Here is a 57,671-nt window from a genome sequence, read left to right on the forward strand (position 1 = left end):
CTACGCAACAGGTTGAAAACCTAAGGCCCGATACGGCATGCGGACTGCAGGCAGAGAAAACTGGCCGATTTTCTCTGCACAGGAGGGATAATACAAGGCCTGATAAGACGCTATCAGCGTCGCATCAGGCATCCTGCTCAAATGCCGGATGCGGCGTAAACGCCTTATCCTGCCTACAATGCGGAGTTTAACTCCGCTTATACAGCGGCAACCAAATCACCAGCCGTAAACCACCCAGCGGGCTGTCTTCTGCTTTAACCCAGCCACGATGCTGCTGAATGGCGGTTTCAACAATCGCCAGCCCCAAACCTGTACCGCCAGATTCACGATCGCGTGCTTCATCGGTACGATAGAACGGACGGAAAATCTGTTCGCGATCTTCCGGGCTAACGCCAGGACCATCGTCGTCCACCGTAATGGTGATACCGTCTTTATCTACCGCAAAGCCCACTTCAATCTTCGTATGGGAATAACGCAGAGCATTTCGAACAATGTTTTCCAGCGCACTTTCCAGGGCGTTCGGATTGCCGTACAGCGGCCACGGCCCAGGCGGGAAGTTAACCGTCAACGACTTGCCCATCTGCTCGGCTTCGAACGCCGCGTTATCCAGCACTTCACTCCACAACTGATTGGCTTTGATGGTCTCGCTAACCAGCGCGTTTTTTTGCTGATTACGTGACATCACCAACAGGTCGTTAATCATGCTGTCCAGACGTTGCGCTTCGGTTTCAATACGCTCCAGTTCCTTGCTTTCACCGCTACGACGGCGCAGTAACGCCGTACCCAGTTGTAGACGCGTCAGCGGGGTGCGCAGCTCGTGAGAGATATCAGAAAGCAGACGCTGCTGAGAGGTCATCATGCGCTCCAGCGCGGTGACCATCTGGTTAAAACTGGCACCTGCGGCAAGGAATTCCTGTGGCCCCGCTTCCAGTTCCGGGTGCTGGCGTAAGTTTCCCTGGGCAACTTCATCGGCAGCGTTTTTCAGCTTACGCGCCGGTTTTGCCAGACTCCAGGCCAACCACAACAGCAGCGGCGTACTGACCAACATGGTGACAATCAGCAGTAATAGCGGGCGGTCAAACAGTAAGTTAATGAAATCGGATTGAGAACTGCTGGCCGGACGAATCAGATAAAGTTGGTAATTATCTTCGCCATCACGCACGGAGAACGGACCGACCAGTTCCACGCGGCCATACTTTTTCTTCTGCGGATGATCGGCGTTATCGGCCTGACCAATAAAGTTACGAATGATCTGCATTTCGCTGCGTTCAGCGCCGATCACGCGGCCTTCGGTGGTCACCAATAACAAACGCTGTCCTGGCGGTGCCCACTTATCAATCGCCCGGAACAGACGCCGCCACCACATTAAATCATTGGGCGGATCGTTCGCCAGCTCCGCTTCGACATGCTGCTCAATCATCAGACCCTGACGCTGTTCGCTATCCAGAAGCTCGGTCATCTGGCGTGAATCGAGCTTGGGTAACATCAAAACCAACATCAACACCAGCGCCAGCGTCAGCCAGAATATGGCGAAGATGCGCGCGGTTAAGCTGCCTATCATGAAGCAGAAACCATCAAATAGCCGCGACCACGCAAGGTTTTAAACCACGGATGACCATCTTTACGATCCGGCAGTTTACGACGCAGGTTGGAAATGTGCATATCAATAGCGCGGTCGAAAGGCGTCAGGCGCTTGCCCAGCACTTCCTGGCTTAAATGCTCACGGGAAACCACTTGACCCAGATGCTGTGCCAGTAAGTAGAGCAGGGTAAACTCAGTACCGGTTAACTCCAGCGTTTGCCCGTCGAAGCTGGCTTCCTGACGGCCTGGATTCAGCACTAAGGCATCAACTTCAAGCGTTGGTGAACCGTTGTCGTTGTTTTGCTGTTGCTCGCTCCAGTGCGAACGGCGCAGGATCGCGCGAATACGTGCCACCAGCTCACGATCATTAAACGGTTTCGGGAGATAGTCATCTGCGCCCAGCTCAAGGCCGAGAACGCGATCAAGTTCACTGCCGCGCGCCGTCAACATAATGACAGGCGTCTGGTGTGTCTGGCGAAGTGCTTTTAATGTGTCGATACCATTTTTCTTCGGCATCATTACATCAAGCAAAAGTAAATCAATGCTGTCGTCCAGAAGATCAAGCGCCTGTTCCCCATCGTGGGCAACAATCACGTTGAAGCCTTCCATCTCGAGCAGCTCCTTTAATAGGGAAGTCAGCTCTCGGTCATCATCAACTAACAGGATTTTATTCATTGTTTAAATACCTCCGAGGCAGAAATTACGTCATCAGACGTCGCTAATCCATGACTTTACGTTGTTTTACACCCCCTGACGCATGTTTGCAGCCTGAATCGTAAACTCTCTATCGTTGAATCGCGACAGAAAGATTTTGGGAGCAAATGATGCGCATAGTTACCGCTGCCGTCATGGCCTCAACGCTGGCAGTCAGTTCATTAAGCCACGCTGCTGAAGTCGGTTCAGGCGATAACTGGCATCCGGGTGAAGAACTTACGCAGCGCAGTACGCAGAGCCATATGTTCGACGGCATAAGTTTAACCGAACATCAGCGTCAGCAGATGCGAGATCTTATGCAACAGGCCCGGCACGAACAGCCTCCTGTTAATGTTAGCGAACTGGAGACAATGCATCGCCTTGTCACCGCAGAAAATTTTGATGAAAACGCTGTGCGCGCACAGGCAGAAAAAATGGCGAATGAGCAAATTGCTCGTCAGGTTGAGATGGCAAAAGTCCGCAACCAAATGTATCGCCTGTTAACGCCGGAGCAGCAAGCGGTTTTAAATGAGAAACATCAACAACGAATGGAGCAGTTGCGTGACGTGACGCAATGGCAAAAAAGTTCATCGTTGAAGCTATTGAGTAGTAGCAACTCACGTTCCCAGTAGTAAACCCTGTTTTCCTTGCCATAGACACCATCCCTGTCTTCCCCCACATGATGTGGGGGTTTTTTTTATCCTCAATTTGCCTGCTGCTTAATGCATTGCAGATGATTTGCTTCCGTTATACTACCGTCAGTTGATAGCGGGAGTATTTATGAATCAATCTTATGGACGGCTGGTCAGTCGGGCGGCGATTGCTGCGACGGCGATGGCTTCGCTGCTATTGCTGATTAAAATTTTTGCATGGTGGTATACCGGGTCGGTGAGTATTCTCGCCGCGCTGGTGGATTCGCTGGTGGATATCGGCGCGTCGTTGACGAATTTATTGGTGGTGCGATATTCCCTGCAACCTGCCGACGATAATCACTCGTTTGGTCACGGTAAAGCTGAGTCCCTCGCGGCGCTGGCGCAAAGTATGTTTATCTCCGGTTCGGCACTATTCCTGTTTTTGACAGGTATTCAACATCTGGTATCTCCAACGCCGATGACAGATCCAGGCGTCGGGGTTATCGTGACAATTGTGGCGCTAATTTGTACGATTATCCTTGTCTCGTTTCAGCGTTGGGTGGTGCGCCGGACGCAAAGCCAGGCGGTGCGGGCTGATATGCTACATTACCAGTCTGATGTTATGATGAACGGCGCAATTCTGCTGGCGCTGGGGTTGTCCTGGTACGGCTGGCATCGCGCCGATGCTCTGTTTGCATTGGGAATCGGCATCTATATTTTATATAGCGCGTTACGCATGGGATATGAGGCGGTACAGTCATTACTGGATCGCGCATTACCTGATGAGGAACGGCAAGAAATTATTGATATCGTGACTTCCTGGCCGGGTGTTAGCGGCGCTCACGATCTTCGCACGCGGCAGTCAGGGCCGACCCGCTTTATTCAGATTCATTTGGAAATGGAAGACTCTCTGCCTTTGGTTCAGGCACATATGGTGGCGGATCAGGTAGAGCAGGCTATTTTACGGCGTTTTCCGGGATCGGATGTGATTATCCATCAGGACCCCTGTTCCGTCGTACCCAGGGAGGGTAAACGGTCTATGCTTTCATAATCAGTATAAAAGAGAGCCAGACCCGCATTTTGTGTATAAAATACCGCCATTTGGCCTGACCTGAATCAATTCAGCAGGAAGTGATTGTTATACTATTTGCACATTCGTTGGATCACTTCGATGTGCAAGAAGACTTCCGGCAACAGATTTCATTTTGCATTCCAAAGTTCAGAGGTAGTCATGATTAAGAAAATCGGTGTGTTGACAAGCGGCGGTGATGCGCCAGGCATGAACGCCGCAATTCGCGGGGTTGTTCGTTCTGCGCTGACAGAAGGTCTGGAAGTAATGGGCATTTATGACGGCTATCTGGGTCTGTATGAAGACCGTATGGTACAGCTAGACCGTTACAGCGTTTCTGACATGATCAACCGTGGCGGTACGTTCCTCGGTTCTGCGCGTTTCCCGGAATTCCGCGACGAGAACATCCGCGCCGTGGCTATCGAAAACCTGAAAAAACGTGGTATCGACGCGCTGGTGGTTATCGGCGGTGACGGTTCCTACATGGGTGCAATGCGTCTGACCGAAATGGGCTTCCCGTGCATCGGCCTGCCGGGCACTATCGACAACGACATCAAAGGCACTGACTACACTATCGGTTTCTTCACTGCGCTGAGCACCGTTGTAGAAGCGATCGACCGTCTGCGTGACACCTCTTCTTCTCACCAGCGTATTTCCGTGGTGGAAGTGATGGGTCGTTATTGTGGCGATCTGACCCTGGCTGCGGCCATTGCCGGTGGCTGTGAATTCGTTGTAGTTCCGGAAGTTGAATTCAGCCGTGAAGACCTGGTAAACGAAATCAAAGCGGGTATCGCGAAAGGTAAAAAACACGCGATCGTGGCGATTACCGAACATATGTGTGATGTTGACGAACTGGCGCATTTCATCGAGAAAGAAACCGGTCGTGAAACCCGCGCAACTGTGCTGGGCCACATCCAGCGCGGTGGTTCTCCGGTGCCTTACGACCGTATTCTGGCTTCCCGTATGGGCGCTTACGCTATCGATCTGCTGCTGGCAGGCTACGGCGGTCGTTGCGTAGGTATCCAGAACGAACAGCTGGTTCACCACGACATCATCGACGCTATCGAAAACATGAAGCGTCCGTTCAAAGGCGACTGGCTGGACTGCGCGAAAAAACTGTATTAATGATTTCGGAAAAAGGCAGATTCCTTTAGCCTGAAACCGATGACAGAAGCAAAAATGCCTGATGCGCTTCGCTTATCAGGCCTACATGAATTCTGCAATTTATTGAATTTGCAAACTTTTGTAGGCCGGATAAGGCGTTCGCGCCGCATCCGGCATGGACAAAGCGCACTTTGTCAGCAATATGAGGCGGATTTCTTCCGCCTTTTTAATCCCTCAACATATACCCGCAAGTTATAGCCAATCTTTTTTTATTCTTTAATGTTTGGTTAACCTTCTGGCACGCTTTGCTCATCACAACACAACATAAGAGAGTCGGGCGATGAACAAGTGGGGCGTAGGGTTAACATTTTTGCTGGCGGCAACCAGCGTTATGGCAAAGGATATTCAGCTTCTTAACGTTTCATATGATCCAACGCGCGAATTGTACGAACAGTACAACAAGGCATTCAGCGCCCACTGGAAACAGCAAATTGGCGATAACGTGGTGATTCGTCAGTCACACGGTGGTTCAGGCAAACAAGCGACGTCGGTAATCAATGGTATTGAAGCTGATGTTGTCACGCTGGCTCTGGCCTATGACGTGGACGCGATTGCGGAACGCGGGCGGATTGATAAAGAGTGGATCAAACGTCTGCCGGATAACTCCGCACCGTACACTTCCACCATTGTTTTCCTGGTGCGTAAGGGCAATCCGAAGCAGATCCATGACTGGAACGATCTGATTAAACCGGGTGTTTCGGTGATCACGCCTAATCCGAAAAGCTCTGGTGGCGCGCGCTGGAACTACCTGGCTGCCTGGGGCTACGCGCTGCATCACAACAACAACGATCAGGCAAAAGCACAGGATTTTGTTCGGGCACTGTATAAAAACGTCGAAGTTCTGGATTCTGGCGCGCGCGGCTCCACTAACACTTTTGTCGAGCGCGGAATTGGCGATGTACTGATCGCCTGGGAAAACGAAGCTCTGCTGGCAGCGAATGAACTGGGGAAAGATAAATTCGAAATCGTCACGCCGAGTGAGTCTATCCTCGCAGAGCCAACCGTGTCGGTGGTCGATAAAGTGGTCGAGAAAAAAGGCACCAAAGAGGTGGCGGAAGCCTACCTGAAATATCTCTACTCGCCAGAAGGTCAGGAAATTGCCGCGAAAAACTACTACCGTCCGCGCGATGCTGAGGTGGCGAAAAAGTACGAAAATGCGTTTCCAAAGCTGAAGTTATTCACCATTGATGAAGAGTTCGGCGGCTGGACGAAAGCGCAAAAAGAGCATTTTGCTAACGGCGGTACGTTCGATCAGATCAGCAAACGCTGATTTCTCCAGGATAATTATCAAACCCGGTGGTTTCTCGCGACCGGGTTTTTTATTTGTCACGATTTTGCGTTACCCTTGCATCTCTTTGAGGTACAGGGAAAAAAAGATGAAAAAAGCGGGTCTTCTTTTTTTGGTGATGATAGTTATCGCCGTTGTGGCTGCCGGTATTGGTTACTGGAAATTAACCGGTGAAGAGTCGGATACATTACGTAAGATTGTCCTTGAGGAATGTTTGCCCAATCAGCAGCAAAATCAAAATCCTTCGCCATGTGCGGAAGTCAAACCCAACGCCGGATACGTGGTTTTAAAAGATCTTAATGGCCCACTGCAATATCTGTTGATGCCAACGTATCGTATTAACGGTACTGAAAGTCCTTTGTTGACCGATCCTTCAACGCCGAACTTCTTTTGGTTGGCCTGGCAGGCGCGTGATTTTATGAGCAAAAAATACGGCCAGCCGGTTCCCGATCGCGCGGTTTCTTTGGCGATCAACTCTCGCACCGGGCGTACGCAAAACCATTTTCATATTCATATTTCTTGTATTCGTCCTGATGTGCGCGAACAGCTGGATAACAATCTGGCGAACATCAGTAGCCGCTGGTTGCCACTGCCAGGTGGTTTGCGTGGGCATGAGTACCTGGCGCGTCGGGTAACGGAAAGCGAACTGGTACAACGCAGCCCATTTATGATGCTTGCAGAAGAAGTGCCTGAGGCGCGGGAACATATGGGAAGCTACGGGCTGGCAATGGTACGGCAGAGTGATAACTCATTTGTATTGCTGGCGACACAACGAAATCTACTGACGCTGAACCGTGCTTCAGCCGAGGAAATCCAGGATCATCAGTGTGAGATTTTGCGTTAAGGCGAGGAGTTAAGGAAAGTAAGTGCCGGATATGAAATCCGGCACCTGTCAGACTTAAGCCTGTTTAGCCGCTTCTGCAGCTTTAACGATCACTGCGAAAGCGTCAGCTTTCAGAGAAGCACCGCCAACCAGCGCGCCGTCGATGTCTGGCTGAGCAAACAGTTCTGCAGCGTTAGACGCGTTTACAGAGCCGCCGTACTGGATGATCACTTGTTCAGCGATGTTAGCGTCAACTTTAGCGATGTGGTCACGGATGAATTTGTGAACAGCCTGTGCCTGAGCCGGAGTTGCAGATTTGCCAGTACCGATTGCCCATACAGGTTCGTAAGCGATAACCGCACCTTCGAATGCCGCAGCCCCCTGAGTTTTCAGTACCGCGTCGATCTGACGTGCACAAACTTCTTCAGTTTTGCCCGCTTCGTTTTCCGCTTCGGTTTCACCGATGCACAGAACCGGAGTCAGTCCCTGCTCTTTCAGCACCGCGAATTTTTTCGCGATCAGTTCGTCAGACTCTTTGTGGTAAGTACGACGTTCAGAGTGGCCGATGATGATGTACTGTGCGCCGATGTCTTTCAGCATAGCAGCAGAGGTTTCACCGGTGAATGCGCCGGACAGGTTCAGGTCCACGTTTTGCGCACCCAGCATGATGTGGCTGCCTTCAGCTTCGCGCTTCGCCATATCGATGTACATTTCCGGTGGTGCGATTGCAACCGCACAGCCAGCAACACCTGCCAGCTCTTTACGCAGGTTAGAAACCAGCTCGTGAACCATGTGGCGGCTGCCGTTCAGTTTCCAGTTACCCATCACTAAAGGATGTCGCATTTTAATTCTCCACGCTTATAAGCGAATAAAGGAAGATGGCCGCCCCGCAGGGCAGCAGGTCTGTGAAACAGTATAGAGATTCATCGGCACAAAGGCTTTGCTTTTTGTCATTTATTCAAACCTTCAAGCGATTCAGATAGCGCCAGCTTAATCGGTTCAACAGCGAAGGTCAGCCCCTTTTCGCCGTTGTCCGCGACAACATAACGCAGTGCACCTTCTGTCTCGGTGTAATAACGTTTGTTTTTCCCCGCCGTTAGTAGCGACTGCAGTTTTTTCTGGCTTTGTGTTTTGGTCATTAATGGGGTGAGTGTGCGGATCACCGCTGCCATGTATTCCTGAGCTTTCGCTTTCGCGGCTTTTTGCTCTGGCCCCTGGATGGGTAGCCAGGTCATTTGAATGCTTTTGATTTTTAAGGTACCGCGCTCCAGCGCTGTAGAAGCATACAAGTTCTCGTTAATTTTACTGGCAGCACGAGTGAGATTGGCTTTGTCGGGACTGCTGTCGATGGCACGAAATTCGTTCAGTGGCAGGCTGGGATTCTGGCTGTTAAAGTCTTCTCGAAACTGGCTGATGGAGAGATCGAAAGTAGGGGCTCCAGCCAGCAGATAAGGCGCGGTCGTTGCCGTATCTGGTGTTTGTGCATACGCCGTTGTTGTAACGGTTAATGCAGAATATAAGAGAAAAAACAGCGTACACCCTGGCTTCATTGACAGTACCTTTTGTTATGACTGGCTCCGATTAAAACGATATCTGTCGCCCTTGTCAAAAGGGTAGAATCCTGGAAAAGACAACCATCAAGGAACTTACATGACCATACAGCAATGGTTATTCTCATTTAAAGGGCGTATTGGACGCCGTGATTTCTGGATTTGGATAGGCCTGTGGTTCGCAGGCATGCTGGTGCTTTTCTCACTGGCGGGTAAAAATTTACTCGATATTCAGACCGCGGCGTTTTGCCTTGTGTGCTTGCTTTGGCCAACAGCGGCAGTAACCGTTAAGCGCTTGCATGATCGCGGGCGTTCCGGCGCATGGGCATTTCTGATGATTGTGGCGTGGATGCTGCTGGCGGGTAACTGGGCGATTTTACCGGGTGTCTGGCAATGGGCGGTGGGGCGTTTTGTCCCGACATTGATTCTGGTGATGATGCTTATCGATCTTGGTGCGTTTGTTGGCACACAAGGCGAAAATAAATATGGTAAAGATACCCAGGATGTGAAGTATAAAGCCGACAATAAATCAAGTAATTAACCTTTAATATATCTCTTACTGCTATTTTTTTCCGGGATTGTTATTTCCACGATGCAAATGACAATGCCCGGAAAATCCTTCTGAACTCTTCACCTTAAGCAATATCAAAAAAAATGGTAATCCATAAGATCATTACTTGTTTGTTCTTCCTTTAACGGCGCATTATTCTTAAGTCGTAATCGACAGAGAGGCGAATATACAGAGGTGCCCTATGAAAGATGTCGTAGATAAATGCAGTACTAAAGGATGTGCGATTGATATCGGTACGGTGATTGATAACGACAACTGTACCAGTAAGTTTTCGCGCTTTTTTGCCACCCGCGAAGAAGCAGAGTCCTTTATGACCAAACTGAAAGAGCTTGCCGCCGCTGCATCCTCTGCAGATGAAGGGGCCAGCGTAGCCTATAAGATTAAGGATCTGGAAGGGCAAGTTGAGCTTGATGCGGCCTTCACCTTCTCATGCCAGGCCGAGATGATTATTTTTGAGTTATCACTGCGTTCGTTAGCTTGATGGAGTTGCTTTAGAAGGAGTTAAACATGGCTTATAAACACATTGGCGTGGCAATTTCCGGGAATGAAGAAGATGCCTTACTGGTGAATAAAGCCCTGGAGCTCGCCAGACATAATGACGCTCACCTGACGTTAATTCATATTGATGATGGCTTAAGCGAGTTGTATCCGGGTATCTACTTCCCTGCAACAGAAGATATTCTTCAATTGTTGAAGAATAAGTCGGATAACAAGCTGTATAAACTGACGAAAAATATTCAATGGCCGAAGACAAAACTGCGTATTGAACGCGGAGAAATGCCGGAAACACTGCTGGAAATTATGCAAAAAGAGCAGTGCGACCTCCTTGTCTGTGGTCATCACCACTCATTTATCAACCGTTTGATGCCGGCATATCGCGGGATGATCAATAAGTTGAGTGCGGATTTGCTCATCGTGCCGTTTATCGATAAGTAACCGCTTACCAGTAATGCTCCGCTGTCATATGGCCCGGTCGACGACGTAAATGTTTCGTCATCTGCCGGGTCTCCTTCAGCAACTGTTGTGTATCGCGCACCATCTGTGGATTGCCGCACAGCATCACATGGCTGGTTTCTTTATTCATCGGCAGGCCAACCGCGCTTTCCAGTTCACCACTTTCAATTAACGCCGGTATCCGCCCAGTGAGCGAACCCGCAGCCGTTTCCCGACTGACCACCGTCTGAATGCGCAGTTTGCCTTCGTAGCGTTTTTCCAGTTCTTGCATCAGTGGCAAATAGCTTAAGTCGGCGGCATAACGTGCGGCGTGAACCAGGACCAGATTTTTGAAGCGATCTAAATCTTTACCCAGTTGCAGAATCGATAGATAAGGGCCAATCGCTGTACCGGTTGCCAGCATCCATAGCGTTTCGCAATCTGGTACTTCATCCAGCACAAAGAAGCCAGCTGCTTCGCTAACCACCTGCACTTCATCGCCCGGTTTCAGTGCCGCCAGTAGTGGGCTTAATTTGCCATCGGGGACGGTGACCAGGTAAAACTCCAGATCGGGATTATCGGGCGAGTTAACATAGGAGTAGGCGCGCTGGACGCGTTCGCCGTCAATTTCAAGGCCAAGTTTGGTGAATTGCCCGGCGGTAAACGGAAGCACGGGGGCGTGAACGGTGAGACTAAACAGGGCGTCGGTCCAGTTCTGCACTTTAGTGACTTTGCCTGTTACCCAATCAGCCATGTTTTTCTCCTGTTTTGATTGACTTGCCTTATCTTCGTTCTCCGAACAAAAAAATTCCAGTCCCGAAGGACTGGAAGGCTCAATCGATCAAATCACTCAGAGAATGTGCACCTGCATTTCCGGGTCTTTGCGATCCAGATAGTGGATGGACTGAATGCGGCGAATGGTGCGTGATTTACCACGGATCAGCAGCGTTTCGGTGGTGGCGATATTGCCTTTGCGGCTAATACCTTCCAGCAGATCGCCTTTGGTAATACCGGTGGCAGAAAAGATGACGTTGTCGCTGCGCGCCATATCGCCCAGACGTAAAACTTTACCAGCTTCGATGCCCATCGCTTTGCAGCGCGCCAGCTCCTGCTCGCCAATGCGACGATTCTCTTCGTTGTCGCCTTTGACGTCATGACGTGCCAGCAGACGACCATTCATGTCGCCATCTAATGCGCGGATCACCGCCGCAGAAACCACGCCTTCCGGCGCGCCGCCAATGCCGTACAGCACATCGACTTCGCTGTCTGGCATACAGGTGAGAATTGAGGCCGCAACGTCGCCATCCGGAATAGCAAATACGCGTACGCCGAGTTGCTGCATTTCAGCGATAACGGCATCGTGGCGTGGTTTAGCCAGAATCGTTACCGTCAGTTCGCTCAACGGTTTGCCGAGCGCCGCCGCAACATTGCGCAGGTTATCCGCCAGCGGCAGGTTCAGATCAATGGTGCCTTTGGCTCCCGGTCCGACGATCAGCTTCTCCATATACATATCTGGCGCGTTGAGGAAACAGCCTTTATCGCCTACTGCCAGCACCGCCAGCGCGTTAGCCTGGCCCATCGCCGTCATGCGCGTGCCTTCAATCGGATCAACAGCAATATCTACCGCGTCGCCGCGACCAGTACCGACTTTTTCACCAATGTAGAGCATCGGTGCTTCGTCGATTTCACCTTCACCAATGACGATAGTGCCGTCAATGTTGACCTGGTTGAGCATAATACGCATGGCGTTTACCGCCGCGCCGTCCGCGGTGTTTTTATCGCCGCGTCCTAACCATTTGTAGCCAGCCAGCGCCGCTGATTCGGTGACGCGGGAAAATTCGATGGCAAGTTCTCGTCTCATAGCAAACTCTAAGCAGTAAGGAATGGCGCGAAGTGTAGCACAGGGGAAGGGCTGGATTATTGATGTGTGCGGGGTTGCCCCCGCACGGTTTCAGAGTCTGCGTGATGCCGGATGTGTATCCGACTCGTAGGCCTGATAAGACGCGCAAGCGTCGCATCAGGCAATCATTATTACTCGTCGTGTTCTTCCCACGCCATCGCGCGTTTGACCGCTTTTTTCCAGCCTGCGTAACGGTAATTACGCTCAGTGGTTTCGATGCCTGGACGGAACTCGCGCTCAATCACCGCTTTCTCTTGCAGCTCGTCGAGGTTCTGCCAGAAGCCAACCGCCAGACCAGCAAGATAGGCCGCACCCAATGCGGTGACTTCGCGCACTTCCGGGCGCTCAACGCGCGTGCCGAGAATATCGGACTGGAACTGCATCAGGAAATTGTTCGCCACTGCGCCGCCATCCACGCGCAGGGCGTGCAGACGGATACCAGAATCGGCCTGCATCGCTTCCAGCACGTCACGTGTCTGATAAGCAATAGACTCCAGCGTCGCGCGTATAATGTGGTTAGCGTTCACTCCACGAGTCAGACCGAAAATCGCCCCGCGCGCATACGGATCCCAGTACGGCGCACCCAGCCCGGTAAACGCCGGAACCACATACACACCGTTGGTGTTTTGCACTTTCGTGGCAAAGTATTCGGAATCGTAGGCGTCGTTAATCAACTTCATCTCATCGCGCAGCCACTGAATGGATGCGCCCGCCATAAACACCGCACCTTCCAGCGCATAGTTTACTTCGCCAGTTGGGCCACAGGCGATGGTGGTCAGCAGGCCGTTTTCTGATTTCACCGCTTTCTCGCCAGTGTTCATCAGCATAAAGCAGCCAGTGCCATAGGTGTTCTTCGCCATCCCTTCTTTCACGCACAACTGACCAAACAGCGCCGCCTGCTGGTCACCGGCGATCCCGGAGATTGGAATACGCGTGCCGCCTTTGCCGCCAATGTTAGTCTGACCGTATACTTCGGAAGAACGACGCACTTCTGGCAGCATCTCGCGCGGAATATCCAGCACCTCGAGCATTTTGTCGTCCCAGTCCAGGGTATGGATGTTGAACAACATGGTACGAGAGGCGTTGGTGTAATCGGTCACATGGACACGGCCCTGAGTCATTTTCCAGATAAGCCACGTATCAACCGTACCAAACAGCAATTCACCACGACGCGCACGCTCGCGAGAGCCTTCCACATGGTCGAGGATCCACTTCACTTTGGTGCCAGAAAAGTACGGGTCAATCACCAGACCGGTATTGCTGCGGATATAATCTTCTAAACCGTCACGTTTTAAATGCTCGCAGATTTCTGCGGTACGACGGCACTGCCAGACAATGGCGTTATAGATAGGCTTGCCGGTTTCTTTTTCCCAGACAATAGTGGTTTCACGCTGGTTCGTAATACCGATAGCTGCAATTTGATCGGAACTGATATCGGCTTTCGCCAGCACTTCTACCAGCGTGGAGCTTTGGGTGGCCCAGATTTCCATTGGGTCGTGTTCTACCCAGCCTGGTTTTGGGTAGATTTGCTCAAATTCGCGCTGCGACACGCTAATGATATTGGCATCGTGATCCATTACGACCGCGCGGGAGCTGGTGGTGCCCTGGTCGAGCGCAACGATATATTTTTTTTCAGTCATGTTTAATTGTCCCGTAGTCATATTACAGCGAAGCTTTTTGTTCTGAAGGAGTTGTGGTCTCCTTTTCTTCCACAACACAGATATCGCAAGGCAAATGGCGACCAATCAGTTTGCGATAGGCAAATGCACCTACAATCGCGCCAACGATAGGGCCAAAAAGCGGCACCAGGAAGTAAGGAATGTCTCTGCCGCCGGTAAAGGCGACATTGCCCCAGCCCGCCAGCCAGGCAAAGACTTTCGGACCGAAGTCACGCGCTGGGTTCATGGCAAAGCCCGTCAATGGGCCCATAGATGCGCCAATGACCGCAATCAGTAGACCAATCAGCAAGGGAGCCAAAGGGCCGCGTGGTACACCGTTGCCATCGTCCGTTAACGCCAGGATCAGCCCCATCAGAATAGCGGTAATCACCATCTCAACTGCGAAAGCCTGCACAAAATTGATATGAGGATTAGGGTAAGTAGAGAAAGTGCCAGCCAGATCAACACTTTCAACGCTGCCGCGAACAATGTGATGAGTCTGCTCGAAGTCGAAAAATAAATTGTAGTAAAGCCCGTAAACTAAAGCCGCAGCGCAGAAAGCGCCGGCAACTTGTGAAACGATAAAAGGAATAACTTTGCGCTTGTCGAAACAGGCAAACAGCCACAATGCAATGGTAACAGCGGGATTAAGATGCGCGCCGGAAACCCCTGCGGTCAGGTAGATGGCCATTGCCACCCCCAGTCCCCAAATGACACTGATTTCCCACTGACCAAAAGACGCACCAGCGACTTTTAGTGCTGCAACGCAACCCACACCGAAAAAAATCAACAACCCGGTACCGAGGAATTCAGCAATGCACTGGCCTTTCAAGGTTGATGTTTGACTCATAATCGGATCCTGAAGAGTTAATGTTTGTTGTATGCGTGAAAGTCACGGACCTCCACGATGCTTGTAGGCATGCTGTAAACTTATCGTTAACGAGCAAAAACGAGAAATATCGAACTTAAAATGTGTGTGCTTCGTCATAAAATGAGCGTTATCGCGCCATTTATTCCATCTGATTGTACATGATGCATGTTTGTTAGATCATTCGCGCAACAAATTTATTAACATTTTCGATTGATGTGGATTATGTCACCAGGAGAAGGATGAAAAGTGTGGCAAACCGTAATCTGCAAGGCGTGCCGCTGGACAGCGATAGCGCGGCTTCATACAATCGGAGCTAACTAAAGTGCGCTCGTATTTATTAAGGCGTCACCGGTAATCGGGACGAGGATTTTTATCCATCAACGCCTTGCAATTCAGGAGAGGTATGACAATGTCATTAGAAGTGTTTGAGAAACTGGAAGCAAAAGTACAGCAGGCGATTGATACCATCACTCTGTTGCAGATGGAAATCGAAGAGCTGAAAGAAAAAAACAACTCACTGTCGCAGGAAGTTCAAAATGCCCAGCATCAGCGCGAAGAGCTGGAGCGTGAGAACAACCATCTGAAAGAACAGCAGAACGGCTGGCAGGAACGTCTGCAGGCCCTGCTGGGTCGCATGGAAGAGGTTTAATCTCTTCCATGCAGAGGCGCCGCAAGGCGCCTTATTTTTTACTTCACTGCATTTTTAGCGGAAAGCATAATCTCCATCGCCTGTTGGCGATATTTATCTGCCGTATCTGGCGCCATTAATGCAATGATCCCCACAGCCCTGGGGGTGTCTTCAAGATAAACACTGATGGTTCTTTTCTGCTGACCATCAAAATTTATCAACACATCCTGATACTTACAGGTGAAATGTTTGGCATTACAATCATGAAACTGGAAGGCTTCCTCATTGTATTGATCCTTGAGATTGTCTCGCTGCTTCTTCTTTAACGCTTCCAGCGGGTCATCGGCGCTACGTCCTGCGGGCAGGCGGAAAGCAGAAATGAAGACGCTATTATCCTCACTTCTTATATCAATGGTTTCATTAGTACTAATGGAAACCGTATTCCAGTGTCGGTTCGGGATAGTCACGGTTATCGCAGCATTCTCAAAGGTATATTGCCACGGGGTAAACATACGAAACGTATTGCCGACTTTGGATAAAAGCAGGATTCCCAATACCCAACAGCACCCGCGAGTAAAACTGGCGAAGTTACGTGTTTTTTTAATAAATGCGCACAGAATACCTGACACAAGCACGGGAAGTAACAACGGCCCCAGAAATACTGAACCGATATACTCGCCAACCATGCCAGGATCTCCAGACAGTAGGTTGCTGTGCTGAAGATGACTAAGAAAAGTAGTTATTATCCATAGTATTAATAAGATAACGTATCTCATATCAATCCCTTATTATTAACATGCACATCAGATTATTGATGGGCAGAAAGTATCATTTTCATTACTTCTTCTTGATATTCGTCCAAATAATCTGGGTCGATAGCTGCGACCAGTCGTATCAAATTAGTGTTATCCAGTAGAGTCATGAAAATAGCATGTCTTATTTTGCCATCACTCATTGTTTGAATTCCTTCCTGATAAGCGCAGGCAAATCCCTTAACATCACAAACATGCATTTGTGCAGTTCCGTTTTGAGTCGCGGTAAGTTCCTCGATTGAATGCACACCGAGTTCATTTTGTGAGAAGGCAACAATAACTAAAATAGCATGGGCATCCCGAGTCACCAGGATTGGTCCTTGTTTTACTATATTGGCAACCCACTGTTTGCTCGGAACTGTGACGGTGATACCTGGCCCCGGGAAAGTATAATCCCATGTGCTGTGTCGTTCCCACACTGTATAGCTGCTATAGATAAGAAATAATCCCATTAACCAACAAGTGCCGCGAATAAAGCTGTGGCTGCTTCTTTTTTTTATCGTTATACAGATGATTGCGGCGATAATAAATGATAAGGCAAGTGGGTTAAAAAATACGTTAGCAAAATATAAAATCATTTCACCCGTGTTGCCAGACAAAAGGAATTTGTAGCGGAAATGGTTAACGACTATAAGTAATAAATATATAAATAAAAGAATAATATTCTGCATGAATACGTCCATGTATAAAAAAGGGGAATTTAATTCCCCTTTTAACGCATGGCAGGTACTTATTCAATATCCAGCGGATCTTCTGAAAGAATAATCCCGGTATTGTCGGCATAAAGATGGTCGCCGGAGAAGAAGGTGACACCGCCAAAATTGACGCGGACATCGCTTTCGCCAATGCCTTCGCCAGCGGCACCAACCGGAATTGCCGCCATCGCCTGGATGCCGATATCCAGCTCTTCCAGGTCATCTACCTGACGCACCGCGCCGTAAATGACCAGACCTTCCCATTCATTTTGTACTGCCAGACGCGCCAGTTCAGCATCGACCAGTGCGCGACGAACAGAACCACCGCCATCGACGACAAGAACACGACCACGGCCATTCTGTTCGAGCAGATCGTACAGCAACCCGTTGTCCTCGAAACATTTTACCGTGATTATTTGTCCGCCAAACGACGCCCGTCCGCCAAAGTTGGAGAACAGCGGTTCCACGACGTTAACATCTTCTTGATAGATGTCACAAAGCTCGGAAGTATCGTATTTCATAGGCTTAACATTCAGTTGCTGCGAGAATTTTCAGTATATCGCGCTATGTAGGCTGTTGGCAAAATCATCAATTGTTAATTGATATTTGTCAGTTATGCTGCCCACTGGCTTAGGAATATCCCTAAAACAAACAGCAGGTTAGTCAGTAACGCTCCTTTGACAGTGCGTTCCAGCATTGGTCGCATCGCCACCGGGTCCATTTCGCGCATCACATAACGAGCTTGCTTCACCAGCAGCGGTGCCGCCAGCAGGAACAGCCAGCCCCACAGGCTATGCAGCGAAAAGAGATTAAACAGCGCCAGACACACCAGAGAGCCCATCAGCAGGCAGGCATGATAACGACGCGCGTTCACTTCACCTAAGCGCACCACCAGCGTGTTTTTGCCGTTTTCGCGGTCGCTATTGATATCACGCAGGTTATTAATGTTCAGTACTGCCGTTGCCAGCAGGCCGCATGCGGTTGCCGGAAGGATCAGTGCCGGAATCAATGTATGAGCTTGTAAATACCAGCTCCCCATGACGCTCAACCAGCCAAAGAAAACCAGTACGGAAATATCACCCAAACCGATATAACCATAAGGACGATTGCCCACGGTGTAGGTGATAGCGGCAATGATCGACAACCCGCCAAGAATCAGGAAACCGACAAAATCGGCCAGCGTATGGCACGCCACTGCAACCAGTGCCAGCCCGGAAAGACAGATGAGCACAACGGTAATAATGAGCGCCCGTTTCATCTCTTGCTGGGTAATGACCCCTTTTTGCATGCCGCGTAGCGGCCCAATGCGGTCAGGTTTATCGCTGCCTTTTACCGCATCGCCGTAATCATTGGCGAGGTTAGAAAGGATCTGTAATAGCCCGGCGGTAATCAATGCCAGCAGGGCGACCAGTGGATCGAAGTGACCTTGCCACCATGCCAGCGCCGTCCCGACGATAATTGCAGCAAAGGCGAGGGGGAGGGTTTTAGGTCGTAAACTTTCCAGCCACGCCTGAGTTCGGCTAATTTGTTGTTCAGTCATAATACGCGCCAATAAAAATGGGGCCTTTCAGCCCCATCAAACAATGATGAAAATGATTGAACGCGATTATAGGATAAAACGGCTCAGATCTTCATCTGCCACCAACGCATCCAGATGTTTGCTCACATAATCTGCGTCAATAGTGATAGTTTGACCGCTTAAATCGCTGGCGTCGTAGGAAATATCTTCCATTAAACGCTCCAGAACGGTATGTAAACGACGAGCACCGATGTTTTCGGTAGATTCGTTCACCTGCCATGCCGCTTCCGCGATGCGCTTAATACCGGAGTCGGTAAACTCGATATTTACGCCCTCAGTTGCCATCAGTGCTTTGTACTGCACGGTGATAGAGGCATTCGGCTCGGTCAGTATACGCTCAAAGTCGCTGGTGGTCAGTGCCTGCAGCTCAACGCGGATTGGCAGGCGACCTTGCAGTTCCGGGATCAGGTCAGACGGTTTCGCAATCTGGAACGCGCCAGAAGCGATAAACAGAATGTGGTCAGTTTTGACCATCCCGTGTTTGGTGGAAACAGTGCAACCTTCTACCAGCGGCAGCAGGTCACGCTGAACGCCTTCACGAGAAACATCCGGACCGGAAGACTCGCCGCGCTTACAGATTTTGTCGATTTCGTCGATAAACACGATCCCGTGCTGCTCAACAGCGTCGATAGCATCTTGCTTCAGCTCTTCCGGGTTCACCAGTTTCGCCGCTTCTTCTTCAATCAGCAGCTTCATGGCGTCTTTGATTTTCAGCTTACGCGCTTTTTGCTTCTGACCGCCCAGGTTCTGGAACATGGACTGCAGCTGGCTGGTCATCTCTTCCATGCCCGGAGGAGCCATAATTTCAACGCCCATCGGTGCTGCGGCAAGATCGATCTCGATTTCTTTGTCATCAAGCTGGCCTTCACGCAGTTTTTTGCGGAATGCCTGACGAGCAGCGGACGGTTCCTGCTGCTGTTCGGTCTGTCCCCAGTTGTTTTTAGCCGGTGGGATCAGTACGTCGAGAATACGTTCTTCTGCCAGTTCTTCAGCGCGATAACGGTTTTTCTCGATAGCCTGGACGCGTACCATTTTCACGGCGGCATCGGTCAGATCGCGAATAATAGAATCCACTTCCTTACCGACATAGCCCACTTCGGTGAATTTGGTTGCTTCAACTTTGATGAACGGCGCATTCGCCAGCTTAGCCAGACGACGGGCGATTTCAGTTTTACCGACACCGGTCGGGCCGATCATCAGGATATTTTTCGGGGTCACTTCATGGCGCAGCTCTTCGTTGAGCTGCATGCGACGCCAGCGGTTACGCAGAGCAATCGCCACGGAACGCTTGGCGTTGTCCTGGCCGATGATGTGCTTATCCAGTTCGCTGACGATTTCGCGTGGGGTCATTTCAGACATGGGAGATCCTTACGCTTTGTAGCTTAATTCTTCGATGGTGTGGAAATGGTTGGTATAGATGCAAATGTCGCCTGCAATATCCAACGCCTTTTCAGCAATTTCACGGGCGCTAAGTTCAGTGTTTTCTAACAGCGCGCGCGCCGCAGCCTGGGCGTAAGGGCCGCCGGAGCCGATAGCAATAAGATCGTTTTCTGGCTGCACCACGTCACCGTTACCGGTGATGATAAGCGATGCAGTTTCATCCGCGACTGCCAGCAGTGCTTCAAGTTTGCGCAGCATGCGATCGGTACGCCAGTCTTTCGCCAGCTCAACGGCGGCTTTGACCAGATGGCCCTGATGCATTTCCAGTTTACGTTCAAACAGTTCGAACAGCGTAAAAGCATCCGCAGTACCGCCCGCAAAGCCCGCGATGACTTTGTCGTTGTACAGACGGCGGACCTTTTTCACGTTGCCTTTCATTACGGTATTGCCCAACGTGGCCTGACCATCACCAGCGATGACCACATGGCCGTTACGGCGTACGCTTACTATAGTTGTCACGAGCTGACCCCTTGGTTACGAATACAGAGTACAAACCCCGTACAAAAGTACGGGGCATAATGCAATTATAGATGGGGGGGATTTTGAGGGTTTCAACCCCCGGCGGCGAGCCGAATGCAGTTTGTATGACCCGCCATCTTCAAGCGATTGAGGGTGCTGTCTGCGTTCTCTTTGCCTTTCACCGGGCCAATCACCACACGATTCCAGCCATTGTTGGTGGTAATTTTTGAGTCAAAGCCTTCGAACGCCAGCTGAGCACGTACCGTCTCTGCCTGTTCCGCGCCTCTGAACGAACCGCACTGCACCATCCAGCGGCGTTCGTCTTTTTTCTCCGCCGTCGGTTTTGGCGCGTCAGCGGCACGAGCAACTGGCGCAGCTTGCTGCGGCTTCGACTGCGCGGTGGTGTGCGCAGGGGTTTGCAGCAGATCCTGGTAAGGCTGCTGAGTAGAAGCCGATTTAGACTGGCGCGGTTGCGCCTGTACCGGTGCGGCTTGCGACGTACGCGTCTGCTGCTGCCAGCTTTGTTCAGTCGTACGCGACTGCTGAGCCAGGCGTTGCTGCTCCGCTAATTGCTGCGCCTGACGCTGGCGCTGTAGCGTTTGCTGACGCTGTTCCGGCGTCTGCTCATTCCACGGAACTTCAACCAGCTGCGTTGGCTGCTGGCGCATATCAGCCTGCATTTGTTCAAGAAGCTGACGTTGTTCTGGTGTCAGTTGCTCCGGCGTTTTCACTTCACCACCAGCAGAAGGTTCTGTGGGCGCACGCACACCCGGCTGGCGACTTTCCAGCTCTTTGATGTAGCGCCAGCGTTCTTCTGGTTTTGGTGGTAGTCCGTTTCCGGTCACTTTCTGGCTTTGCAGCGTCTCGGACTCTTCTTTCTTGTGATGCGTAATGAAGTACAGACCACCGATAAAGGTCACAAGAACGGCGGCAGCAATAGCGACCATAGCGGGAGAAACCGCAGGCAGATTTCGTTGCTTTTTCCGTGAGGTGCTCTTTTTTCGCCGCGAAGGTGCCGGTTGGCTGCGGCGTACATAATCTCGTTGTGCCACTATCGTTTCGCTGTATTTATTCGTTCGTCAGCCCGCCATGTTACTTAAGCGGCGGGCCTTTGACCAGTCACGGCAGTCTTAAAGGTTTACTTTAAGGTAACGCGCGTGTTGATCCCCGGATGATAAGTTCGCAATCCATTAAACGAGAGCCACTGCCAACGTGTTGCCCCTGCATTTGATCAAGCAATAACAGCATAGCTTCCCGACCGATTTCGTAACGCGGCTGCGCGATGGTTGTCAGCGGCGGATCACAAAATTGCGTCAGGTCGATGTTATCAAAACCGATTATGGAAAGGTCTTCCGGGACTTTCAGCCCCTGACGTTTTGCCTGAGAAAGTGCGCCGAGCGCCATCACATCGCTATGGCAGAAGACAGCAGTAGGCGGTTGTGGAAGATCAAGCAGCTGTTGCATTGCTTTGCTTCCGGCTTCGAAGGTGAAGTCGCCACGGGCGATGTATTGCGGATCAACCATAATGCCGCAGCGACGCAGCGCCTGAACGTAACCTTGCAGGCGGTAGTGACACAGCGGCATCTCTTCGGGACCGGCTATACAGCCAATCCGTTTATGCCCTTGCTCATATAAATAATTTACTGCATCAAATGCGGCGGTCAGATTGTCGATATGAACGGTAGGTAGCTCCAGTTCCGGTGCAAATTCGTTCGCCATCACCATCGGCGGCAGATTACGCTGTTCCTCAATGCTGGCATCAAACGGCAGCCTTGAACCCAGCAGCAACATGCCATCAATTTGCTTGGTGATGATCAAATCGATAAAGGTTTTTTCCTGCTGATTTTGATGCGCACAGTCGCCAATCAGCACCAGATATCCGTGATTTGCCGCCGTAACTTCGATACCGCGAATAATTTCGCTAAAGAAAGGGTCGCAGATATCCGGGACAATCACCAGAATGGTGCGGGATTCATTACGCTTGACGTTGCGCCCCATAGGCTGCGGTAAATAACCCACTTCCCGGGCCGCTTTTTCAACCCGATTACGGGTGGCCTGGGAGACTTTATCGGGATTCATTAATGCTCGGGAGACAGTCGCTGTAGAGACTTTTGCCTTGAGGGCAACGTCTTTCATGGTCGCGGCAGTTTCCTGCTTCTTCGCTTTCACACTCACTCCTCGCCTGGCACGTCAGGCGTACTACATCCATGTTTACTTCACATCGGCAACATTTTTAGCAGATAGCGCGTGAAAACGGTTACAGAATTTTCATGAAAAGTGTGATGAATATTGAATTTTTCGATCCGCCTCGCATCGTGAGCGGTTTAACCCTCAATCGGATCAACATCCAGTACCCATTTCACCTTGCGGGAATCCGGTATTGTATTAATAAGTGCCAGCGTACCATTGATGATGTGCTGTAAGCGCACGCGGGAAGGGTGCTGCAACAAAATTTGCCAGCGCCAGCGACCGCCACGTTTAGGGGCCAGCGCCGGAACCGGGCCGAGAACCCAGAGTTTCTCGTCTGCCAGCGGGCTGGAGAGGATGAGATTACGCAGTTGTTGCAGGAACAATGGCGCGTGCTGATTGTTATGATCTTCCGCACGCACAATCACATGGCTGGTCCATGGCGGCAGTTGCATCATTCGCCGCTCAGCCAGCGCCTGTTCGGCAAAGGCGTCGTAGCCTTTATAGAGCAACGTTTGCAACAGCGGATGTTCAGGATGGTGCGTTTGCAGCACTACTTCGCCCTGTTTACCCGCACGTCCGGCACGGCCAGCCACCTGGGTATAAAGTTGGGCAAAACGCTCTGCCGAGCGAAAATCCGCAGAAAACAGCGCGCCGTCCACATCCAGTAACGCCACCAGCGTCACATCCGGGAAATGGTGACCTTTCGCCAGCATTTGCGTGCCAATCAATATTCGCGCTCCGCCGCGATGCACTTCCGCCAGTTGTTGTTCCAGCGCGCCTTTGCGGCTGGTGGTATCGCGGTCGATACGAGAAATGGGCACACCAGGGAACATTGGCGCGAGCGTCTGTTCAAGCTGTTCGGTGCCCAGCCCCACGGGTACCAGGTGCGTGGAGCCGCAGGAAGGGCACTGGCGCGGCACCGGGCGTTGGCTGTCACAGTGGTGACAGCGCAAATGCTGTTGCGCCTGATGCAGCGTGTAGTAGTGATCGCAACGTGGGCATTCGGCAATCCAGCCGCAGTCGTGGCACAGCAAGGCAGGCGCAAAGCCACGGCGGTTAAGAAAGAGGATAACCTGGTTGTCGGCCTGTAAATGCTGGCGCATACGGGTGATTAACGCCGGAGCCAGACCAGCCTGCACCTTCTGACCTTTTAAATCCAGCACATGTTGAATTGCCGGGCGCGCATTGCCCGCCCGACGGGTCAGGCGCAGCAGGCGGTATTTTTTCTGCTGGACGTTGCATAACGTTTCCAGCGCGGGCGTTGCGGAGCCAAGAATAATCGGGATTTGCTCGCTGTGCGCACGATACACCGCCAGGTCGCGGGCATGATAGCGCCAGCCTTCCTGCTGCTTGTAGGAGCTGTCGTGCTCTTCATCAATGACAATCACGCCGAGATTTTTAAACGGCGTAAACAGCGCGGAGCGGGTGCCGATCACAATCGCCGCCTCGCCATTTTTCGCTTTCAGCCACGCCGAAAGACGCTCGCTGTCGTTCAGGCCGGAATGCAGAACTTCCACGGGGGCATTAAAACGTTCACGAAAACGGGCGATAGTTTGCGGTGTCAGGCCGATTTCCGGCACCATCACCAGCGCCTGTTTGCCCTGAGCGAGCACGTTTTCCAGTACACTGAGATAAACCTCCGTTTTACCGGAACCGGTAACGCCCGCCAGCAGCCAGGCAGAGAAGGTATCCGCCGCGCTATGAATTGCGCCAACGGCGGTGGCCTGTTCGGTATTCAATCGCAACCGTTCACCAGAAACGGCATAGTTCGTGCGCCAGTCGCTAAACTCTGGTGTTTCACTTGCTAAATCACACAGACCTTTTTTGCGCAGCGCCTGCAACGCGGCATCATTAAATTCGAGCGTGGCAACCTGATCACGCCAGATTTTGCCTTGCCGTAACGCTGCCAGTGCCTGTTGTTGCTTGGGTGAGCGTTTCAGGCTGTTAAGATCCACCGCCTGACCTTGTTCAGTGGCAAACCAGTACCACATCGGCGCGTTCGCCGCAGGCCGCCCCTGGCGTAGTAAAATCGGCAAGGCATGAAACAGCACATCGCCAATCGGATGATGATAGTAATCTGCCGCCCAGAGCAGTAATCGCCAGACGGAGTGAGTAAATACCGGCTCAACATCCAGCACTTCAACTACCGCTTTCAGCTCGTTAAGCGGCAGCTCACTGACGTCGCTCACTGATACCACAACCCCGATGCGCTCCTGCTGTTTGCCAAACGGCACGCGCACGCGACACCCGGCTTTAACCGTCATGCCTTCTGGCAGCAGATAGTCAAAGGTACGAGGAAGCGGAACGGGCAAGGCAACGTGGGCAACGGGCATAGCATCATCCTGACTTGAAATTCGGTGGGTTAGTATACACATTGCCGTAGAAGAGTGCGGATCAGTTTGCATACGCTGGTTAATTTCTGTATGATTTCGCGCCTTCGTACGAAATGATCGTATTGAAGCTATACTTTTAACATCGCGTGGTGTCTGGCGTTAGGGCTGGAAGAGCGACGCGGCCTTAAACCGAGGTTTTCCCATGAAAAAAGATATTCACCCGAAATACGAAGAAATTACTGCTAGCTGCTCTTGCGGTAACGTAATGAAAATCCGCTCCACCGTTGGTCATGACCTGAACCTCGACGTGTGCAGCAAGTGCCACCCGTTCTTCACTGGCAAACAGCGTGATGTTGCTACCGGTGGCCGTGTTGACCGCTTCAACAAGCGTTTCAACATCCCGGGCAGCAAATAAGACCGGATTTCCGAAAAAAGCGCCGCACGGCGCTTTTTTTGTGCCTGAATTTTGGTCGTATTACCACGAAAACAGCGGCCATTCTTTGGCGACTGTGGTGAGTTGTGGCGCGTCGAAAACGGCTTGGGGTGAAACTACCGTTTCCTCAAGCGGAATATTTTTGCCGTAGCGTTCTTTGAGCTTCGCCTGGACCAGCGGGTTGCTGAGATCGAACTCTTTCAACTTCTGCTGTTCGCCTACGCGCATTCCCAGCGCATTCTGATAAACCTTCCACACCACTTCCGAACAGTACTGGCGATCGTCGCTCCACGAGAAGCTGAAATCGTACGGTTTGCCGAGATAACGTTTTGCCGTTTGCGCCAGTTTTTGCTGTTGTTCAACACTCAGTCCGCCTTCAACGCGGCGAACAACGTATTTGCCCTTTTCACCATGGGCAATCCACTGCTTGAGCGGGGTGTATTTCACCGGGCCGACCGCTTCAAAAACGTAGGGCTTTTTGTTACGCATCACCAGCATACCGGTGTGGCTGTAATCGGAATGGGTCGCCAGTTGGATCGCTTTACTTTGCGATGAGCGAGAGATTTGAAAGATGATGTCGCCAGTTTGCGGCTGCCAGGCAAAGGCAGGCACAGAAACCAGCAGGCTGAGGATCAGTAGCCTGATTTTCATCGTTAAACGTCCATGTATGAAAAAAGCGGCTGGTTAACTCCGCGCCGCTCTTTTCCGCTTTAGTATTCCCACGTCTCCGGGTTAATCCCCATCTCACGCATGATCTCTTTTGCCGCTTCCGGGATTTCGTCGCTGCGCTCTTTACGCAGGTCGGCATCATCCGGCAAAGGTTGCCCGGTAAAGGCATGCAGAAACGCTTCGCACAGCAGCTCGCTGTTGGTCGCGTGACGCAGGTTGTTCACCTGACGACGCGTGCGTTCATCGGTGAGGATTTTTAACACCTTAAGAGGAATGGAAACCGTAATCTTTTTGACTTGTTCACTCTTCTTGCCGTGCTCAGCGTATGGGCTGATATATTCGCCGCTCCATTCAGCCATGAGATACTTAATCCTCTTCGTCAATAAATTGAGACCAGACCACACAGTTAATGTGGGTACTGACCGTAAACCCGCATAGTTTACCGTACAGGCGCTACCGTGACATCGTGTAATGCACCTGTCGGCGTGATAATGCATATAATTTTAACGGCTATTTGGGATTTGCTCAATCTATACGCAAAGAAGTTTAGATGTCCAGATGTATTGACGTCCATTAACACAATGTTTACTCTGGTGCCTGACATTTCACCGACCAAGCCCAGGGAACTTCATCACATGACGCGTAAACAGGCCACCATCGCAGTGCGTAGCGGGTTAAATGACGACGAACAGTATGGTTGCGTTGTCCCTCCCATCCATCTTTCCAGCACCTATAACTTTACCGGATTTAATGAACCGCGCGCGCATGATTACTCGCGTCGTGGCAACCCAACGCGCGATGTGGTTCAGCGTGCGCTGGCAGAACTGGAAGGCGGTGCCGGTGCCGTACTTACTAATACCGGCATGTCCGCGATTCACCTGGTCACTACCGTCTTTTTGAAACCTGGCGATCTGCTGGTTGCGCCACACGACTGCTACGGAGGTAGCTATCGCCTGTTCGACAGTCTGGCAAAACGCGGTTGCTATCGCGTGTTGTTTGTTGATCAAGGCGATGAACAGGCATTACGGGCAGCGCTGGCAGAAAACCCCAAACTGGTACTGGTAGAAAGCCCAAGTAATCCATTGTTACGCGTCGTGGATATTGCGAAAATCTGCCATCTGGCAAGGGAAGCCGGGGCGGTGAGCGTGGTGGATAACACCTTCTTAAGCCCGGCATTACAAAATCCGCTGGCATTAGGTGCCGATCTGGTGTTGCATTCATGCACGAAATATCTGAACGGTCACTCAGACGTGGTGGCTGGCGTGGTGATTGCTAAAGACCCGGACGTTGTCACTGAACTTGCCTGGTGGGCAAACAATATTGGCGTGACGGGTGGCGCGTTTGACAGCTATCTGCTGCTACGCGGGTTGCGAACGCTGGTGCCGCGTATGGAGCTGGCGCAGCGCAACGCGCAGGCGATTGTGAAATATCTGCAAACCCAGCCGTTGGTGAAAAAACTGTATCACCCGTCGCTGCCGGAAAATCAGGGGCATGAAATTGCCGCGCGCCAGCAAAAAGGCTTTGGCGCAATGTTGAGTTTTGAACTGGATGGCGATGAGCAGACGCTGCGTCGTTTCCTGGGTGGGCTGTCGTTGTTTACGCTGGCGGAATCATTAGGGGGAGTGGAAAGTTTAATCTCTCACGCCGCAACCATGACACATGCAGGCATGGCACCAGAAGCGCGTGCTGCCGCCGGGATCTCCGAGACGCTGCTGCGTATCTCCACCGGTATTGAAGATGGCGAAGATTTAATTGCCGACCTGGAAAATGGCTTCCGGGCTGCAAACAAGGGGTAAAAATGAGTGTGATTGCGCAGGCAGGGGCGAAAGGTCGTCAACTGCATAAATTTGGTGGCAGTAGTCTGGCTGATGTGAAGTGTTATTTGCGTGTCGCGGGCATTATGGCGGAGTACTCTCAGTCCGACGATATGATGGTGGTTTCCGCTGCCGGTAGCACCACTAACCAGTTGATTAACTGGTTGAAACTAAGCCAGACCGATCGTCTCTCTGCGCATCAGGTTCAACAAACGCTGCGTCGCTATCAGTGCGATCTGATTAGCGGCCTGCTACCCGCCGAAGAAGCCGATAACCTCATTAGCGCTTTTGTCAGCGATCTGGAACGCCTGGCGGCGTTGCTCGACAGCGGTGTTAACGATGCGGTGTATGCGGAAGTGGTGGGCCACGGTGAAGTGTGGTCGGCGCGCCTGATGTCTGCGGTGCTTAATCAACAAGGGCTGCCAGCGGCCTGGCTTGATGCCCGCGAGTTTTTACGCGCTGAACGCGCTGCGCAACCGCAGGTTGATGAAGGACTTTCTTACCCGTTGCTGCAACAGCTACTGGTACAACATCCGGGCAAACGTCTGGTGGTGACCGGGTTTATCAGCCGTAACAACGCCGGTGAAACGGTGCTGCTGGGGCGTAACGGTTCCGACTATTCCGCGACACAAATCGGTGCGCTGGCGGGTGTTTCTCGCGTAACCATCTGGAGCGACGTCGCCGGGGTATACAGCGCCGACCCGCGTAAAGTGAAAGATGCCTGCCTGCTGCCGTTGCTGCGTCTTGATGAAGCCAGCGAACTGGCGCGTCTGGCGGCTCCCGTTCTTCACGCCCGTACTTTACAGCCGGTTTCTGGCAGCGAAATCGACCTGCAACTGCGCTGTAGCTACACGCCGGATCAAGGTTCCACGCGCATTGAACGCGTGCTGGCTTCCGGTACTGGCGCGCGTATTGTCACCAGCCACGATGATGTCTGCTTGATTGAGTTTCAGGTGCCCACCAGCCAGGATTTCAAACTGGCGCATAAAGAGATCGACCAGATCCTGAAACGTGCTCAGGTGCGCCCACTGGCGGTTGGCGTACATAATGATCGCCAGTTGCTGCAATTTTGCTACACCTCAGAAGTGGCCGACAGTGCGCTGAAAATCCTCGACGAAGCGGGATTACCTGGCGAACTGCGCCTGCGTCAGGGGCTGGCGCTGGTGGCGATGGTTGGGGCGGGCGTAACCCGTAACCCGCTGCATTGCCACCGCTTCTGGCAGCAACTGAAAGGCCAGCCGGTCGAATTTACCTGGCAGTCGGATGACGGCATCAGCCTGGTGGCAGTACTGCGCACCGGCCCGACCGAAAGCCTGATTCAGGGGCTGCATCAGTCCGTCTTCCGCGCAGAAAAACGCATCGGCCTGGTACTGTTCGGCAAGGGCAATATCGGTTCCCGCTGGCTGGAACTGTTCGCCCGTGAGCAGAGCACGCTTTCGGCGCGTACCGGCTTTGAATTTGTGCTGGCAGGCGTGGTGGACAGCCGCCGCAGCCTGTTGAGCTATGACGGGCTGGACGCCAGCCGCGCGTTAGCCTTCTTCAACGATGAAGCGGTCGAGCAGGATGAAGAGTCGCTGTTCCTGTGGATGCGCGCCCATCCGTATGATGATTTAGTGGTGCTGGACGTTACCGCCAGCCAGCAGCTTGCCGACCAGTATCTTGATTTCGCCAGCCACGGTTTCCACGTCATCAGTGCCAACAAACTGGCAGGAGCGAGCGACAGCAATAAATATCGCCAGATCCACGACGCCTTCGAAAAAACCGGGCGTCACTGGCTGTACAACGCCACCGTCGGCGCAGGTTTGCCGATCAACCACACCGTGCGCGATCTGATCGACAGCGGCGACACTATTTTGTCGATCAGCGGGATCTTCTCCGGCACACTCTCCTGGCTGTTCCTGCAATTCGACGGTAGCGTGCCGTTTACCGAGCTGGTGGATCAGGCGTGGCAGCAGGGCTTAACTGAACCTGACCCGCGTGATGACCTCTCCGGCAAAGACGTGATGCGCAAGCTGGTGATTCTGGCGCGTGAAGCGGGTTACAACATTGAACCGGACCAGGTGCGTGTTGAATCACTGGTGCCAACCCATTGCGAAGGTGGAAGCATCGACCATTTCTTTGAAAATGGCGATGAACTTAATGAGCAGATGGTACAACGGTTGGAAGCGGCCCGTGAAATGGGGCTGGTGTTGCGCTACGTGGCGCGTTTCGATGCCAACGGCAAAGCGCGAGTAGGCGTGGAAGCGGTGCGAGAAGACCATCCGCTGGCATCACTACTACCGTGCGATAACGTCTTTGCCATCGAAAGCCGCTGGTATCGCGACAACCCGCTGGTGATCCGCGGGCCAGGTGCAGGGCGCGACGTCACCGCCGGGGCGATTCAGTCGGATATTAACCGTCTGGCGCAGTTGTTGTAGTGATTATTGAACAAAAGCTGGCAGTTGCCAGCTTTTGTTGTCACCTCTAAACCACCTCCTGCGGAGGTGGTGATTGATTGTCATTTTGCCTTTGGTCAGTGCCCCGGTAATAAGGGGGCTTTTGTGTTGAGCGATGAATTCACAGTGTGAATGGTGAAGTTATTTATGACAATTACAAAATGGCATTAAGTAAAAATATCTAAAACATCACCTGATTTAAAATTGATAACCAATAGTAGTATAGGTTCCCCATCCTGTGTTTTTTAATTCAAATGGACCATCTCCGAAGTTAACTTTCTCCCCAGCATTCCATTGTCCACCGTTGTGAAAATAACGTAGTGTAAATGCAAATTTCCAGTGTTCATATAGCAGGGAAAGGATATGGCTTGAAGCAATAGCATTACTGGTTCGTTTATTATTGTGTGATTTGTCCGCAAGATCGGAGCCAAAATCAAAGTTAGTAAAACTATTGTATACCAATCGCCCTCCGAATAAATGGGTAAGAGGAATGCTATATTTTATTTTGAATCGATATCCGTCCCATTCATTTTCATTAGCGGCACCATAGTTTTGCCACTGATACTTGGCGTATATATTGGCAGAAAGCTTAATTGGTAGACCCGTGTCGATATCTGTACCAAGCCCCATATACCATGTACTTTGCCGGGATGACTGGTTGTCACCCATATCATAGACATAGTTGTTTGCAATGAACCATTCTTTAAAAGGGCCGAACGCAAGATTTAATCCGGTCAATTTGTCAATGGAAAACCGAGGTTCTATTTCCGTAAATAGGGGTGAGCCCTCATCCCAGATCCCAACATCATAGTGACTGCCGACGCCAAAGAATTTTGGTAGATCAACATAACCATAAAAATCAAACCAGTCTTTTCTTCCTGCTACAGTATATTCAGGGTAGAGGTCGTTAGTCAGCCTTGGGCCAAAGCGAGAGTCTGTGCGACCAATGACATTCAAGCTTTGATGTAACCAGCCTTCCTCACTTTTAATTTCCTGAGCGTTTCCAATGCAAGGTATTAATAGAATCGATAACGCTATCCCGTGCTTTTTTATACACATAAATATATCTCATTATCTATTGTTGATTTAGAGAAAAATAATGCCATTCAGTGAATGAATGGCATTATAATTTTTTTATTATTTGCTAACGTCCACCCGCATTTCATTTACCTGTGCAGGCGTAATCTTGTGGCCTTTCTTCAAATAATCGATCACGACATCGGACATGTTATTTCCGGCGCGGACCTGAACATTTTTCCCTTCTTTGAATGCCAGAAAACCATCGCCCCCCAGTGCAAGGAAAGTCGTTGTTGCAACATGGTAAATATTCGTATCAACGATCTCTTCACCATTAATTTTAAAAGATACTATGCGCTGACCTACTGGTTTCTGCGGGGTATAGCGCATTTCTGCGCCTTTTGACATTTGCAGGATGCCATTGGTAAGCGATGCCCCGTGTTCCAGTAGGTTACGCAGATCCTTACCGCTGAGATCCATTTCAGTAAGTTCATTCTTGAAGGGGAATGTACTGGTAATGTCGCCAAAGGTAATCGTGCCTGCATTTATATCCGCACGTAAGCTGCCGGAGTTTATCAATGCAATCTGTGCAGTCGGAGCAGCGACAAGCATTGCATCGGTAAACAGGTTGCCTAGTTGCGATGACTCACCATAGGCGCGAGTTAATGCAATCGATGATTCACCTACTGGTTGGCGTACAATATCCGCCAGTTTTTTATTCCAGCCATTGATAACTTTTTGTGTCGTTGGATCGGGTATCCATTCATCGGCATAAACTGTTTTCAGCTCAAAGCTCTTCATTTTATGGGTACGAGCTGTAGGGTTGACATCAAGGACTAATTTACCAATATCGATACCGCCACTATCAGTCGAAAGGATTAAGGTGTTGCCGACTTTGATTGGTTCTGGCGTTCCGACGTGGGCATGCCCGGTAATCAGAATATCCAATCCTTTCACCTTGCTAGCGGTTTGAATATCTTTATCAAGAGCGCGTCTAACATCTGTATTGCCAATGCTGGACTGACGCGCCGGAACGCCTTCATGAACCAGCGCCACAGTGAGGTCAACCTTATCACGTAACTCGTCGATATAATGCTGCAAATACTTCACTTCATCACGTGCTTCAATCCCCTGATTCTTAAGGGTCTCGGAAGATTTATCAAAGCGGTTATTATTGTCATTATCGAGTCCCTGGAGAGAGAGCTCCGAGACCGTATCATTAAATGCAAATACGCCGTGTAGCCCAATAATACCAATCTTGATGCCATCTTTTTCCAGGATGGTGTAGGGCTTGTTCCAGAAGGGGTTCTCACTCTCTTTATGATAAACATTGCCCAATAAAACAGGAAAATTCGCTTTGCTTAATTGTCGCAGGGCATTATCCCAGCCATGGTCAAACTCATGATTACCGATTGATACTGCGTCAAAAGGCATGGTATTCATAATGTCAATTATTGCTTCGCCCTTTGTCAGACTGCTGATATAAGGGCCGGTGAAATAGTCTCCAGCATCAAAATAAAAGGTGGCTTTATTTTTCGCTTTCTCTTGTTTTACTAAAGTAGATATATTGGCAAAGCCGCCAATGTCGCGTTTTCCGTCTGCGATATACGGCACTTTATAAGAATCCACATGAGCGTGAAGATCATTTGTATAAATAATCGTGACATCCTGCGCCATGACTGAGACCGAAAAAATAGTCAGCAATGTTGCGGCAAGTAAAGTACGCTGCACTGTTTTCATTCGCATTCCTTGTTAAATATATAGACTGATAAATGATATTTTATTTGGCGACGTCCATGACTCGTTTAGTTAAGTCTGGGGTGACAGGTTTATGATTTTTGAAATAATCGATGATAGATTCCGCCGAGGTTGTTCCCGGTATCGTCTTCACATTTTTTCCATTCAAAAATGCTTCAAAACCGTCACCACCACTGGCACAAAAGGAGTGCGTGGCAATACGATATGTTTGATTATCTTCCACGGGTTTGCCGTTAATGGTGAAAGAGATTAACCGTTGGTTGAGTGGTTTTTTGCTGTCATAGACAACCGCAACGCTTTTTGAAACCTGTAACACACCGTTAGTTAGATTGGTTGCATGCGTCATCAACGATTTGAGATCGCGGCCCGTCAAATCCATCTCGATGAGGTCATTATTAAAGGGGAATGTGCTAATAACATCTCCCAGTGTGATATCACCTTTAGGAAAATCAGCTCGCATCCCACCGCTATTTTGAAATCCGGCAATGGCATCAGGTGTTTTTTCCATCATTGCATCCAGAATAAGATTACCGGTAGAAGAAGAACTGCCATACTCACGTGTTAAAACTACGGGAGAATGGCCGACAACTTCCTGTGTTATTTTGTTAAGTTTTACGCTCCATTTATCGATAGTATTTTGAACGATGGTGTCAGGTTTAAATTGATCTGCAAAGATGGTGATTAACTCACCATTATAACTATCAATTTTCTTTGTTTTCGGATTGTAATCAAGCACAAGTTTTCCGATGTCGGTGCCGTATGCATCGGTAGATACAATTAATGTGTTATTAACTTTTATTGGTTGCGGTGTTCCGACATGTGCGTGACCGGTAATTAAGACATCAACACCATTCACTTTTTTAGCTGTCTCAATATCTGCCTGTAGTAGCCGCTCCACATCTTTACTACCAAAGCTTGATTGACGCGCCGGAACACCTTCGTGAATTAGCAAAACGGTAATGTCGACTTTACCTTTTAATTCTGCAAGTGCTTTATTTAAATATTTAATTTCGTCTCTGGCTTCTACGCCTTCACGTGCTTTTGCCGCGACTGTATCATAGAAAGCGAATGCACCATGCAATCCAATCACACCAATCTTTAAACCATCTTTTTCGATAATGGTCCACGGATGATCCCAAACTGGTTTATTTGTATCGGTGTAGTAAATATTTCCCAGCAGAATGGGGAATTTTGCTTTTGATAACTGAGATACCATATTGGGCACGCCGTGATCGAACTCGTGATTACCAACGGACACCGCATCAAAGGGCATGGTGTTCATGATATCAATAATAGCTTCACCTTTGGTCAGGGTACTGATATACGGACCGGTAAAATAGTCGCCTGCATCAAAGAAAAAGACATCTTTGTTTTTTTTCTTCGCTTCATTAACGATGCCTGCAATATTAGCCATACCACCTACAAGTCTGTTCTTATCAACAGCGGGAATTTTTGCCGGATTGACATGTGCGTGAATATCATTCGTATAATAAATAGTAACGTCCTGAGCTAGTATACTGTGAGAAAACATCACGCTGAATATGACTGATAAAGTCGTAAATACAGTTCTCATCATCCCTCCTTGATAGGGGTTGTTACATTGGTTGAATTATTTAAATAAAAGGAACACCGTGTCTTATTTTTATGTAAGCATAGGTCAGGAAAGTATTATGTGATCTTAGTAACAAATAATGTTATTAATTAAACATTGACTGTGATTATATTTTTCAGTCATACATTCATATATTTAATTAAATGAGAAATAGTGATCCCATTAATTTATGGTCGTTTGTCGAGTGTATTGACTAACAAGATGGAGTGAGCGATTCATTGTATTTTAACGCCAGTGAGGTCAGCATTTTCGTTACGCGACCTGCGGATAATAACGCGCTTTGGGTAAAGTCGTGTTGGTCTGTCAGCCATGTGATAAAGCAACGACTGGTTGCCAGAGAAACATTTGCGCCCCTTTCTAAGGAGACTCCTGTGAGCAGGCAGACCATCTTGCTGTTATTCCCCTGCCCCCAGCGTTGCCACTGATTTTGCCACCAACCATGGTATGTCGTTCCCTGAAAATGCCAGGGAATATCAGCGTTACGGTCGCTGATTTCTTCTTCTACGAACCAAAGTTCGCCTTGTTGTTGGCGGAACTGATCTGCCCAGGCTGTAATAATTGCGCCTCTCAGAAAACATTCGTGTGAAATGATATGCGTTTTGACATGTGGAAAGCGGATTTTCAGTATTCTGAAATGCCCGTGTGCCGTGATAACCGGGCGTAGTATGGCTCCCTTGCCATTGCGCTTGAGCACAGCACTGCCATACTGAATTTCATCGAACTGGCTCCGGCGCAAGAATTGCGCTTCACGCATATCTACCCTCTGCACAATATCGCTATGGTGCTCAGTTGGTTCTGTATTGCCTCTGTAACTGTACCGCAGACTGTCTCCTGTCTGATGTTGCGTATAATTCGTGGAGAGATGAAGGATGTTGCCACGAGTGGCGTCAAGACTGACTAAAACATAGAGCTTTTGTACTGCGCTGGCTCCTTGAAAGGGCATGAACAGTTGAACGGTTTCAATGGACTGGGGATACGTAATTTCTCTTGCTGGCTGCTGTTTCGGAGTCCAGACTTTTTTGCATGAACGGCATTGAACGCGTTGTGTTCCCTGCGGGTTGTGGCCATAAAAAATCTTTTCTTTACAATAGCATGATGGACAAAAATGCCCTGTTTCTATGGCACACGCAGTCATGTGAACTGACAACCAGTCACGAAATTGTTGTTCATCAAACAAAGGGGGGTAACTTCCGCATGCCTGGCAGTGCAGTGCCGGAAAACCCAGTTTATAGTCTGGCCAACTGTAATCTTCCGATGAGGCCAATCCCAAATTTCGACAACCGAACGTTTTACAGACATTAATCGCAAACAGATTTGACATATATCACCAACGATTTCATAAGGTCGTTGATTTTGTCCTACAGTTATCGCCTCTGGATGTGAGTATTCTCACATAAAAAAGCCTTTCAGAACGTAATGTAGCAATCCTTTATCTCACTGGAAGGGATTGTTTATGAAAATTAAAATGCTTGCTGCGGGTATCGCATTAACACTGCCGTTTTGGGCTTGCGCCAAAGATGTCACCATCATTTATACCAACGACCTCCATGCACATGTAGAGCCTTATAAAGTGCCGTGGATTGCTGACGGTAAACGAGATATTGGCGGCTGGGCAAATATCACTACGCTTGTTAAACAAGAAAAAGCTAAAAACAAAGCGACCTGGTTTTTTGATGCGGGTGACTATTTTACCGGGCCGTATATCAGCAGCCTGACTAAAGGCAAGGCGATTATCGATATTATGAATACCATGCCATTCGATGCGGTCACTATAGGTAATCATGAATTTGATCACGGCTGGGACAATACGTTATTACAGTTGAGTCAGGCAAAATTCCCGATTGTGCAGGGTAATGTTTTTTATCAGAACAGCAGTAAATCATTCTGGGATAAGCCCTATACCATCATTGAAAAAGACGGCGTGAAAATTGGCGTGATTGGTTTGCACGGTGTATTTGCCTTTAATGATACGGTATCTGCGGCAACGCGAGTGGGTATTGAGGCGCGTGATGAAATTAAATGGCTACAACGTTATATCGATGAACTCAAAGGCAAGGTTGATTTGACCGTTGCGCTGATTCACGAAGGTGTTCCGGCCCGCCAGTCCAGTATGGGGGGCACAGATGTGCGCCGCGCACTGGATAAAGATATTCAGACGGCAAGTCAGGTGAAAGGGCTGGATATTTTGATCACCGGGCATGCACATGTGGGTACGCCGGAACCGATTAAAGTCGGCAATACGCTCATCCTCTCCACTGACAGCGGTGGGATTGATGTCGGTAAACTGGTACTGGACTACAAAGAGAAGCCGCATGATTTTACGGTGAAAAACTTCGAGCTTAAAACCATTTACGCCGACGAGTGGAAGCCCGATCCGCAAACAAAACAGGTGATCGACGGCTGGAATAAAAAGCTTGATGAAGTGGTGCAACAAACGGTCGCGCAATCGCCGGTTGAATTAAAACGTGCCTATGGTGAATCGGCTTCCCTCGGGAACCTGGCGGCTGATGCTTTACTGGTAGCGGCGGGTAAAAACACCCAATTGGCGTTAACCAACTCTGGCGGCATTCGCAATGAGATCCCCGCAGGGGCGATTACGATGGGCGGCGTCATCAGTACCTTCCCGTTCCCCAACGAACTGGTGACGATGGAACTCACGGGTAAACAATTACGCAGTTTGATGGAACACGGCGCAAGTTTAAGTAATGGCGTTTTACAGGTATCGAAAGGCCTGGAAATGAAGTACGACAGCAGCAAACCGGTTGGTCAGCGGGTAATCACACTGACTCTGAATGGCAAACCCATTGAAGATGCGACAGTTTATTCTATTGCCACCCAGAGTTTCCTTGCTGATGGTGGAGATGGTTTTACCGCCTTTACCGAAGGGAAAGCGCGTAACACAACGGGCGGTTATTACGTTTATCACGCCGTGGTTGATTACTTCAAAGCGGGTAACACCATCACGGATGAACAGATCAACGGTATGCGCGTGAAAGATATCAAGTAAAAGTACGTATTGAGTTGATTCATCTGTTTGTTACCCGTTGATTTTGCAGATCCAGTATTCGGCCTACGCGAGGGCGCAGGCCGAATCAGATGCCTTAGCATCACCATCCGGTGGCAGGACGTTGTTTTTCGAATAAGCCCAGGTGTCGCTGTGTTGTCAGAATATCAGTCAAAACGTGCGAGGTGGATTGCGCTATAGAGAAATCTTTTATCGCCTCTAATTAAGATGAGTTTTTTTCAACTTCCCTGATTTTTCCTCACCATCATTGGTCATTTTTCGGTTGACGCCCCTCGGCTTTTCCTTCATCTTTACATCTGGACGTCTAAATGGATAGATGTTCACAACACAACATATAACTACAAGCGATTGATGAGGTAAGGTATGAGCTTTTTTCACGCCAGCCAGCGGGATGCCCTGAATCAGAGTCTGGCAGAAGTCCAGGGGCAGATTAACGTTTCGTTCGAGTTTTTCCCGCCGCGTACCAGTGAAATGGAGCAGACCCTGTGGAACTCCATCGATCGCCTTAGCAACCTGAAACCGAAGTTTGTGTCGGTGACCTATGGCGCAAACTCCGGCGAGCGTGACCGTACGCACAGCATTATTAAAGGCATTAAAGATCGCACTGGTCTGGAAGCGGCACCGCATCTTACTTGCATTGATGCGACGCCCGACGAGCTGCGCACCATTGCACGTGACTACTGGAATAACGGTATTCGTCATATCGTGGCGCTGCGTGGCGATCTGCCGCCGGGAAGCGGTAAGCCGGAAATGTATGCTTCTGACCTGGTGACGCTGTTAAAAGAAGTGGCAGATTTCGATATCTCCGTGGCGGCGTATCCGGAGGTTCACCCGGAAGCAAAAAGCGCTCAGGCGGATTTGCTCAACCTGAAACGCAAAGTCGATGCCGGAGCCAACCGCGCGATTACTCAGTTCTTCTTTGATGTCGAAAGCTACCTGCGTTTTCGTGACCGCTGCGTATCGGCAGGCATTGATGTGGAAATCATTCCGGGCATTTTGCCGGTATCTAACTTTAAACAGGCGAAGAAATTTGCCGACATGACCAATGTGCGTATTCCGGCGTGGATGGCACAAATGTTCGACGGGCTTGATGATGATGCCGAAACCCGCAAGCTGGTGGGCGCGAATATCGCCATGGATATGGTGAAGATTTTAAGCCGTGAAGGAGTGAAAGATTTCCACTTCTATACGCTTAACCGTGCTGAAATGAGTTACGCGATTTGCCATACGCTGGGTGTTCGACCTGGTTTATAAATACTGTGACTTTTGTGAAAATCACACTGCGATCACAAATTTTAAACAGAGCACAAAATGCTGCCTGAAATGCGAGTGAGAAAATAAGGTAGTCAGCCTCGTTTTCTCCCTCATTTCTTGAAGGATACGAATCTAAAACCCTTTTTTATAAAGTATTTGTCCGAAATCGGACATAATCAAAAAAGCTTAATTACGATCAATTTGATCTACATCTCTTTAACCAACAATATGTAAGATCTCAACTATCGCATCCGTGGATTAATTCAATTATAACTTCTCTCTAACGCTGTGTATCGTAACGGTAACACTGTAGAGGGGAGCACATTGATGAGCACGTCAGACGATATCCATAACACGACAGCCACTGGCAAATGCCCGTTCCATCAGGGCGGTCACGACCAGAGCGCAGGTGGGGGCACAACCACGCGCGACTGGTGGCCAAATCAACTCCGTGTTGACCTGTTAAACCAACATTCTAATCGTTCTAACCCGCTGGGTGAGGACTTTGACTACCGCAAAGAATTCAGCAAATTAGATTACTACGGCCTGAAAAAAGATCTGAAAGCCCTGCTGACAGAATCTCAGCCGTGGTGGCCTGCCGACTGGGGCAGCTATGCCGGTCTGTTTATTCGTATGGCCTGGCACGGCGCGGGTACTTACCGTTCCATCGACGGACGCGGCGGCGCGGGTCGTGGTCAGCAACGTTTTGCACCGCTGAACTCCTGGCCGGATAACGTAAGCCTCGATAAAGCGCGTCGCCTGCTGTGGCCAATCAAACAGAAATATGGTCAGAAAATCTCCTGGGCCGACCTGTTTATCCTCGCGGGTAACGTGGCGCTGGAAAACTCCGGCTTCCGTACCTTCGGTTTTGGTGCCGGTCGTGAAGACGTCTGGGAACCGGATCTGGATGTTAACTGGGGTGATGAAAAAGCCTGGCTGACCCACCGTCATCCGGAAGCACTGGCGAAAGCACCGCTGGGCGCAACCGAGATGGGCCTGATTTACGTTAACCCGGAAGGCCCGGATCACAGCGGCGAACCGCTTTCTGCGGCAGCAGCTATCCGCGCGACCTTCGGCAACATGGGCATGAACGACGAAGAAACCGTGGCGCTGATTGCGGGTGGTCATACGTTGGGTAAAACTCACGGTGCCGGTCCGACATCAAATGTAGGTCCTGATCCAGAAGCTGCACCGATTGAAGAACAAGGTTTAGGCTGGGCGAGCACTTACGGCAGCGGCGTTGGCGCAGATGCCATTACCTCTGGTCTGGAAGTAGTCTGGACCCAGACGCCGACCCAGTGGAGCAACTACTTCTTCGAAAACCTGTTCAAGTATGAGTGGGTACAGACCCGCAGCCCGGCTGGCGCAATCCAGTTTGAAGCAGTAGACGCACCGGAAATTATCCCGGATCCGTTTGATCCGTCGAAGAAACGTAAACCGACGATGCTGGTGACCGACCTGACGCTGCGTTTTGATCCTGAGTTCGAGAAGATCTCTCGTCGTTTCCTCAACGATCCGCAGGCGTTCAACGAAGCCTTTGCTCGTGCCTGGTTCAAACTGACGCACAGGGATATGGGGCCGAAATCTCGTTACATCGGGCCGGAAGTACCGAAAGAAGATCTGATCTGGCAAGATCCGCTGCCGCAGCCGATCTACAACCCGACCGAGCAGGACATTATCGATCTGAAATTCGCGATTGCGGATTCTGGTCTGTCTGTCAGCGAGCTGGTATCGGTGGCCTGGGCGTCTGCTTCTACCTTCCGTGGTGGCGACAAACGTGGTGGTGCCAATGGTGCACGTCTGGCATTAATGCCGCAGCGCGACTGGGATGTGAACGCCGCAGCCGTTCGTGCTCTGCCAGTTCTGGAGAAAATTCAGAAAGAGTCTGGCAAAGCTTCGCTGGCGGATATCATCGTGCTGGCAGGTGTGGTTGGCGTTGAGAAAGCCGCAAGCGCCGCAGGTTTGAGCATTCATGTACCGTTTGCGCCGGGCCGCGTTGATGCGCGTCAGGATCAGACTGACATTGAGATGTTCGAACTGCTGGAGCCAATTGCTGACGGTTTCCGTAACTATCGCGCTCGTCTGGACGTTTCCACCACCGAGTCACTGTTGATTGATAAAGCACAGCAACTGACGCTGACCGCGCCGGAAATGACTGCGCTGGTGGGCGGGATGCGCGTACTGGGGGCCAACTTCGATGGCAGCAAAAACGGCGTCTTCACTGACCGCGTTGGCGTATTGAGCAATGACTTCTTCGTGAACTTGCTGGATATGCGTTACGAGTGGAAAGCGACCGACGAATCGAAAGAGCTGTTCGAAGGCCGTGACCGCGAAACTGGCGAAGTGAAATACACAGCCAGCCGTGCGGATCTGGTCTTTGGTTCTAACTCTGTCCTGCGTGCGGTGGCGGAAGTCTACGCCAGCAGCGATGCCCACGAGAAGTTTGTTAAAGACTTCGTGGCGGCATGGGTGAAAGTGATGAACCTCGACCGTTTCGACCTGCTGTAATCTGACCTTCTTCAGCGACTGCCTTTCAGGCAGTCGCTGAAGTTTCTTTACCGGCGTATAGTGTCCACAGGAAAACTACACACTGGATCTCTCATGTCTGCCGCAGGAAAGAGCAACCCACTGGCAATCAGTGGCCTGGTTGTGCTCACACTTATCTGGAGTTATAGCTGGATTTTCATGAAGCAAGTCACCAGCTACATCGGTGCCTTCGACTTTACCGCCTTACGCTGCATTTTCGGCGCTCTCGTTTTATTCATCGTCCTTTTATTACGTGGTCGCGGAATGCGCCCGACACCGTTTAAATACACCTTAGCCATTGCCCTGTTACAAACCTGCGGGATGGTCGGCCTGGCACAGTGGGCGCTGGTCAGCGGCGGAGCGGGGAAGGTGGCAATCCTGAGCTATACCATGCCGTTCTGGGTGGTGATTTTCGCCGCGTTGTTTCTCGGTGAACGCCTGCGACGTGGGCAATATTTCGCGATACTGATTGCCGCTTTCGGCTTATTTTTGGTGTTGCAGCCGTGGCAACTCGATTTCTCTTCGATGAAAAGCGCCATGCTGGCAATCCTCTCCGGTGTGAGTTGGGGGGCGAGCGCGATTGTTGCTAAACGTCTGTATGCCCGCCATCCGCGCGTGGATTTATTGTCGCTAACATCCTGGCAGATGCTGTATGCGGCGCTGGTGATGAGCGTGGTCGCTTTACTGGTGCCGCAACGTGAAATTGACTGGCAACCCACCGTGTTCTGGGCGCTGGCCTACAGTGCGATTCTGGCGACAGCGCTGGCGTGGAGCTTATGGTTGTTTGTATTGAAAAACTTGCCTGCCAGTATTGCCAGCTTAAGCACACTGGCCGTTCCCGTTTGCGGCGTACTCTTTTCCTGGTGGCTGCTCGGTGAGAATCCGGGGGCCGTTGAAGGTAGCGGTATTGTGCTGATTGTGCTGGCACTGGCGCTGGTGAGCCGTAAGAAAAAAGAAGCTGTCAGTGTAAAAAACATCTGAATTTTTTCTTCATGTGGGGCGATCGCTTATTTAACAAAATACCGATAGTGCCCCACCATCCGCCAGCTAAACAGCACGTCTTCTTCCTGCGCGCCTGCGCCAATGTTATGTATCACCAGCGGCGTACCGTCGCGGGCGAAGCCATCTGACACCACCCCAATATGTGCCAGCCCGTTATCTAATCGCCAGGAGACAATATCGCCCGATTGATAGTCACTGGGGTTCTTGCTGGTGGGGCGTGTTTTATCGTGGCGGGTAAACCAGGTTTCCAGATTAGGCACCCGACGGTGATCGATGTTGCTGTCCGGGCGCTTTAACTGCCATTTTTGCGGGTACGCAGCAAAATTCTTCGCCATATCTTCGTGCACCAGTTTCTGCAAATCGACCTTCTGGCTGCGCAATGCACGGATCACCACATCGGAACATACGCCGCGTTCTTGCGGGACATCACCGCCAGGATAGGTAAGCTGCACATACGCCGGATCGTAAAATAGCGTGCTGCCGATTTGCTGTCTGGCACCGTCTGCGATGGCAAGATTGCTGTTGGCCTGGATTTGTACCACGGTTGGTGGAACGGCGGGAGATTTTAAGGAGTAACTGGTAAATACCGTCAGAAGACTGAATAACGCCAGTGAAGCTTTCATCTGTTTCGTCCGTGAAAATAAGAGTCACAGATTCGACCTTCCGGGCTAACGATTGTTCTGTGGAGAAAATGTCCAGAAGCGGATAAAAAATTCCTGAACAACGTGGGAGTTTCAGACGGGTGATAACGTATAAAAAGTGCTCGAACAGTCCCCTCTCCCCTTTGGGGAGAGGGTTAGGGTGAGGGGTACAGGCCAGCTCCGGGGCGAATATTTACCCTCACCCCGCCCCTCTCCCTGAAAGGGCGAGGGGGAAAAACATGCCCGCAGTGACGAGTGAGCCACTTTGCCTGCACTCTCAAACTCCCGGACAAGCCGGGAGTTTGGAGTAGGTTATTCCCACTCTTGCAGGAAACGTTGTCCATACTGGTCAGCTACCAGCAGTGCGGCGTAAACCTGATCTGGCGTTGCGCCGCCAGGCATGTTGTGGATGGTTTCACCTTCTGCACATGCCGCTTCTGCCACAATTCGCATTTTCGCCGGGACATCTTCTTTAATATCCAGTTGAGCGAGAGTTATTGGCAAACCTACCGCATGGCTAAGCGCAGCTACGGTTTCGATTTCCTCCACCGGCGCGTTTTCCAGAACCAGCTGCGTCAGCGTACCGAATGCCACTTTTTCACCATGATAATAGTGATGCGCGTCCGGGATAGCGGTCAGGCCGTTATGTACCGCGTGTGCCGCCGCCAGCCCGCCGCTTTCAAAACCAACACCGCTCAAATAGGTGTTCGCTTCAATCACGCGCTCCAGCGCCGGAGTCACTACATGCTGTTCGGCGGCAAGCATCGCTTTTTCGCCTTCTTCCAGCAGGGTGTTGTAGCACAGTTCAGCCAGTGCCAGCGCTGCCTGAGTGCACTTGCCGCCCGCCATGGTGGTCGCGCCGCTACGGGAACAGGCGCGTGCTTCAAACCAGGTTGCCAGCGCATCGCCGATACCCGCCGCTAACAGACGTGCAGGTGCGCCAGCGACGATTTTGGTGTCGACAATGACCATATTCGGGTTATTTGGCAACATCAGATAGCGGTCAAACTCACCCTCATCGGTGTAGATAACAGACAACGCACTGCACGGTGCGTCGGTAGAGGCGATAGTCGGTGCGATCGCTACCGGAACACCCATGAAATGTGCCAGTGCTTTGGCAGTATCGAGGGTTTTTCCGCCACCGATACCGAGAATTGCGCCACACTGCGCAGTCTCCGCGATGCCACGCAGACGGTCGATCTCATTTTGCGAACATTCACCGCCAAACGGCGCAATTTCTACTACCAGTCCAGCATCTTTAAAGCTTTTCTCGACAGTGGATTGAGCAAAACCTAAAACAAATTTGTCACCCACCACTAACCAGCGTTCCGCCAGTGGCTTCAGGTACTCGCCCAGACGATTAATTACATCTGCGCCCTGGATGTATTTACCTGGTGATTGAATAATGCGGTCCATAATTACTCCTTTAGAGATGAGTAGTGCCAAATGCGGCATTCCAGTCGTGCTCGAACTTCTCTATAGCTGACTCTACCGCAGGGGTGTTAAGCATTTGTTGCGCTACATCTAAGGGCAGTGTGATGGATTCACATCCAGCCAGCAAACAATCCAGCGCCTGACGTGGTGTTTTAAAGCTGGCAGCCAGCACCATGCTTTCTGGCGCATGCATTTCCAGTAACGCTTGCAACTCCTGTACAGTACGAATGCCGTCACCGCCCTGGGCATCTACGCGGTTAACGTATGGAGCAACGTATTTGGCTCCAGCCAGCGCCGCCAGTAATCCTTGCGCGGCGCTGTACACTGCGGTTCCCAGCGTAGTAATGCCTTCTTTCTTCAGCATTTTAATTGCTGCCAGACCTTCAGAGGTTACCGGGATTTTCACCACAATGCCCGGAATGGCGTCGCGCAGGCGCTTCGCTTCTTCCACCATCCCCTGCGCGTCGCGGCTCATGGTCTGAGCAAACAGAATGCCCTCATCACCAATCGCTTTTTGCAGACGCGGCAGCACTTCCCATATGGACTCCTTGCTGGCAGCGATAATGCTCGGGTTAGTTGTCACCCCGGCAATCGGGAATATGCGTGCCAGACGTTCGACTTCTGCGACGTTAGCGGTGTCCAGATACAGTTCCATGATGTTTCCTTTTACAGTTCCAGTTCATGTTGCAGCAGGCTGGCGATAGCGTCGGCAGAGGCGGCGTTAACCAGCGCGTTACGGAATTCTTCGTGCATGATGCGGCGAGCGAGGCGCGAGAAAATGCGCATATGTTGATCGCCCGCGGCGTGTTTGTTCAGGGTTAACATAATGATGAATTGCGCTTCATCATCGCCCCAGCGCACCGGCGCTGCCAGACGCGCCACGCTGATGGTGGATTGCTCAATGTGTTCTGATTTGCTGTGGGGAATGGCAAAACTAAAGCCCAGACCGGTAGAGAAAACGGCCTCGCGCGCCCACAAGTCGGCTTCCAGTTTACGCGGATAGCGACAGCGGCCCGCCAGCAGCAGGTTATCGGTCATGCCTTTGAGCACTTCTTCTTTGCTGCGCCAGTCGCTTTCCAGTGTGATGCACTCGGCGGTGACCAGCGGTGCGTCTTGTTGGGTCATGCGGAATTGCGCCAGCAGGTGTTCCACTTCCAGCGAAGTACGGCAGGCCATTGCCTGGTTGAGCAACTTGCGGCACTCACGGCTATCAAGTTGCGCCATCCGCGCTTTCGCCGCCGGAATTGATGGTGCGCTCATGCTGAGTTCATCCAGCCCTAAGCCGACCAGCAACGGCAGCACGGAACCTTTCGCTCCTAGTTCACCGCACAGACCAATCCATTTGCCCTGGCGATGCACCGCCTGCACGGCGTAATCGAGCGCCCGCAGGAATGCCGGATTCAGGCTGTTATAGTGACGAGTAACCTTAGCGTTATCGCGATCCACTGCCAGCAGATATTGCGTCAGGTCATTACTACCGATACTAAAGAAATCAATCTCTTCGCAGCATTGATCGATGATGAACATCACCGACGGCACTTCCAGCATAATGCCGAGCTGGATCTTCTCATCAAACGGAATGTGTTCGTTACGTAGTTGCTGTTTGGCTTCTGCCAGTTTTTCTTTTACCCATAAGATCTCTTCCATTGAGGAGATCATCGGGATCATGATTTTCAGGCTGCCGTGAGCGGAGGCACGCAGGATCGACCGTAGTTGTGTGGTAAATAACGACGCGTACTCTTCATAAATACGCACGGCGCGATAACCGAGGAACGGGTTTGCCTCTGCGGGAATGTTCAGATAATCAACGGGTTTGTCACCGCCAATATCCATAGTGCGCACAATAATGCTGCGTCCGTTGGCGGACTCCAGCGCCTGACAAAAAATGTTGTACAGCTCGCTTTCGCCCGGTGCACTGGTGCGATCCATATAGAGCATTTCAGTGCGGAATAAACCAACGCCTTCCGCACCATTGCCGAATGCAGCCTGCGCTTCCACGGAGTGAGCGATGTTAGCAGCAATTTCAATGCGGATACCGTCAGCGGTACGGGCTTGTTGGGTCAGCCAGACTCGCTGTTGCTCACGCAGGGCATCCTGTACGCGGGCTTCCTGCTGATAATAACGAGCTACGGCTTCCCCTGGCTCAACCACAATCGCCCCAGCGTTGCCGTCGATATAAATCGTTTGATGCTGCCACGGAGTGAGGGCATCAATATCCACACCAACCAGCGTCGGAATGTTGAACGAACGGGCAAGGATCACCGTATGTGAGGTGGTGCCGCCGCTTTTGAGCAACAATCCTTTGAGGTGATTTTTATCCAGTTCGAGGAACTGGCTGGGGGTCAGTTCATCCGCCATACAAATGGCGGGCTGCGTCAGTTTGCCCGGTGCCGGGAAGCGTTGCTCACCGTAGATTTGCTGGAGTAACTGGAAGCAGACGTCGCGTACGTCCAGGGCGCGTTCTTGCAGGTAGCTGCTGCTGGAACGGGAAAACTCTTCGCAGAAGTGGTGTGCACTGGCGACAATCGCTTCGGCACAGCTTAATCCCTCGCTGACGCCTGCCAGTAAATGTTCGCGCAGGGAAGTATCGCCAGCCAGGGATCGGTGCGCTTCCAGAATCGCGCTGGTAGCACCGTCGCTATCCAGCAGACGAAACTCAATGTTTTTCAGTACCAGCGTCAGGCCGTTTTCCAGCGCGGATTGCTCGGCGTCAACGCCTTTGGCAGCGGGAAGATTACCCAGCGCATTGAGATCTAAAGAAGAGATCGGCGTCAGAATGCCGCCTGCGCTACCGCTGCACACGGTGCGGGCGCGGATAATTTGCGGATTCAGATTGGTCAGTGAAACCGGCAGTGGTTCCAGTTCGTCAGATTTAACTTCTGCCAGCGGCGCATCGCAGTGGGGGAATTCATCGCGCAGCCATTGGCTTAAACGCTGGTGCGCTTCCTGTTCGTCGGCCCCGGAAATCAGTAACTGGCAGTTATCGCCCGCCAGCGTGTCGGTGCCAATCAGCGCAAGGGCGCTTTTGGCGTTGCCCTTGCGGTCAGTGCGCAGGTTATGCCACTCAATTTGTGATGAAAAAGTATTACACAGCGTTTCAACGTGGCTTGCCGGACGCGCATGGACGCCGTTAGGTAGCTCACAAATAAATTCCACAATCAGGGCCATTGCCTTTCTCCCGGTACGGTTTTCTGTTTACAGGATAAGAGCGCACGGTAACGGCCTGCCATGTGACAAATCTGCCAAAAGCTGGACAAATGTAATGTAACCGTCAATTTGCGACGCGTCTCACAAGACGCCGTTTTGCGGCATGCTTCCGGATTATCGCAAGTTATGAGGCGGATCGCATTTTTGTACTGATATTACAAAAGTCCAGTAAATGGCCTTTTTATCCACTGTTTGCTCCGCCTGCGATTGCCTATTGTTTCTTCCATCAAAAATATGGACATGGGCTTTCGCAAGCCCGGGAGCAGCTTATGAATGAGTTGGTGCAGATCCTGAAAAATACCCGTCAGCATTTAATGACGGGCGTTTCACACATGATTCCCTTCGTGGTATCGGGCGGTATTTTGCTGGCGGTTTCCGTCATGTTGTATGGCAAAGGCGCAGTGCCGGATGCCGTAGCCGATCCGAATCTGAAAAAACTGTTTGATATCGGCGTTGCAGGTTTGACGCTGATGGTGCCTTTCCTCGCCGCTTACATCGGTTATTCCATTGCAGAACGTTCTGCGCTGGCTCCATGCGCTATCGGTGCCTGGGTTGGTAACAGCTTTGGCGCGGGCTTCTTTGGTGCACTGATCGCCGGGATTATCGGCGGCATCGTGGTGCATTACCTGAAGAAAATTCCGGTGCATAAAGTTCTGCGCTCGGTGATGCCAATCTTCATCATTCCAATCGTCGGCACACTGATTACCGCTGGCGTCATGATGTGGGGGCTGGGCGAGCCGGTGGGGGCGTTGACCAACAGCCTGACTCAGTGGCTACAGGGGATGCAGCAGGGCAGCATTGTTATGCTGGCGGTGATCATGGGGCTGATGCTGGCGTTCGATATGGGCGGTCCGGTTAACAAAGTGGCCTATGCCTTCATGCTGATTTGCGTTGCTCAGGGTGTTTATACCGTGGTGGCCATTGCTGCCGTGGGGATTTGTGTTCCGCCGCTGGGGATGGGGCTGGCGACGCTGATTGGTCGTAAAAATTTCTCCGCAGAAGAGCGCGAAACCGGTAAAGCGGCGCTGGTGATGGGGTGCGTTGGGGTTACTGAAGGGGCGATTCCTTTCGCCGCTGCCGATCCGCTGCGTGTTATTCCTTCCATCATGAGCGGTTCAGTTTGTGGTGCAGTAACTGCGGCGCTGGTCGGTGCGCAGTGCTATGCAGGCTGGGGTGGTCTGATTGTGCTGCCGGTGGTTGAAGGCAAGCTGGGTTATATCGCAGCAGTGGCTGTCGGAGCAGTGGTGACGGCTGTTTGTGTGAACGTGCTGAAAAGTCTGGCGCGTAAAAATGGGTCTTCGACTGATGAAAAAGAAGACGACCTGGATTTGGATTTTGAAATTAATTAATTGAGGAACGAGCCATGACGAAAATTATTGCAGTAACCGCGTGTCCATCTGGTGTTGCCCATACCTATATGGCGGCAGAGGCGCTGGAAAGTGCCGCGAAAGCGAAAGGCTGGGAAGTGAAAGTAGAAACCCAGGGCTCGATTGGTCTGGAAAATGAACTGACTGCGGAAGACGTGGCGAGCGCCGATATGGTGATTCTGACCAAAGATATCGGCATCAAGTTTGAAGAGCGTTTTGCTGGCAAGACCATCGTGCGCGTCAACATCAGCGACGCGGTAAAACGCGCTGATGCCATTATGAGCAAAATTGAAGCTCACCTGGCACAAACCGCTTAAGTTCTTATCCCGCCCGTAAGGGCGGGTTCGCTTTCCCACAGGAGTTCCTCATGACGAATCGTATCTCTCGCCTCAAAACTGCACTGTTTGCCAATACCCGTGAAATCTCGCTGGAGCGGGCGCTGCTTTATACCGCCAGCCATCGGCAAACCGAAGGCGAACCGGTGATATTGCGCCGGGCGAAAGCAACAGCGTATATCCTTGAACACGTTGAAATTTCGATTCGTGATGAAGAACTGATTGCCGGTAACCGCACCGTAAAACCACGCGCCGGGATTATGTCGCCGGAAATGGACCCTTACTGGCTGCTGAAAGAGCTGGATCAATTCCCGACGCGTCCGCAGGACCGCTTTGCTATCAGCGAAGAAGATAAACGTATCTACCGCGAAGAGTTGTTCCCGTACTGGGAAAAACGTTCGATGAAAGATTTCATCAACGGGCAGATGACGGATGAAGTAAAAGCCGCGACCAGCACGCAGATTTTCAGCATCAACCAGACGGATAAAGGCCAGGGGCACATTATTATTGATTACCCGCGCCTGCTGAATCACGGGCTGGGTGAGCTGGTAGCGCAAATGCAGCAACATTGTCAGCAACAGCCGGAGAATCACTTTTATCAGGCAGCGCTGTTACTGCTCGAAGCCTCACAGAAACACATTTTGCGTTACGCCGAACTGGCGGAAACGATGGCGGCAAACTGCACAGATGCCCAGCGTCGCGAAGAACTGCTGACTATTGCGGAGATCTCTCGCCATAACGCCGAACATAAGCCGCAGACGTTCTGGCAAGCGTGCCAGTTGTTCTGGTACATGAACATCATTCTGCAATACGAATCCAACGCCAGTTCGCTGTCTTTAGGGCGCTTCGACCAGTATATGTTGCCGTTCTATCAGGCATCATTAACCCAGGGCGAAGATCCGGCGTTCCTGAAAGAACTGCTCGAATCTTTATGGGTGAAATGCAACGACATCGTGCTGTTGCGCTCCACCAGTAGCGCGCGTTATTTCGCCGGTTTCCCGACCGGCTATACCGCACTGCTCGGCGGGTTAACCGAGAACGGACGTAGCGCGGTGAACGTGCTTTCGTTCCTTTGCCTTGACGCCTATCAAAGCGTGCAATTACCGCAACCGAACCTGGGGGTGCGCACTAACGCCTTGATCGACACGCCGTTCCTGATGAAAACCGCCGAAACCATTCGCCTCGGCACCGGTATTCCGCAAATCTTTAACGATGAAGTAGTGGTGCCAGCGTTCCTCAACCGTGGCGTTTCGCTGGAAGATGCACGCGACTATTCCGTAGTGGGCTGTGTGGAATTATCTATTCCCGGCAGAACCTACGGCTTGCATGACATCGCGATGTTTAATCTGCTGAAAGTGATGGAAATCTGCCTGCATGAAAATGAAGGCAATGCTGCGCTGACTTATGAAGGTTTACTGGAGCAGATCCGCGCCAAGATCAGCCACTACATCACCCTGATGGTTGAGGGCAGCAATATTTGCGATATCGGTCACCGTGACTGGGCACCTGTACCGCTGCTCTCATCGTTTATCAGCGATTGTCTGGAAAAAGGCCGCGATATTACCGATGGCGGTGCGCGTTATAACTTCTCCGGCGTACAGGGGATCGGTATCGCCAACCTGAGCGATTCTCTCCATGCGTTGAAAGGTATGGTTTTTGAGCAACAGCGTTTAAGTTTTGACGAATTGCTGTCGGTATTAAAAGCCAACTTCGCAACGCCAGAAGGCGAAAAAGTCCGTGCTCGCTTAATTAACCGCTTCGAGAAATACGGTAACGATATCGACGAGGTGGATAACATCAGCGCCGAACTGTTACGCCACTACTGCAAAGAAGTGGAAAAATACCAGAACCCGCGCGGCGGCTACTTCACGCCGGGATCGTATACCGTTTCTGCTCACGTCCCGTTGGGATCGGTGGTTGGCGCGACGCCAGACGGTCGTTTTGCCGGAGAACAGCTGGCAGACGGCGGCTTGTCACCCATGCTGGGCCAGGACGCACAAGGGCCAACGGCGGTACTGAAGTCAGTCAGTAAGCTCGATAATACGCTGCTGTCTAACGGTACGTTGCTGAACGTGAAATTCACTCCGGCGACCCTGGAAGGTGAAGCGGGATTACGCAAACTGGCCGACTTCTTACGGGCGTTTACCCAGCTTAAGTTGCAGCATATTCAGTTTAACGTGGTGAACGCCGACACGTTGCGGGAAGCGCAACAGCGCCCACAAGATTATGCCGGGCTGGTGGTGCGCGTTGCCGGATACAGCGCCTTCTTTGTCGAACTGTCGAAGGAGATCCAGGATGACATCATCCGCCGGACAGCGCATCAGCTGTAACGTTGTGGAAACGCGCCGCGATGATGTGGCGCGCATTTTCAACATTCAGCGTTATTCACTGAATGACGGCGAGGGCATTCGTACGGTGGTCTTTTTTAAAGGCTGTCCGCATCTTTGCCCATGGTGTGCTAATCCGGAGTCGATCTCCGGCAAAATCCAGACGGTACGCAGAGAGGCGAAATGTCTGCACTGTGCGAAATGTTTGCGTGATGCGGATGAATGCCCCTCCGGGGCGTTTGAACGGATTGGCCGCGATATCAGCCTTGACGCGCTGGAACGGGAAGTGATGAAAGATGACATTTTCTTTCGCACGTCCGGCGGCGGCGTCACGCTTTCTGGCGGCGAAGTGTTAATGCAGGCGGAGTTTGCTACCCGTTTTTTACAGCGGCTGCGGTTGTGGGGCGTGTCATGCGCCATTGAAACTGCCGGAGACGCGCCAGCCAGCAAGCTGTTACCGCTGGCGAAATTGTGCGATGAAGTGTTGTTCGATTTAAAAATTATGGACGCGACTCAGGCGCGGGATGTGGTGAAGATGAACCTGCCACGCGTGCTGGAGAATCTGCGTTTGCTGGTGAGTGAGGGCGTCAACGTGATCCCGCGTTTACCGCTGATCCCTGGTTTCACGCTCAGCCGGGAGAATATGCAGCAGGCGCTGGACGTGCTGATCCCGCTGAATATCAGGCAGATCCATCTGTTACCGTTTCATCAGTACGGCGAACCGAAATACCGCCTGCTGGGGAAAACATGGTCGATGAAAGAGGTGTCTGCGCCGTCGTCAGCCGATGTGACAACGATGCGCGAAATGGCAGAACGGGCCGGATTTCAGGTTACCGTGGGAGGTTAAAATGGCATATCTGGTGGCAGTAACCGCCTGCGTAAGCGGCGTGGCGCATACTTATATGGCGGCGGAACGGCTGGAAAAGTTGTGCCAGTTAGAGAAGTGGGGAGTCAGCATTGAAACTCAGGGCGCGCTGGGGACGGAGAATCGTTTAGCGGACGAGGATATCCGTCGGGCGGATGTTGCGCTGTTAATTACGGATATCGAGCTTGCCGGTGCTGAGCGATTTGAACATTGCCGCTATGTGCAATGCAGCATCTACGCTTTCCTGCGTGAGCCGCAGCGGGTGATGAGCGCGGTACGCAAAGTGCTTTCTGCGCCGCAGCAAACCCATCTTATTCTGGAGTAGTCGGTTTTTCTGTCAGTTGGCTGTGGTACTGCCGACGATATTCCGACGGTGAGCGTTCGGTATTTTTACGAAACAGACGGCAGAAGTAGTTGCTGTCGACAAAGCCGCAGGCGTGCGCCACTTCTTTTACCTTCAGGTCATAACCTTTCAATAATGTCTTAGCGTGCTCCAGTCGCGTGTGATTCAGGTATTCGTTAAAACCAATGGCCCCCGTTTTTTGAAACAGGTGCGAGAGGTAATTTGGCGAAATATAGAACGCCTGTGCGACAGATTCGCGGGTAAGTGCGGAGGCATAGCGTTCGTCGATATAATCACGAATAGCTTCGAATAGAGCCTGGCTGCGTGAGGCGGTCTGTATTTGGCTGCCGAGCAAATCGCGGCAGTGGCTAAGCAGGCTGGCGACGATAAGTCTGGCCGTTTGCTGCTCCTGCGACTGCATTTGCATTTCATTGAGCGTTTGTAGCAGAAAAGAACCAATGCGCGGGCCGCGTCGGGCGACGTGTTGCTTCGCCAGATTTTGATATTGTTTGCCATCCCATTGCACGACGCTGAAGCCGAGTTGCTGTTTGCCAAACAGCACGCTAAAGGTGGTAGCGGGTGTTTTCCATTGTGGGAAATTCCAGCCACCAGCGGCAACGTACAGCACATCGCCGGGAACTAACGTTGCTCCAGCGCCGGTATCAACAAACTCACCTTCCAGCACAATTTCCAGACGTGGAAAATCGACCTGATACGCAAGATCGGGCACCGGGCCGTTACTGCTGGCAAAGTAAATCTGGCGCAGGGACAGCGGGCCGTTGATCAGGCGGGAGAGCAGATAGCTGACGTCGTGATACATGTTATTCCCTTAGGTATGTAGACGGGAAAACAGTAACTGGCATTATGAAAAAAGGCCACCTGAAAAGTGTGGCCTGAGGGGAGTTCGATGTAAACATTGTGCCAGTATCGCATCCGGCAAATAGCGCCAGACGCGATACATAGGTCATTTACTGATTACCCACCTGATCGCCATACGGCAGAGTGTCGTAATCGATCAGCGCGTTTTTCTTGTACGGGTTACCAATCCAGCGGGTAGTTTCTTTGAACTGCGGATTCACCACTGAACGGGTTGGATCGTAACCGTCGTAAGATAAGCCCGCCAAATCTGACCAGGTGTGGATCAGTTCCGCAAGGCTGTATTTACGATCAACATCCTGCGAGAAATCACGCGGATGAGTCGCTTGCCATTTTTCTGACGTCCACAGCAGGAACGGAATGGTGTACATATGACGCGTCGGGTTGTCCTCATTACGCCCCTGGGTTTTATGCGGCGGCGTGTCGTAAACCTCTTCACCGTGGTCAGAGAAGTAAACCAGGAATCCGTTCGGGTCTGCCGCTTTAAAGTCTTTAATCAGGCTGGCAACCACATGATCGTTATACAGGTTAGCATTGTCATAATCATTATATGACTCCAGCTCTTCTGCGCTTAATCCAGGCGGAACATGATCGGTATTGCCATCAAACTTGCCCTGATTTTCCGGGTAGCGGTATTTGTATTTGATATGCGTACCCAGCAGATGAACGATGATCAGTTTCTTCGGTGCCGGGTCCTTCAGCACTTCCTGGAACGGCTTCAGCACGTTGGTGTCGTATTCACGCGCACTCTGCGTACGTTGCTGGTTCATGTAGTACTGCTTGTCGGTCTGGCGCGAAAATACCGTCAGCATGGTATTGCGGGCGGTCATCGTCTGCTGGTTGGTGATCCAGAAGGTTTTATACCCCGCCTGTTTCATCATGTTCATTAGCGACGGTTGCGTCAGATACAGATCCGGGTTCTTTTCATTGGCAAAGGTCAGCGCCTGTTGCAGGATTTCAATGGTGTATGGACGAGACGTCACCACGTTATTAAACACGGTCAGATTCGGATCGGTTTTATGCAGCGCATCCAGCTCCGGCGTGGTTTCACGCGGATAACCGTACAGACTCATGCGTCCACGCTGGGTCGACTCGCCAATCACCAGCACTAAGGTGCGCGGTTCGTTACCCGATTCATCTTTGAAATTAGCCAGTGGCGGCAATGCATTATTTTCATTCAGTAGCTTTGTTAGCGAGTTTAGTTGCTGACGATACTGATAATAGCCGGTCAGGAATTGCCACGGTGCGGCAGGCTCCATACGCGATGCCAGGTTATCCAACGTTTTCTCAAACGGCTTGTTTTTGATAAACGTATTCATGGCGATCGGATGCAGAATCAAGCCATAAAGCAGGGCAAAAGAGACAACATAACGCCACGGCTTTGGAATATAGACCGGGCGCAGGCGTGTCCACAGCAGAACTGCCACCGCCGTATAGGCCAGCGCGATAAGCACAATTTTCAGGCTGAAATACTGGCTTAAATACTCGCTGGCTTCGTTGGTGTTGGTTTCAAACATCACAAACAGAACGCTCTGCGAGAACTCCTGACCGTAGATGACGTAGTAGCACAGCGCCGCCAGAGAGGCCGCCCATAGCACCACGCCGATCACTGCGGCAATAATTTTGATCCGCTTCGGAAAGAGGAATACCGGGATCAACCACAGCGAACTGAATAACAGCGAGTCGCGAATGCCGTTAGTGCCACTATAACCACTGATGTAAATAATGGCCTGTAGCAGAGTAGAGAAAAACCAAAAGTAGAGCAGTGCCCAACCCAGGGCTTTCCAGCTAAAAAGGGGTTTAGCCTGGACTTCTGTGGAATGCATAGTAAGAACCTGTCTTGAAAAAAATATCGCCGAATGTACCGACAATTCCTTAAGGATATCTGAAGGGATATCCAGAATTTGAATAAAATGCAGACAGAAATATATTGAAAACGAGGGTGTTAGAACAGAAGTATTTCAGAAAACCCTCGCGCAAAAGCACGAGGGTTTGCAGGAGAGGAAGATTAGCCGGTATTACGCATACCTGCCGCAATCCCGGCAATAGTGACCATTAACGCCTGCTCGACGCGAGGATCCGGTTCCTGGCCTTCTTTTTCTGCCTGGCGGGAGCGGTGCAGCAACTCGGCCTGCAATACGTTCAGCGGGTCGGTGTAAATATTCCGTAGCTGAATAGACTCTGCAATCCACGGCAGATCGGCCATCAGGTGAGAATCGTTGGCAATCGCCAGCACTACTTTGATGTCTTCTTCTTGCAGATTGCGTAACTCTTTACCTAACGGCCACAGTGCTTTGTCGACCAGGCGTTGGTCATAGTATTCCGCCAGCCACAGGTCTGCTTTGGCGAAGACCATCTCCAGCATGCCGAGACGCGTCGAGAAGAATGGCCAATCGCGGCACATGGCTTCCAGCTCGCTCTGTTTGCCATCTTCGACCACTTTTTGCAGCGCCGTACCTGCACCCAGCCAGGCGGGGAGCATCAGGCGGTTTTGTGTCCAGGCAAAAATCCACGGAATGGCGCGCAGTGACTCGACGCCGCCGGTTGGGCGACGTTTCGCCGGACGTGAACCCAACGGCAGTTTGCCCAGTTCCTGTTCCGGCGTAGCGGAGCGGAAGTAAGGCACAAAATCTTTGTTTTCACGTACGTAGCCACGGTAGAGATCGCAGGAGATGACTGACAGTTCATCCATAATGCGACGCCAGCTCTCTTTCGGCTCAGGCGGTGGCAGCAGGTTGGCTTCCAGAATCGCCCCGGTGTACAGCGACAGGCTGCTGACGGTGATTTCTGGCAGACCATATTTAAAGCGGATCATCTCGCCCTGTTCAGTCACGCGCAGGCCACCTTTCAGGCTTCCTGGCGGTTGTGACAGCAGCGCCGCATGAGCAGGTGCGCCGCCGCGACCAATGGAACCGCCGCGACCGTGGAACAACGTCAGCTCAATACCCGCTTTTTCGCAGGTTTTGATTAATGCATCCTGTGCCTGATATTGCGCCCAGGAAGCTGCCATCACGCCCGCATCTTTTGCTGAGTCGGAATAGCCAATCATCACCATCTGTTTGCCCTGAATCAGGCCGCGATACCAGTCGATATTGAGCAGCTGGGTCATGACATCGTTGGCGTTGTTCAGGTCATCGAGGGTTTCAAACAGCGGTGCAACCGGCATCGCAAATCCAATACCCGCTTCTTTCAGCAGCAGGTGTACAGCCAGTACGTCGGACGGCGTTTTTGCCATCGAGATTACGTAGGCGGCAATGGAACCTTGCGGTGCTTCAGCAATTACCTGGCAGGTATCGAGCACTTCGCGCGTTTCGGCGCTCGGTTGCCAGTTACGCGGCAGAAGAGGGCGTTTGGAGTTCAGTTCGCGGATCAGGAACGCCTGTTTGTCGGCCTCTGACCAGCTTTCATAGTCGCCGATACCGAGGTAGCGGGTCAGTTCGCCCAGCGCTTCGGTATGACGGGTGCTCTCCTGACGGATATCAATACGGACCAGCGGTACACCGAAACATTTCACGCGGCGCAGGGTGTCGAGCAGATCGCCATTGGCGATAATACCCATGCCACACGCCTGAAGGGACTGGTAGCAAGCGTAGAGCGGTTCCCACAGTTCTTCGTTTTGTGTCAGCAGACCTTCTGGTTTTGGCAGTTCTTCGCCTTTCAGGCGCGCTTCCAGCCATGCCTGTGTCGCCATCAGGCGAGAACGCAGGTTTTTCATCAGATAGCGATACGGTTCTGCGGCACCCTCTTCACCAACCAGCGCCAGCAGTTCAGGGGTCGCTTCAACCATCGACAGTTCAGAAACCAGCACCTGAATATCTTTCAGGAACAGATCGGTGGCTTTCCAGCGACTGAGCAGCAGGAC

50 protein-coding genes and 1 pseudogene (1 of these 51 running past the window's edge) are annotated in these 57,671 nt (G+C 51.3%); 21 read left to right on the top strand and 30 right to left on the bottom strand.

The window, feature by feature from the left end:
* Positions 1–187: 187 nt before the first annotated feature.
* Together cpxA and cpxR are read right to left on the bottom strand one after the other, a co-directional pair.
* Positions 188–1,561, bottom strand: coding sequence for an envelope stress sensor histidine kinase CpxA (gene cpxA / locus ACJHYW_RS18965; protein WP_000580417.1), 1,374 nt, complete (start codon positions 1,559–1,561; stop codon positions 188–190).
* Positions 1,558–2,256: an envelope stress response regulator transcription factor CpxR gene (gene cpxR, locus ACJHYW_RS18970; protein ID WP_001033722.1), complete on the bottom strand. Its 699-nt coding sequence runs from the start codon at positions 2,254–2,256 to the stop codon at positions 1,558–1,560. Before cpxR ends, cpxA begins: the two co-directional genes overlap by 4 nt.
* A gap of 149 nt (positions 2,257–2,405) precedes the next feature.
* Between cpxR and cpxP the strand changes: the two genes are divergently transcribed.
* The 5 genes from cpxP (at position 2,406) to cdh (ending at position 7,271) form a co-directional block, all read left to right on the top strand.
* Positions 2,406–2,906 carry a cell-envelope stress modulator CpxP gene (gene cpxP / locus ACJHYW_RS18975; RefSeq protein WP_001223800.1) on the top strand — a complete coding sequence of 167 codons (501 nt, stop codon included), beginning with the start codon at positions 2,406–2,408 and terminating at the stop codon, positions 2,904–2,906.
* Between the two features lie 148 nt (positions 2,907–3,054).
* A complete protein-coding gene (gene fieF, locus ACJHYW_RS18980) occupies positions 3,055–3,957 on the top strand; it encodes a CDF family cation-efflux transporter FieF (protein WP_001076748.1) in 903 nt (300 codons plus the stop codon).
* 180 nt (positions 3,958–4,137) lie between these two features.
* On the top strand, positions 4,138–5,100 hold the full coding sequence (gene pfkA, locus ACJHYW_RS18985) for a 6-phosphofructokinase (RefSeq protein ID WP_000591795.1): 963 nt from the start codon (positions 4,138–4,140) through the stop codon (positions 5,098–5,100).
* Between the two features lie 319 nt (positions 5,101–5,419).
* Positions 5,420–6,409 carry a sulfate/thiosulfate ABC transporter substrate-binding protein Sbp gene (gene sbp, locus ACJHYW_RS18990; protein ID WP_001045676.1) on the top strand — a complete coding sequence of 330 codons (990 nt, stop codon included), beginning with the start codon at positions 5,420–5,422 and terminating at the stop codon, positions 6,407–6,409.
* A gap of 106 nt (positions 6,410–6,515) precedes the next feature.
* Entirely contained in the window at positions 6,516–7,271 is a 756-nt protein-coding gene (gene cdh, locus ACJHYW_RS18995; RefSeq protein WP_000708998.1) for a CDP-diacylglycerol diphosphatase, read from the top strand.
* Positions 7,272–7,325: 54 nt separating this feature from the next.
* On the opposite strand, the gene tpiA is transcribed toward cdh, so the two are convergent.
* Both tpiA and ACJHYW_RS19005 read right to left on the bottom strand, forming a co-directional pair.
* Positions 7,326–8,093, bottom strand: a complete 768-nt coding sequence (tpiA, locus tag ACJHYW_RS19000) for a triose-phosphate isomerase (RefSeq protein ID WP_001216325.1) — start codon at positions 8,091–8,093, stop codon at positions 7,326–7,328.
* Between the two features lie 107 nt (positions 8,094–8,200).
* The gene (locus tag ACJHYW_RS19005; RefSeq protein ID WP_000802234.1) at positions 8,201–8,800 is read right to left on the bottom strand and encodes a YiiQ family protein; all 600 of its coding nucleotides are present in this window, start codon (positions 8,798–8,800) and stop codon (positions 8,201–8,203) included.
* Positions 8,801–8,900: 100 nt separating this feature from the next.
* On the opposite strand from ACJHYW_RS19005, the gene ACJHYW_RS19010 reads away from it, so the two are divergent.
* From ACJHYW_RS19010 to uspD, 3 genes are all read left to right on the top strand, one after another.
* On the top strand, positions 8,901–9,341 hold the full coding sequence (locus ACJHYW_RS19010; RefSeq protein WP_000155257.1) for a DUF805 domain-containing protein: 441 nt from the start codon (positions 8,901–8,903) through the stop codon (positions 9,339–9,341).
* 211 nt (positions 9,342–9,552) lie between these two features.
* Positions 9,553–9,852: a DUF406 domain-containing protein gene (locus tag ACJHYW_RS19015; protein ID WP_000655986.1), complete on the top strand. Its 300-nt coding sequence runs from the start codon at positions 9,553–9,555 to the stop codon at positions 9,850–9,852.
* Between the two features lie 26 nt (positions 9,853–9,878).
* A complete protein-coding gene (gene uspD, locus ACJHYW_RS19020) occupies positions 9,879–10,307 on the top strand; it encodes a universal stress protein UspD (RefSeq protein ID WP_000323555.1) in 429 nt (142 codons plus the stop codon).
* A 4-nt stretch (positions 10,308–10,311) separates the two neighbouring features.
* On the opposite strand, the gene fpr is transcribed toward uspD, so the two are convergent.
* The 4 genes from fpr to glpF form a co-directional block, all read right to left on the bottom strand.
* The gene (gene fpr / locus ACJHYW_RS19025; protein ID WP_000796315.1) at positions 10,312–11,058 is read right to left on the bottom strand and encodes a ferredoxin--NADP(+) reductase; all 747 of its coding nucleotides are present in this window, start codon (positions 11,056–11,058) and stop codon (positions 10,312–10,314) included.
* A gap of 96 nt (positions 11,059–11,154) precedes the next feature.
* Positions 11,155–12,165: a class II fructose-bisphosphatase gene (glpX, locus tag ACJHYW_RS19030; protein ID WP_001250644.1), complete on the bottom strand. Its 1,011-nt coding sequence runs from the start codon at positions 12,163–12,165 to the stop codon at positions 11,155–11,157.
* Between the two features lie 170 nt (positions 12,166–12,335).
* Positions 12,336–13,844 carry a glycerol kinase GlpK gene (gene glpK / locus ACJHYW_RS19035; protein WP_000136788.1) on the bottom strand — a complete coding sequence of 503 codons (1,509 nt, stop codon included), beginning with the start codon at positions 13,842–13,844 and terminating at the stop codon, positions 12,336–12,338.
* A gap of 22 nt (positions 13,845–13,866) precedes the next feature.
* Positions 13,867–14,712: a glycerol uptake facilitator protein GlpF gene (gene glpF / locus ACJHYW_RS19040; RefSeq protein ID WP_000084268.1), complete on the bottom strand. Its 846-nt coding sequence runs from the start codon at positions 14,710–14,712 to the stop codon at positions 13,867–13,869.
* Between the two features lie 424 nt (positions 14,713–15,136).
* Here glpF and zapB point away from each other — a divergent pair, with 424 nt between their 5' ends.
* Entirely contained in the window at positions 15,137–15,382 is a 246-nt protein-coding gene (zapB, locus tag ACJHYW_RS19045) for a septal ring assembly protein ZapB (RefSeq protein ID WP_001296623.1), read from the top strand.
* Between the two features lie 38 nt (positions 15,383–15,420).
* Here zapB and ACJHYW_RS19050 read toward each other — a convergent pair whose 3' ends face one another.
* From ACJHYW_RS19050 to priA, 9 genes are all read right to left on the bottom strand, one after another.
* Positions 15,421–16,047 carry a hypothetical protein gene (locus ACJHYW_RS19050; protein ID WP_000232684.1) on the bottom strand — a complete coding sequence of 209 codons (627 nt, stop codon included), beginning with the start codon at positions 16,045–16,047 and terminating at the stop codon, positions 15,421–15,423.
* Between the two features lie 122 nt (positions 16,048–16,169).
* Positions 16,170–16,844, bottom strand: coding sequence for a hypothetical protein (locus ACJHYW_RS19055; RefSeq protein WP_001361704.1), 675 nt, complete (start codon positions 16,842–16,844; stop codon positions 16,170–16,172).
* 59 nt (positions 16,845–16,903) lie between these two features.
* Positions 16,904–17,389, bottom strand: a complete 486-nt coding sequence (gene rraA, locus ACJHYW_RS19060) for a ribonuclease E activity regulator RraA (RefSeq protein WP_000872908.1) — start codon at positions 17,387–17,389, stop codon at positions 16,904–16,906.
* Between the two features lie 92 nt (positions 17,390–17,481).
* Positions 17,482–18,408, bottom strand: a complete 927-nt coding sequence (menA, locus tag ACJHYW_RS19065) for a 1,4-dihydroxy-2-naphthoate polyprenyltransferase (RefSeq protein ID WP_000139496.1) — start codon at positions 18,406–18,408, stop codon at positions 17,482–17,484.
* Positions 18,409–18,474: 66 nt separating this feature from the next.
* Complete coding sequence (gene hslU / locus ACJHYW_RS19070; RefSeq protein WP_001293340.1) at positions 18,475–19,806, bottom strand: HslU--HslV peptidase ATPase subunit; 1,332 nt, start codon at positions 19,804–19,806, stop codon at positions 18,475–18,477.
* 9 nt (positions 19,807–19,815) lie between these two features.
* Positions 19,816–20,346 (bottom strand): ATP-dependent protease subunit HslV, encoded by a 531-nt coding sequence (hslV, locus tag ACJHYW_RS19075; protein WP_000208242.1) that lies wholly within the window; start codon positions 20,344–20,346, stop codon positions 19,816–19,818.
* Positions 20,347–20,438: 92 nt separating this feature from the next.
* Complete coding sequence (ftsN, locus tag ACJHYW_RS19080) at positions 20,439–21,398, bottom strand: cell division protein FtsN (RefSeq protein WP_000068841.1); 960 nt, start codon at positions 21,396–21,398, stop codon at positions 20,439–20,441.
* A gap of 91 nt (positions 21,399–21,489) precedes the next feature.
* On the bottom strand, positions 21,490–22,515 hold the full coding sequence (gene cytR / locus ACJHYW_RS19085) for a DNA-binding transcriptional regulator CytR (protein ID WP_000644904.1): 1,026 nt from the start codon (positions 22,513–22,515) through the stop codon (positions 21,490–21,492).
* A 155-nt stretch (positions 22,516–22,670) separates the two neighbouring features.
* A complete protein-coding gene (priA, locus tag ACJHYW_RS19090) occupies positions 22,671–24,869 on the bottom strand; it encodes a primosomal protein N' (protein ID WP_001361702.1) in 2,199 nt (732 codons plus the stop codon).
* 202 nt (positions 24,870–25,071) lie between these two features.
* On the opposite strand from priA, the gene rpmE reads away from it, so the two are divergent.
* On the top strand, positions 25,072–25,284 hold the full coding sequence (gene rpmE, locus ACJHYW_RS19095) for a 50S ribosomal protein L31 (protein ID WP_000710769.1): 213 nt from the start codon (positions 25,072–25,074) through the stop codon (positions 25,282–25,284).
* A gap of 60 nt (positions 25,285–25,344) precedes the next feature.
* Here the strand turns inward: rpmE and ACJHYW_RS19100 are convergent, their stop codons facing one another.
* Together ACJHYW_RS19100 and metJ are read right to left on the bottom strand one after the other, a co-directional pair.
* Positions 25,345–25,953, bottom strand: a complete 609-nt coding sequence (locus ACJHYW_RS19100; protein ID WP_000702307.1) for a YiiX family permuted papain-like enzyme — start codon at positions 25,951–25,953, stop codon at positions 25,345–25,347.
* 59 nt (positions 25,954–26,012) lie between these two features.
* Positions 26,013–26,330, bottom strand: a complete 318-nt coding sequence (gene metJ, locus ACJHYW_RS19105; protein WP_000852812.1) for a met regulon transcriptional regulator MetJ — start codon at positions 26,328–26,330, stop codon at positions 26,013–26,015.
* A 276-nt stretch (positions 26,331–26,606) separates the two neighbouring features.
* Here metJ and metB point away from each other — a divergent pair, with 276 nt between their 5' ends.
* The gene (gene metB / locus ACJHYW_RS19110; RefSeq protein WP_001361701.1) at positions 26,607–27,767 is read left to right on the top strand and encodes a cystathionine gamma-synthase; all 1,161 of its coding nucleotides are present in this window, start codon (positions 26,607–26,609) and stop codon (positions 27,765–27,767) included.
* 2 nt (positions 27,768–27,769) lie between these two features.
* Complete coding sequence (gene metL, locus ACJHYW_RS19115; protein WP_000110826.1) at positions 27,770–30,202, top strand: bifunctional aspartate kinase/homoserine dehydrogenase II; 2,433 nt, start codon at positions 27,770–27,772, stop codon at positions 30,200–30,202.
* 231 nt (positions 30,203–30,433) lie between these two features.
* On the opposite strand, the pseudogene ACJHYW_RS19120 reads toward metL, so the two are convergent.
* The 4 genes and pseudogenes from ACJHYW_RS19120 to ACJHYW_RS19135 all read right to left on the bottom strand — a co-directional run.
* Positions 30,434–31,279: pseudogene (locus tag ACJHYW_RS19120) on the bottom strand (nucleoside-specific channel-forming protein Tsx); the annotation flags it as partial.
* A gap of 78 nt (positions 31,280–31,357) precedes the next feature.
* Entirely contained in the window at positions 31,358–32,977 is a 1,620-nt protein-coding gene (locus tag ACJHYW_RS19125; protein WP_001361700.1) for a bifunctional metallophosphatase/5'-nucleotidase, read from the bottom strand.
* 40 nt (positions 32,978–33,017) lie between these two features.
* Positions 33,018–34,568, bottom strand: coding sequence for a bifunctional metallophosphatase/5'-nucleotidase (locus ACJHYW_RS19130; RefSeq protein ID WP_001261171.1), 1,551 nt, complete (start codon positions 34,566–34,568; stop codon positions 33,018–33,020).
* A gap of 232 nt (positions 34,569–34,800) precedes the next feature.
* Positions 34,801–35,928, bottom strand: a complete 1,128-nt coding sequence (locus ACJHYW_RS19135; RefSeq protein WP_000067197.1) for a hypothetical protein — start codon at positions 35,926–35,928, stop codon at positions 34,801–34,803.
* A gap of 132 nt (positions 35,929–36,060) precedes the next feature.
* Between ACJHYW_RS19135 and ACJHYW_RS19140 the strand changes: the two genes are divergently transcribed.
* The 4 genes from ACJHYW_RS19140 to yijE all read left to right on the top strand — a co-directional run bounded on the left by ACJHYW_RS19140 (position 36,061) and on the right by yijE (position 42,393).
* Complete coding sequence (locus ACJHYW_RS19140) at positions 36,061–37,614, top strand: bifunctional metallophosphatase/5'-nucleotidase (RefSeq protein ID WP_000694759.1); 1,554 nt, start codon at positions 36,061–36,063, stop codon at positions 37,612–37,614.
* 381 nt (positions 37,615–37,995) lie between these two features.
* Positions 37,996–38,886 carry a methylenetetrahydrofolate reductase gene (gene metF, locus ACJHYW_RS19145; protein ID WP_000007512.1) on the top strand — a complete coding sequence of 297 codons (891 nt, stop codon included), beginning with the start codon at positions 37,996–37,998 and terminating at the stop codon, positions 38,884–38,886.
* 327 nt (positions 38,887–39,213) lie between these two features.
* The gene (gene katG / locus ACJHYW_RS19150; RefSeq protein ID WP_001296626.1) at positions 39,214–41,394 is read left to right on the top strand and encodes a catalase/peroxidase HPI; all 2,181 of its coding nucleotides are present in this window, start codon (positions 39,214–39,216) and stop codon (positions 41,392–41,394) included.
* Positions 41,395–41,487: 93 nt separating this feature from the next.
* A complete protein-coding gene (gene yijE / locus ACJHYW_RS19155) occupies positions 41,488–42,393 on the top strand; it encodes a cystine transporter YijE (protein ID WP_001361904.1) in 906 nt (301 codons plus the stop codon).
* Between the two features lie 26 nt (positions 42,394–42,419).
* On the opposite strand, the gene ACJHYW_RS19160 is transcribed toward yijE, so the two are convergent.
* The 4 genes from ACJHYW_RS19160 to ptsP all read right to left on the bottom strand — a co-directional run bounded on the left by ACJHYW_RS19160 (position 42,420) and on the right by ptsP (position 47,657).
* On the bottom strand, positions 42,420–43,037 hold the full coding sequence (locus ACJHYW_RS19160; RefSeq protein WP_000647858.1) for a DUF1287 domain-containing protein: 618 nt from the start codon (positions 43,035–43,037) through the stop codon (positions 42,420–42,422).
* Positions 43,038–43,367: 330 nt separating this feature from the next.
* Positions 43,368–44,471 carry a bifunctional L-1,2-propanediol dehydrogenase/glycerol dehydrogenase gene (gldA, locus tag ACJHYW_RS19165; protein WP_000374017.1) on the bottom strand — a complete coding sequence of 368 codons (1,104 nt, stop codon included), beginning with the start codon at positions 44,469–44,471 and terminating at the stop codon, positions 43,368–43,370.
* A gap of 10 nt (positions 44,472–44,481) precedes the next feature.
* Complete coding sequence (gene fsa / locus ACJHYW_RS19170) at positions 44,482–45,144, bottom strand: fructose-6-phosphate aldolase (RefSeq protein ID WP_000424845.1); 663 nt, start codon at positions 45,142–45,144, stop codon at positions 44,482–44,484.
* A gap of 11 nt (positions 45,145–45,155) precedes the next feature.
* Entirely contained in the window at positions 45,156–47,657 is a 2,502-nt protein-coding gene (ptsP, locus tag ACJHYW_RS19175) for a phosphoenolpyruvate--protein phosphotransferase (RefSeq protein WP_001174087.1), read from the bottom strand.
* A 308-nt stretch (positions 47,658–47,965) separates the two neighbouring features.
* On the opposite strand from ptsP, the gene ACJHYW_RS19180 reads away from it, so the two are divergent.
* Genes ACJHYW_RS19180 through ACJHYW_RS19200 form a run of 5 tightly spaced genes read left to right on the top strand, consistent with a single transcriptional unit; the run spans position 47,966 to position 52,915 of the window.
* Entirely contained in the window at positions 47,966–49,045 is a 1,080-nt protein-coding gene (locus ACJHYW_RS19180; protein WP_061093018.1) for a PTS fructose transporter subunit EIIC, read from the top strand.
* Positions 49,046–49,059: 14 nt separating this feature from the next.
* Complete coding sequence (locus tag ACJHYW_RS19185; protein ID WP_000161265.1) at positions 49,060–49,380, top strand: PTS fructose-like transporter subunit IIB; 321 nt, start codon at positions 49,060–49,062, stop codon at positions 49,378–49,380.
* A gap of 50 nt (positions 49,381–49,430) precedes the next feature.
* The gene (locus ACJHYW_RS19190) at positions 49,431–51,728 is read left to right on the top strand and encodes a formate C-acetyltransferase (protein ID WP_000184821.1); all 2,298 of its coding nucleotides are present in this window, start codon (positions 49,431–49,433) and stop codon (positions 51,726–51,728) included.
* On the top strand, positions 51,694–52,572 hold the full coding sequence (locus tag ACJHYW_RS19195; protein WP_000204108.1) for a [formate-C-acetyltransferase]-activating enzyme: 879 nt from the start codon (positions 51,694–51,696) through the stop codon (positions 52,570–52,572). Before ACJHYW_RS19190 ends, ACJHYW_RS19195 begins: the two co-directional genes overlap by 35 nt.
* A gap of 1 nt (position 52,573) precedes the next feature.
* Entirely contained in the window at positions 52,574–52,915 is a 342-nt protein-coding gene (locus ACJHYW_RS19200) for a PTS fructose-like transporter subunit IIB (RefSeq protein ID WP_000323849.1), read from the top strand.
* Here the strand turns inward: ACJHYW_RS19200 and ACJHYW_RS19205 are convergent.
* From ACJHYW_RS19205 to ppc, 3 genes are all read right to left on the bottom strand, one after another.
* On the bottom strand, positions 52,902–53,753 hold the full coding sequence (locus ACJHYW_RS19205) for an AraC family transcriptional regulator (protein ID WP_000274628.1): 852 nt from the start codon (positions 53,751–53,753) through the stop codon (positions 52,902–52,904). The genes ACJHYW_RS19200 and ACJHYW_RS19205 overlap by 14 nt on opposite strands.
* A gap of 148 nt (positions 53,754–53,901) precedes the next feature.
* On the bottom strand, positions 53,902–55,635 hold the full coding sequence (locus tag ACJHYW_RS19210) for a phosphoethanolamine transferase CptA (RefSeq protein WP_000556301.1): 1,734 nt from the start codon (positions 55,633–55,635) through the stop codon (positions 53,902–53,904).
* 182 nt (positions 55,636–55,817) lie between these two features.
* Positions 55,818–57,671 carry the 3' portion of a phosphoenolpyruvate carboxylase gene (gene ppc / locus ACJHYW_RS19215; RefSeq protein WP_001005579.1) on the bottom strand. 798 nt of this gene lie beyond the right edge of the window, so the window shows 1,854 of its 2,652 coding nt (coding positions 799–2,652); its start codon lies off the right edge, out of view; the stop codon is at positions 55,818–55,820.

Source organism: Escherichia sp. WS3063 (assembly GCF_046486595.1).
Classification (GTDB): domain Bacteria; phylum Pseudomonadota; class Gammaproteobacteria; order Enterobacterales; family Enterobacteriaceae; genus Escherichia; species Escherichia coli.

What these genes read in the sequence shown, in the direction of transcription:
- cpxA (WP_000580417.1), bottom strand. Translation starts at nt 1,561, where the DNA reads ATGATAGGCAGCTTAACCGCGCGCATCTTCGCCATATTCTGGCTGACG.
- cpxR (WP_001033722.1), bottom strand. Translation starts at nt 2,256, where the DNA reads ATGAATAAAATCCTGTTAGTTGATGATGACCGAGAGCTGACTTCCCTA.
- cpxP (WP_001223800.1), top strand. Translation starts at nt 2,406, where the DNA reads ATGCGCATAGTTACCGCTGCCGTCATGGCCTCAACGCTGGCAGTCAGT.
- fieF (WP_001076748.1), top strand. Translation starts at nt 3,055, where the DNA reads ATGAATCAATCTTATGGACGGCTGGTCAGTCGGGCGGCGATTGCTGCG.
- pfkA (WP_000591795.1), top strand. Translation starts at nt 4,138, where the DNA reads ATGATTAAGAAAATCGGTGTGTTGACAAGCGGCGGTGATGCGCCAGGC.
- sbp (WP_001045676.1), top strand. Translation starts at nt 5,420, where the DNA reads ATGAACAAGTGGGGCGTAGGGTTAACATTTTTGCTGGCGGCAACCAGC.
- cdh (WP_000708998.1), top strand. Translation starts at nt 6,516, where the DNA reads ATGAAAAAAGCGGGTCTTCTTTTTTTGGTGATGATAGTTATCGCCGTT.
- tpiA (WP_001216325.1), bottom strand. Translation starts at nt 8,093, where the DNA reads ATGCGACATCCTTTAGTGATGGGTAACTGGAAACTGAACGGCAGCCGC.
- ACJHYW_RS19005 (WP_000802234.1), bottom strand. Translation starts at nt 8,800, where the DNA reads ATGAAGCCAGGGTGTACGCTGTTTTTTCTCTTATATTCTGCATTAACC.
- ACJHYW_RS19010 (WP_000155257.1), top strand. Translation starts at nt 8,901, where the DNA reads ATGACCATACAGCAATGGTTATTCTCATTTAAAGGGCGTATTGGACGC.
- ACJHYW_RS19015 (WP_000655986.1), top strand. Translation starts at nt 9,553, where the DNA reads ATGAAAGATGTCGTAGATAAATGCAGTACTAAAGGATGTGCGATTGAT.
- uspD (WP_000323555.1), top strand. Translation starts at nt 9,879, where the DNA reads ATGGCTTATAAACACATTGGCGTGGCAATTTCCGGGAATGAAGAAGAT.
- fpr (WP_000796315.1), bottom strand. Translation starts at nt 11,058, where the DNA reads ATGGCTGATTGGGTAACAGGCAAAGTCACTAAAGTGCAGAACTGGACC.
- glpX (WP_001250644.1), bottom strand. Translation starts at nt 12,165, where the DNA reads ATGAGACGAGAACTTGCCATCGAATTTTCCCGCGTCACCGAATCAGCG.
- glpK (WP_000136788.1), bottom strand. Translation starts at nt 13,844, where the DNA reads ATGACTGAAAAAAAATATATCGTTGCGCTCGACCAGGGCACCACCAGC.
- glpF (WP_000084268.1), bottom strand. Translation starts at nt 14,712, where the DNA reads ATGAGTCAAACATCAACCTTGAAAGGCCAGTGCATTGCTGAATTCCTC.
- zapB (WP_001296623.1), top strand. Translation starts at nt 15,137, where the DNA reads ATGACAATGTCATTAGAAGTGTTTGAGAAACTGGAAGCAAAAGTACAG.
- ACJHYW_RS19050 (WP_000232684.1), bottom strand. Translation starts at nt 16,047, where the DNA reads ATGGTTGGCGAGTATATCGGTTCAGTATTTCTGGGGCCGTTGTTACTT.
- ACJHYW_RS19055 (WP_001361704.1), bottom strand. Translation starts at nt 16,844, where the DNA reads ATGCAGAATATTATTCTTTTATTTATATATTTATTACTTATAGTCGTT.
- rraA (WP_000872908.1), bottom strand. Translation starts at nt 17,389, where the DNA reads ATGAAATACGATACTTCCGAGCTTTGTGACATCTATCAAGAAGATGTT.
- menA (WP_000139496.1), bottom strand. Translation starts at nt 18,408, where the DNA reads ATGACTGAACAACAAATTAGCCGAACTCAGGCGTGGCTGGAAAGTTTA.
- hslU (WP_001293340.1), bottom strand. Translation starts at nt 19,806, where the DNA reads ATGTCTGAAATGACCCCACGCGAAATCGTCAGCGAACTGGATAAGCAC.
- priA (WP_001361702.1), bottom strand. Translation starts at nt 24,869, where the DNA reads ATGCCCGTTGCCCACGTTGCCTTGCCCGTTCCGCTTCCTCGTACCTTT.
- rpmE (WP_000710769.1), top strand. Translation starts at nt 25,072, where the DNA reads ATGAAAAAAGATATTCACCCGAAATACGAAGAAATTACTGCTAGCTGC.
- ACJHYW_RS19100 (WP_000702307.1), bottom strand. Translation starts at nt 25,953, where the DNA reads ATGAAAATCAGGCTACTGATCCTCAGCCTGCTGGTTTCTGTGCCTGCC.
- metJ (WP_000852812.1), bottom strand. Translation starts at nt 26,330, where the DNA reads ATGGCTGAATGGAGCGGCGAATATATCAGCCCATACGCTGAGCACGGC.
- metB (WP_001361701.1), top strand. Translation starts at nt 26,607, where the DNA reads ATGACGCGTAAACAGGCCACCATCGCAGTGCGTAGCGGGTTAAATGAC.
- metL (WP_000110826.1), top strand. Translation starts at nt 27,770, where the DNA reads ATGAGTGTGATTGCGCAGGCAGGGGCGAAAGGTCGTCAACTGCATAAA.
- ACJHYW_RS19125 (WP_001361700.1), bottom strand. Translation starts at nt 32,977, where the DNA reads ATGAAAACAGTGCAGCGTACTTTACTTGCCGCAACATTGCTGACTATT.
- ACJHYW_RS19130 (WP_001261171.1), bottom strand. Translation starts at nt 34,568, where the DNA reads ATGAGAACTGTATTTACGACTTTATCAGTCATATTCAGCGTGATGTTT.
- ACJHYW_RS19135 (WP_000067197.1), bottom strand. Translation starts at nt 35,928, where the DNA reads ATGTCAAATCTGTTTGCGATTAATGTCTGTAAAACGTTCGGTTGTCGA.
- ACJHYW_RS19140 (WP_000694759.1), top strand. Translation starts at nt 36,061, where the DNA reads ATGAAAATTAAAATGCTTGCTGCGGGTATCGCATTAACACTGCCGTTT.
- metF (WP_000007512.1), top strand. Translation starts at nt 37,996, where the DNA reads ATGAGCTTTTTTCACGCCAGCCAGCGGGATGCCCTGAATCAGAGTCTG.
- katG (WP_001296626.1), top strand. Translation starts at nt 39,214, where the DNA reads ATGAGCACGTCAGACGATATCCATAACACGACAGCCACTGGCAAATGC.
- yijE (WP_001361904.1), top strand. Translation starts at nt 41,488, where the DNA reads ATGTCTGCCGCAGGAAAGAGCAACCCACTGGCAATCAGTGGCCTGGTT.
- ACJHYW_RS19160 (WP_000647858.1), bottom strand. Translation starts at nt 43,037, where the DNA reads ATGAAAGCTTCACTGGCGTTATTCAGTCTTCTGACGGTATTTACCAGT.
- gldA (WP_000374017.1), bottom strand. Translation starts at nt 44,471, where the DNA reads ATGGACCGCATTATTCAATCACCAGGTAAATACATCCAGGGCGCAGAT.
- fsa (WP_000424845.1), bottom strand. Translation starts at nt 45,144, where the DNA reads ATGGAACTGTATCTGGACACCGCTAACGTCGCAGAAGTCGAACGTCTG.
- ptsP (WP_001174087.1), bottom strand. Translation starts at nt 47,657, where the DNA reads ATGGCCCTGATTGTGGAATTTATTTGTGAGCTACCTAACGGCGTCCAT.
- ACJHYW_RS19180 (WP_061093018.1), top strand. Translation starts at nt 47,966, where the DNA reads ATGAATGAGTTGGTGCAGATCCTGAAAAATACCCGTCAGCATTTAATG.
- ACJHYW_RS19185 (WP_000161265.1), top strand. Translation starts at nt 49,060, where the DNA reads ATGACGAAAATTATTGCAGTAACCGCGTGTCCATCTGGTGTTGCCCAT.
- ACJHYW_RS19190 (WP_000184821.1), top strand. Translation starts at nt 49,431, where the DNA reads ATGACGAATCGTATCTCTCGCCTCAAAACTGCACTGTTTGCCAATACC.
- ACJHYW_RS19195 (WP_000204108.1), top strand. Translation starts at nt 51,694, where the DNA reads ATGACATCATCCGCCGGACAGCGCATCAGCTGTAACGTTGTGGAAACG.
- ACJHYW_RS19200 (WP_000323849.1), top strand. Translation starts at nt 52,574, where the DNA reads ATGGCATATCTGGTGGCAGTAACCGCCTGCGTAAGCGGCGTGGCGCAT.
- ACJHYW_RS19205 (WP_000274628.1), bottom strand. Translation starts at nt 53,753, where the DNA reads ATGTATCACGACGTCAGCTATCTGCTCTCCCGCCTGATCAACGGCCCG.
- ACJHYW_RS19210 (WP_000556301.1), bottom strand. Translation starts at nt 55,635, where the DNA reads ATGCATTCCACAGAAGTCCAGGCTAAACCCCTTTTTAGCTGGAAAGCC.